The following is a 56,030-nucleotide window of genomic DNA, read 5'->3' as shown; positions in this document are numbered from 1 at the left end:
CGGAGGCGCGCAGCCGGCGGGCGGCGGTGAGGCCGTCCATGCGGGGCATCAGCACGTCGAGGACGATCAGTTCGGGGTCGTAGGCCGCCGTCTTCTCGACCGCGTCCAGGCCGTCGACGGCGAGCTCCGTGGCGTAGCCCTCGAAGGCGAGGCTGCGGCGGAGGGCCTCGCGGACGGCGGGTTCGTCGTCCACGACCAGGATGCGGGCGGGGTCGGCGGGGCTCATCGGCGTACCTCGTGTGCTGGTGCTCGGCGAACGGCTGCTGATCCCCAGCTTCGCATGCGGTCGGTCACGCGCTCAGTCGCCGCTGCCGCCCGCGCGCAGCGAGGCGAGGTCGGCCTTCACGTCGTTGACCGGGATGGCGAAGCCGAGGCCGACGCTGCCGGCGGTGTCGGAGGAGCCGCCGCCCGAACCCGGGGCGAACATGGCCGAGTTGATGCCGATGATCTCGCCGTTCATGTTGATGAGGGCGCCGCCGGAGTTGCCGGGGTTGAGGGAGGCGTCGGTCTGGATCGCCTTGTAGGTGGTGCGGGACGAGCCGGTGTCGCCGTTGTACTGGTTGCCGCCGAACTCGAACGGCCACTGGCGCTGCGGCTGCCGGCTGCCGCCGCCGGACTCCTTGGGGACGGTGACCTCGCGGTTGAGGGCGGAGACGATGCCGCTGGTGACGGTGCCGGTGAGGCCCTCGGGGGAGCCGATGGCCACGACCTGGTCGCCGACCTTCAGCTTGCCGGAGTCGCCCAGCTTGGCGGCCTTGAGGCCGGAGGCGCCCTGGATCTTTATCAGCGCGAGGTCCTTGCCGGGGTCGGTGCCGACGACCTTGGCCGTCTTCGTGCTGCCGTCGTTCAGGGTGACCTGGACGGTGTCGGCGCCCGCGACGACGTGGTTGTTGGTGACGACCTCGCCGTCCGCGCTGATGATCACGCCGGAGCCGGTGGAGCGGCCGCCGTCGGTGTTCGCCTTGATCTCCACGATGCTGGGGCTGACGGCCTGGGCGACGGCGCTGACCCCGCCGCTCTTGACGGAGGCGTTCTGCACCTGGGTGCTCTGCCCGCTGCCGCCGCCGTCCTTCCCGGTCAGCCCGCCCACCAGGGCCGCCGAGCCGCCGCCCACCAGGGCCGCGACGAGCGCGCAGGCGGCGACGAGGGCGCCGGCGCGGCGGGGCCTGCGGCGCTCCCCGGGGGCGGGGGCCGGGACGGGGGCCGCGGCGAAGCCGGCGTACGGGTAGGGGCCGTGGCCGCCGTCCCCGCCGTGGCCGCCGCCTCCCGGCCACACGGTGGCGCCCTCCGGGGTGCTCACCGGGGCCTGCGGCGGGTGCGGCGGGGGGCTCGGCCAGGCGTGGACGGGCTGGTCAGGGTGCTGGGGGCCGCCGTGGCGGGGGTTCTCCGTCGTCATGTCTACGACTGTCCTCCCGGTTCATGAGAACAGTCTGAGCGAGGGCTGAGAAGGGCGCCAGAAGCGCTGCGCCGCTCGAGCGCGCTGCGCGGGCGGCCCTGACGCGCGGCGGTTCAGCCGCAGCCGCAGGAGCGCCGCACCACCAGCGCCGAGGGGAACTGCTTCAGCCGCTCCCGCCGCGTTCCGGTGAACCGCAGCCCGTCGTCCAGGACGAGATCCACCGCCGAGCGGGCCATCGCCTGCCGGTCCGACGACACCGTCGTCAGCGGCGGATCCGTGAGGGCCGCCTCCTTGACGTCGTCGAAGCCGGCCACGGCCAGCTCGCCGGGGATGTCGATGCGCAGCTCCCGCGCGGCCCGCAGGACGCCGATGGCCTGGTCGTCGGTGGCGCAGACGATGGCCGGCGGCCGGTCGGGGCCGGCCAGCAGCTCCAGGGCGACCCGGTAGGCGTCGTACCGGTTGTAGGGGGCCTGGAAGAGGCGGCCCTCGGTGGGCCGGCCGGCCTCGCGCATGGCCCGGCGCCAGCCCTCGACGTGGTCGGTGACGGGGTCGCCGACGGCGGGGGTGTGCTCCAGGCCGCCGAGGCAGGCGACATAGGGGTGGCCGTGCTCCAGGAGGTGGCGGGTGGCGAGCTGGGCGCCGCCGACGTCGTCCGTCACCACCGCGACGTCGTCGATCGCGTCGGGGCGGCGGTGCATCAGCACGACGCGGGCGTCCCACGCGTCGATCTCCAGGGCGGCGTGCTCGCTGGGGCCCTGGCTGATGAGGATCAGCCCGGAGACCCGCATGCCCAGGAAGGCCCGCAGATAGTGGACTTCGCGCTCGTCGAGGTAGTCGGAGTTGCCGACGAGGACCATCTTGCCGCGCTCCGCCGCGGCCTGTTCGACCGCGTGCGCCATCTCCGCGAAGAACGGCTGCCGCGCGTCCGGGACGATCAGGCCTATGAGGTCCGTGCGGCGGGAGGCCATGGCCTGGGCGACCCGGTCCGGCCGGTAGCCCAGCTCCTTGATCGCGGCCAGCACCCGCTCCCGCGTCGCCGGTGCCACCGGGCGCGGTCCATTGTTGATGACGTAGCTGACCACCGCGGTGGATGTCCCCGCCAGCCTCGCCACATCGTCCCGCGTCACCTTGGCCACGGCGGGCAGTCTACGCGGGTCCACCTACCGTTTGGCCGGTCGAGCGCTCTTCGTCCGCGCGGGCTCGGGGGCGGCGACCGCGGCCGGGGCCGCGGGCGGGTCGGCCGGGTCCGGCTTCTCAGATTTCTCCGGCTTCTCCGGCTTTTCCGGGAGGACGAAGCGGTAGCCGACGTTCCGGACAGTGCCGATCAAGGACTCGTGCTCGGGCCCCAGCTTCGCCCGCAGCCGCCGCACGTGGACGTCCACGGTGCGGGTGCCGCCGAAGTAGTCGTAGCCCCAGACCTCCTGGAGCAGCTGGGCCCGGGTGAACACCCGCCCCGGGTGCTGCGCCAGGTACTTCAGCAGCTCGAACTCCTTGAAGGTGAGGTCCAGCACCCGGCCCTTGAGCTTGGCGCTGTACGTCGCCTCGTCCACGGAGAGGTCACCGGTGCGGATCTCCATCGGGCTGTCGTCCGCCGAGATCTGCTGCCGGCCCATCGCCAGCCGCAGCCGCGCCTCCACCTCGGCCGGGCCCGCGGTGTCGAGGAGGACGTCGTCCACGCCCCAGTCCGCGGTGACGGCCGCCAGCCCGCCCTCGGTGACCACCAGGATCAGCGGGCAGCCCGGGCCGGTCGAGCGCAGCAGCTGGCACAGGCTGCGGACGTGCGGGAGGCCCCGCCGGCCGTCGATCAGTATGACGTCGGCCCCCGGCACGTCCACCAGGGCCGGGCCCTCGGCCGGGGCCACGCGCACGCTGTGCAGCAGCAGTCCGAGCGCGGGCAGTACCTCGGCGGAGGGCTGGAGGGCGTTCGTCAGCAGCAGCAAGGAGCTCATCGGCGGTCACCGCCGTCCCGGTTCGTACCTTTCGCGTGCTCGCTTCGCTCGCCCATGACGTCGGTTCCTCCTCGGTCCCCGCCACGGATGCGGGGGAGAGTACGGGTGCCCGAATGCACAAAAGGACCCGGGGGCGGCTCTGCCCGGATCCTCTCTGCGCAGCAGAATAACCCACATGACTTCCCCGGGCCCCGGCGACTTTGCCCGACCTTGTGTTTCGTCGATCACTTCGGGTGGTCATCGCATCGTCCTCTTGACGGCGGACGGGGTGCGGCTCGAGGCGTCCTACCGGCCCGGCCCGGGGGACTCCGTCCTCGTGGTGGCCCACGGCTTCGGCGGCTCCCTCGACCGGCCCGCCCTGCGGCGCGCGGCCGCGGTCCTCGCCCGGCACGCGGCCGTCGTCACCTTCTCCTTCCGGGGCCACGGCCGCTCCGGCGGCCGCTCCACCGTCGGCGACCGCGAGGTCCTCGACCTGGCCGCGGCCGTACGGTGGGCCCGCTCGCTGGGGCACCGGCGGGTGGCCACCGTGGGGTTCTCCATGGGCGGATCGGTGGTGCTGCGGCACGGCGGCCTGTACGTACCCGGGCCCGTTCCGGAGCACGCGGGGCGCACGGGAGCACACGCGGACGCCGTCGTGTCCGTCAGCTCGCCCGCCCGCTGGTTCTACCGCGGAACCGCTCCCATGCGACGCCTCCACTGGGCCGTGACCCGCCCCTCCGGCCGCCTCGCCACCCGGCTCGGCCTCCGCACCCGCGTCCACGCCACCCCCTGGGACCCGGTCCCCCTCTCCCCCCGTGGCAGCAGCGGCACGCATCGCCCCCCGCCCACTGCTCATCGTCCACGGCGACCGGGACGCGTACTTCCCCCTCGACCACCCCCGATCCCTCGCCACGGCCGCCCCCACCGCAGAGCTGTGGATCGAACGGGGCTTCGGCCATGCGGAGGGAGCGGCGGAAGCCGCCCTGCTGGAACGGATCGCCCGATGGGCGGCGGGGTAGACCTGCCCCCCGGCCCCTCCCCCGAGGGGCCCCCTCACTCCGTTCCTGCCGCACTACCGCGCGGGGCAACGCGGCTGCGCCGCGCTCGTCCGCAGGCTCCCCGCGCGGAGCGCGGGGTTGCGGGGTCCGGGGCGGAGCCCCGGAGAGGAGACTGGGGGCGCGGCCCCCGGCGGGGGGGCAGGCGTGCAGCCCAGCCCGGGGATCACTGGGCGCAGCCCCACCCGAGGGCGCAGGGAGCGCAACTCCCGCCCCCCCCGAGCAGAGCACGGCGCGAGAGTGCCGGCCCCCGCCCCCCAGCAGGGCGCAGGCGCGCAGCCCCGCCCGGGGTGCAGGGGGCGGAGCCCCCGCTCACCGCGCGGAGCGCGGTCGGGGGTCGGGGCCTGCCCCGGAGGAACCCGGGGCTCGCCCCGGAAGAAACGGTGAAAGGGCGGTGCTGGGGCAAAACCCCCTCACCGGCACGGGCCCTACGCCCCTACGCCCCCTCCGCCACCACCGGCTGCGCGAACTGCGCCGCGTAGAGGCGCGCGTAGGCACCGCCGGAGGCGAGGAGCGATTCGTGATCGCCCTGCTCGACGATCCGGCCGGACTCCATCACGAGGATGACGTCCGCGTCGCGGATGGTGGACAGACGGTGCGCGATGACGAAACTCGTGCGGCCGGAGCGCAGTTGGGCCATCGCCTGCTGGATGAGGACCTCGGTCCGCGTGTCGACGGAGCTCGTCGCCTCGTCCAGGATCAGGATCTCGGGCTCCGTGAGGAACGCCCGGGCGATCGTGATCAGCTGCTTCTCACCGACGGAGACGTTGGACCCCTCGTCGTCGATGACGGTGTCGTACCCGTCGGGCAGGGTGCGGACGAAGCGGTCGACGTGCGTGGCCTTGGCCGCCGCGACGATCCGCTCCATCGAGGCGCCCTCCGCCCCGTACGCGATGTTCTCCGCGATCGTCCCGCCGAAGAGCCACGTGTCCTGGAGGACCATGCCCATGTGGGAACGGAGTTCCTCACGGGACAGGGACGCGATGTCGACCCCGTCCAGCGTGATGCGCCCGCCCCCGACCTCGTAGAAGCGCATGAGCAGATTGACCAGGGTGGTCTTGCCGGCCCCCGTCGGCCCGACGATGGCGACCGTCTGGCCGGGCCGGACGGTCAGCGTCAGGTCGTCGATCAGCGGCTTGTCGGCGTCGTAGCGGAAGGACACCTTCTCGAAGGAGACCTCGCCGCGCACCGGCCCGAGCGCCCGCGCGTCCGCCGGCTCCGCCGACTGCTCGTCCGCGTCGAGGAGTTCGAAGACGCGCTCGGCGGAGGCGACGCCGGACTGGACGAGGTTGGCCATGGAGGCCACCTGCGTCAGCGGCTGGCTGAACTGGCGCGAGTACTGGATGAACGCCTGGACGTCACCGATCGACAACGACCCGCTCGCGACGCGCAGTCCGCCGACGACGGCGACGAGCACGTAGTTGAGGTTGCCGATGAACATCATCGCGGGCTGGATGAGCCCGGATATGAACTGGGCCTTGAAACCGGCCCGGTAGAGCTCCTCGTTCTCCCGGCGGAAGATCTCGGCGGACTCCTGCTGCCGGCCGAAGACCTTGACCAGCGAGTGCCCGGTGTACATCTCCTCGATGTGCGCGTTGAGCTTGCCCGTCGAGGCCCACTGGGCGACGAACTGCGGCTGCGCGCGCTTGCCGACGGCGGTGGCGACCAACACCGAGACGGGCACGGTGACGAGCGCGACCAGGGCCAGCAGCCAGGAGATCCAGAACATCATGGCGAGCACGCCGACGATGGTCAGGACGGACGCCATGATCTGGCTGAGCGTCTGCTGGAGGGTCTGCGCGATGTTGTCGATGTCGTTGGTGGCCCGGGAGAGGACCTCGCCGCGCTGCTGCTTGTCGAAGTAGCTCAGCGGCAGCCGGCCGAGCTTCTCCTCGACGTCCTGCCGCAGCCGGAAGACGGTGCGCTGGATGGCCGTGGTGACGACCCGCCCCTGGAGGAAGCTGAAGAGGGAGGCGCCCACGTAGATCAGCAGCACCCACAGCAGCACGGTGCCGACCGCGTCGAAGTCGATGCCCTGGCCGGGGGTGAAGTCGACGCCGGACAGGACGTCGGCGACGTTGCCGTGACCGGAGTGCCGCAGCCCCTCCAGGGCCTGCTCGCGGGAGGTGCCGGCGGGCATCTGCGCGCCGATGACCCCGGAGAAGATCAGGTCCGTGGCGTGGCCGAGGACCTTGGGGCCGACGACGGTGAGCGCCACACTGGCCACGCCGAGCAGCAGCACGGTCGCGACTCTGGCCTTCTCCGGCCGCATCCGGGCGAACAGCCGGCGGCTGGAGCCCTTGAAGTCCATGGACTTCTCGGTGGGCTGGCCGCCCATGTGGCGCATGATGCCGGTGGCCGGGGCGGGACCGCGGCGGGACGCCGCCTTGGGTTTCTCGGCGGCACTCACGCGGCCTCCTCCTCCGTGAGCTGGGAGAGCACGATCTCCCGGTAGGTCTCGTTCGAGGCCATCAGCTCGGTGTGCGTTCCGGTGCCGACGACGTGCCCCTCGTCCAGGACCACGATCCGGTCGGCGTCGCGGATCGTGGCGACGCGCTGGGCGACGATGACGACGGTGGCGTCCCCGGTCTCCTCAGCGAGGGCCGCGCGCAGCCGGGCGTCGGTGGCGTAGTCGAGCGCCGAGAACGAGTCGTCGAACAGGTAGATCTCCGGCCGGCCGACCAGGGCGCGGGCGATGGCCAGGCGCTGGCGCTGGCCGCCGGAGACGTTGGAACCGCCCTGCGCGACCGGGGCGTCGAGCCCGCCCTCCATGGCCTCGACGAAGTCCCGCGCCTGCGCGGTCTCCAGGGCGCGCCACAGCTCCTCGTCGGTCGCGTCGGGGCGCCCGTAGCGGAGGTTGGAGGCGATGGTGCCGGAGAAGAGGTAGGGCTTCTGCGGGACGAGCCCGACGGCGCGGGAGACCGCGGCCGGGTCGAGCTCGCGGACGTCCACCCCGCCCACCAGGACCTCGCCCCCGGTGGCGTCGAAGAGCCGGGGGACGAGGCCCAGCAGCGTGGACTTGCCGCTGCCGGTGGAGCCGATGACGGCGGTGACCTCGCCGGGGCGGGCGGTGAGCGTGACGTCCTTGAGGACGGGCTCCTCGGCGCCCGGGTAGCGGAACTCGACGCCGCGCAGCTCCAGGTGGCCGCGCCGGCGCAGCCCGGTGACGGGCGCGGCGGGCGGGACGACGCTGGAGTCGGTGGTGAGGACCTCGTTGATGCGCTCGGCGCAGACCTCGGCCCGCGGCACCATCATGAACATGAAGGTCGCCATCATGATCGACATCAGGATCTGCATCAGATAGGCGAGGTAGGCGGTCAGCGCGCCGATCTCCATCCCGCCGCTGTCGATGCGGTGCCCGCCGAACCACAGGACCGCCACCGACGACACGTTCACCACGAGCATCACGGCGGGGAACATCACCGACATCAGCCGGCCGGCCCGCAGCGAGACGTCCATCAGCTCGGTGTTGGCGGTGCCGAACCGCTCGCGCTCATGGGTGTCGCGGACGAAGGCGCGGATCACGCGGATGCCGGTGATCTGCTCGCGCAGCACGCGGTTGACGGTGTCGATGCGCTTCTGGACGCCGCGGAAGACGGGCCGCATCCGCCGGACGATCAGCATCACGATCACGCCGAGCACCGGCACGATCGCCAGCAGCAGGGCGGACAGCGGCACGTCCTGGTTGAGGGCCATCACGATGCCGCCGACGCACATGATGGGCGCGGTGACCATCAGCGTGAACGACATCAGGGTCAGCATCTGGACCTGCTGGACGTCGTTGGTGGTCCGGGTGATCAGGGACGGCGCCCCGAACTGGCCCATCTCGCGCGAGGAGAAGGACTGCACGCGGTCGAAGATCTCGGCGCGCAGGTCGCGGCCGAGGGCCATGGCCGTGCGGGCGCCGAAGTAGACCGCGCCGACGGCGCAGACGATCTGGGCCAGGGTGACGGCGATCATCACGCCGCCGGTGGTCAGGATGTAGCCGGTGTCGCCCTTGACGACACCGCCGTCGATGATGTCGGCGTTGAGGGTGGGGAGATACAGCGTGGCCAGCGTCTGCACGAGCTGCAGAAGCACCACCAGCGCGATCGGCCGGGAGTAGGGCTTCAGACGAGCCCGGAGAAGACGTACCAACACACCAGCAGCCTAAGCGAACTCCATTCATGGGATCCCCTGGTTTTTCCCCGGTTCTCGCCGGGTTTCCCGGCGCTGCGCCGGGGCCGGTCCGCCACCCGTCATCATGGAGGCGCACGAGAGAGACCAATGAGAACCGATGAGAACGTGGAAGCGGGGTGGGCCGTGGTGACCGCAGACCCGGCGCGACCGGCGCCGACGGGCACGATCCGGTACTGGGCCGCGGCGAAGGCCGCCGCCGGCGCCGGCGAGGAGCCCTACGCGGCGGGCACGCTGGCCGAGGCGCTGGCGGCGGCCCGGGAGCGGCACGCGGGGCGCCCGGAGTTCGCGCGGGTGCTCGCGCGCTGCTCCTTCCTCGTGGACGGCGACCCGGTCGGCACCCGCGAGCACTCCACGGTCCGGCTGGCCGAGGGCGGCACGGTGGAAGTGCTCCCGCCCTTCGCAGGAGGGTGAGAAACCGGCACATGAGCGACCAGTACCCCGATCCGTACGATCCGTACGACCCCTACGGCCGGCAGCGGCAGCAGCCGCCGCAGGAGCCGTACTACGACTACGGCTACCCGCCCCAGCAGCAGCCCCGGCAACAACACCAGCCCCAGCACCAGCCGCAGTCCCAGCCCCACCAGCAGTGGCCCACCGCCGGCGGGCAGCAGGGCTACGCGCCGGCGGACGAGCCGACGCAGACGTGGGAGACGCAGAGCTGGGACGCGCGGGCGTGGCAGCAGCAGCTGCCCGTGACCGAGCCGTCCTACGGCGGCCCCGCGCAGCAGCAGCACCAGCAGCACCAGGCGGCCTGGCCGCAGCACCAGCCGCAGCACCAGCAGGCCGCCGCCCCGCCCGCGTACGAGCCGGAGCCCGCGCACGCGCACGCGCCCGTCCCCGCGCCGGCGGCAGCCGTCGCGACCGCGCCGGAGCCCGCGCCCGACGCCCCCGGGCGCCCCCTGACCGCCGCAGAGAAGGCCAAGGCCGAGGGCCGCCCGCAGATCCTCTCCCCCGGCTTCCGGCCCGCGCTGCTGACCGCCGTCCTCGCGGTCCTGGCCGCGGCCGCCGCGCAGGCGGGCCCGTACGCCCTGGCCGTCCCCGTGGTGCTGCTCCAGGCGGTGACGGCGGCGGGCTGGTTCCGGCTCAACGGCATGTGGCCGGCCCGGCAGGGCATCGCGCTGGCGTTCCTCGGCGGCCTGGCCGCCGACGCCGGCCTGCTCGCCACGGACGAGGCGCACGCGCCGACGGTGGTGATCGGCACGCTGGGGGTCTGGCTGCTGCTGGTCGTCGTCCTGCACCTGCGCAGCCGCGCCGGGGCGGACGAGCGGCTGTACGGCCTGACGACGGCCGCCGCCTCGTCGGCGCTGACCGTGCTGGCCGCCGGTCACCTGGCCGCGGACCGGGACGCGGTGCTCGTCGGCGCCCTCGCCGTCACCGCGACGGTGCTGGCCCGCGCCCTGCCGCTGCCCGCCCTGGCCGCGCCGGCCGTCGCGCTGGCCGCGGCCGCGGGCGCGGGCGTCCTGGGCGGGCAGCTCGCCCACACCGGCCCGTCCGCCGCCCTGCTGGGGCTGGCGGCCGGCGCCTGCGCCCTGGCCGGCCTGCGGGTGGCGAGCTACGACTACCCGTCGCGCTTCGTCCACATGACGGCGGGCGTGGCCCTGCCGCTGGCGCTGGCGTCGCCCGCGGTGTACGTCGTGGGCCGGCTGCTGTTCTGACGCCCCCGCGCCCGCTGTTCTGACGCCCCGCGCCCGCCGGGCGGTCCGGCGGGCGGGACGGCCCGCCCGGGGAACGCCCTCCCCGGGGCGGCCGCCGGGCACGCCGCTCCCGGCCGCCGCCCGGGAGCGGCGTGCCCGGCCCGGCCGGGTTTCCCCGGGCGCCCGGTTAGGCTCGCCGGAAGGCACTGGGCCGACCGAACCTGGGGGATCGCCATCCGATGCGCGCCATACGCACCCTGTTGATCGTCGCCGTGGTCCTGGCGGGCCTGTTCGCGGCCGCCGACCGCGCGGCGGTCTGGTACGCCGAGAAGAAGGTCGCGGAGAAGATACGCGACACGCAGAGCATGTCCGGCACACCGGACGTCTCCATCAAGGGATTCCCCTTCCTGACCCAGATCGCCGACTCGAAGCTCGACGAGGTCGAGGTCTCGCTGGACGGCGGCGTCACCGCCGGCACGGGCGACAGCACGGTCCAGGTCACCGACTTCGACACGACCCTGCACGGCGTGCGGATCGACTCGGGCTTCACCTCGGCCGTCGCCGACCGGGTCACGGGCACGGCCCACATCTCCTACGCGGACCTGAGCAAGCGCGCCGGACTGGGCATCACCACCGGCTACGGCGGGAAGGACGCCCGGGGCGCCGGCCTGGTCAAGGTCACCGGCAGCCTGCCGCTCCCGATGGGCCGGGTCGAGCGCAGCGTCCTGTCCGCCGTGAGCCTCGTGGACGGCACGACGGTGCGGGTGCGCGCCGAGAAGGTGCCGGACGACCTGCCGGGCCTGGAGCCCCTGATCCGCAAGAAGACCGACTTCGACCGGAAGATCACCGGGCTGCCGCGCGGTGTGCGGCTGACGAAGGTCACCCCGACGCCGAACGGCATCGACATCGAACTGGGTGGGACGGACGTCCGCCTGGCGGGCTGAGAGGCTCCGGGGGAGGTGCCAACTATCCCATATATCGGGACACTTCATCTCACGATCCGGCCGACCGGTGACACACCTCCCCCACCGTCCCTACGATCGGCACCATGAGGCGACAGGCGGATCTCACCAAGCGGCGGGCAGTCGACCTCGGCCGCATGGACGCCACGCTGTGTCGCCTTTCCTGACGCGGAGTTCACCACCCGCTTCCCCCGCTCCTCGCCCTTCCGGCCGCTCACGGCCCCTCCCCGCACCACCGCCGCGTTCCGCAACTGCCCCGGAGGAGAAACGACATGAGCCGCAGTGACGTCCTCGTGGACGCCGACTGGATCCAGGCCCGCATCGACGCGGGAGACCCGAAGACCGTCATCGTCGAGGTCGACGAGGACACCTCCGCCTACGACAAGAACCACATCAAGTCGGCGATCCGGATCGACTGGAAGACCGACCTCCAGGACCCGGTCCGCCGCGACTTTGTCGACCGGGCCGGCTTCGAGAAGCTGCTGTCCGAGAAGGGCATCGCCAACGACGACACCGTCGTCCTCTACGGCGGCAACAACAACTGGTTCGCCGCCTACGCCTACTGGTACTTCAAGCTCTACGGCCACGAGGACGTCCGCCTGCTGGACGGCGGCCGCAAGAAGTGGGAGCTCGACTCCCGCGACCTGGTCACCGAGGTGCCGCAGCGCCCGCGCACCCAGTACAGGGCCAAGCCGCAGGACACCTCGATCCGCGCCTTCCGCGACGACGTGCTCGCCGCCATCGGGCAGCTCAACCTGATCGACGTCCGCTCCCCCGACGAGTTCAGCGGCAAGCTGCTCGCCCCCGCGCACCTGCCGCAGGAGCAGTCGCAGCGCCCCGGCCACATCCCCACGGCCCGCAACGTCACCTGGTCGAGGACCGCCAACGACGACGGCTCGTTCAAGTCGGACGAGGAGCTGCGCGCCCTCTACGCCGACGCCGGGCTGGACTTCTCCAAGGACACCATCGCCTACTGCCGCATCGGCGAGCGCTCCGCGCACACCTGGTTCGTCCTGCACGAGCTGCTCGGCCAGTCCAACGTCCGCAACTACGACGGCTCGTGGACCGAGTACGGCTCCCTCGTCGGCGTGCCGATCGAGCTCGGCTCCAACTGACCGCGCGGCAGCGCACCGCGAACGACCACGACGTAAGGATCACCATGTGTGGAGCACAGGCCGGCGGACCCGACGCCTCGACCGCCCGGAGCGGTGAGACGACCATCCAGGGTTCCGTGACCCGCGACGGGGTGCCCGTCTCCGGCTACGTCCGCCTGCTGGACAGCACGGGCGAGTTCACCGCCGAGGTCCCCACCTCGGCGACCGGGCAGTTCCGCTTCTACGCGGCCGAGGGCACCTGGACCGTCCGCGCGCTCGTCCCGGGCGCGACGGCCGACCGCACGGTCGTGGCGCGGAAGGGCGGCCTGGCCGAGGTCGCGATCACGGTCTGAACCGCAAGAGGGCCGCGCTCGCCCCCTCCGGGGGGTGGCGCGGCCCTCGCAGCACCGCCCCCGTCGCCGTACCGTTGAAGCATGTACACACGGCGACGGCACGTGTACTTCGCCATGATGGGCACCTGCATCGGCCTGTTCGTCCTGGCCTGGGCCGTCGTACGGCTCTGGTCGGTCCCCGCGGCCATCGGGATGTGCCTGGTCGCCATGGTCATCCCGCCGGTGGCCGCCGTCGTGGCCAACCGCCGGGGCCCGGACGACCGCTGGTGGGACGAGACCGGGGACCCCGAGTCGGACCGCTGGTGGAACGAGCTGGACGACCGCGACCACCGGTAGGCCCGGCCGCGTCAGTACACCAGCGCCTGCACGTCGTCGGCCATGACCTCGCCGACGAACACCTGGGCGCCCGCGATGCGCGCGCCCTCGATCAGGTCCTTCTCCTCGATGCCCCGCCGGGCCGCGCACTGGGTGCAGACCGTGATCATGCCGCCGCCGGCCCGGATGCCGTCGATCAGCTCGGGCAGCGGGGCCGCGTGCGGCAGCTCGAACTCCTCCGCCCGCCCCGGCAGCGCGAACCAGGACGATTCCCCGGTCAGCCAGAGCGAGACCTCGACCCCGCTGGCCACGGCCACGGCCGCCACCGTGAACGCCTGCGAGCACCGCTCGGGCGCGTCCGCGCCCGCCGTCACCTTGATCACGAGCTTCTTCCGCATGGGGCCACTGTAGAGCGGGCGGGGACGGACCTCACAGAGCCGGGGGACAGCCCTCCGACTAGACTCGACCCGGTCCGTAACACCCTCACTCCGACCGAGGAGCGCGCTCGTGCTTGAGGCTTTCTTCACCACCCTGCTGGTTCTGGTCGCCGTCGGCGTTCTCGCGTTCGCCGGGCTGACCTGGAAGAAGCTGTACCAGGGCCAGCGCTGACCCTCCTTGTTCACCCCCCTACAGATCGTCTGAGCCCATGATCGAGATTCCGTCCGACCTGCACCGGGACCTGGTCCCCCTCGTCTTCCTCCTCGGCAAGTGGGAGGGTGCCGGCGTCGCCGACTTCCCCGGCTCCGAGAAGTGCAACTTCGGCCAGGAGGTCACCTTCACCCACGACGGCCGGGACTTCCTGGAGTACACGTCGCGCAGCTGGGTGCTGGACGCCGAGGGCAACAAGGTGCGGCCCCTGGAGACCGAGAGCGGCTACTGGCGCATCGACGCGGACCGCAAGGTCGAGGTCGTCATGATCCGCGACGCGGGCGTCGTCGAGGTCTGGTACGGCGAGCTGGCGGACAAGAAGCCGCAGATCGACATCGTGACGGACGCGGTCGCGCGGACCGCCGCGTCCGGCCCGTACTCCGGCGGCAAGCGCCTCTACGGCTACGTCAAGGGCGACCTGATGTGGGTCGGCGAGAAGGCCACCCCCGAGGTGCCGCTCCGCCCCTACATGTCGGCGCAGCTGAAGAAGACCGCCGACGTCGCGGCCCTGGAGGAGTGGGCCCGCAACCTGCCGGACGACCTGCCCGACGGCGTCTCCTTCTTCCGCCCGGACGGCACCCCGTACCACCCCGAGCAGCCGTAACCCGACGGCCGCCCGACCAGCGCCCCGCGGGGGAAGTCCGGTGAGAGTCCGGCGCTGACCCGCAACGGTAAGCGAAGCGTCCGCTTCGCGAGCCCGATCACCCGCGGCGGCGTCAGCTCCTGACAACTCGCCGTGGACTGCGAGGGGAGGCCCCCGCGGGCTCACGGCGCGGGGCGCTCCTCGGTACGTACGCCGTACCGCCCAGGCCCACGGCCCGAGGCGGAAGGCACCACCCCCGTGCAACCCACGACGGCCCCCTCCCGGCGGCTGCCGCTGCCACCCCTGGTGACCGGGCTGGGCCTCGCCCTGCTGGTCTCCCTGCTCTGCTGCGTGGCCCTCGGCTCCTCGGGCATCGGCTGGGGCGACGTCCTGCGCTATCTGCGCGCGGGGCTGACCGGCGGCGAGATATCCGCGGACGAGACCTCCGCCTACACCATCGTGTGGGAACTGCGCTTCCCGCGGGCCCTGCTGGCCGCCGTCGTCGGCGCGGGCCTGTCGGCCGTCGGCGTCGCGACCCAGGCGCTGGTGCGCAACGCGCTCGCCGACCCGTTCGTCCTCGGCATCTCCTCCGGCGCCGCCGTCGGCGCCAACGCGGTGCTCCTCTTCGGCGCGCTCGGCTCGCTCGGCGTCTGGGCGCTGTCCGGCGCCGCCTTCGCCTCGGCGCTCGCCGCGATGGTCCTCGTGTACGCGGCGGCCCGCACCCGGCACGGGCTGACGCCGCTGCGGCTGGTGCTCACCGGCACGGCCATGTACTACGGCTTCTCCGCGATCACCGCGCTGATGGTCTTCGGCGCCGACCGCGGCGAGGCCGCCCGCTCCGCGATGATGTGGCTGCTCGGCAGCCTCGGCGGGGCGAGCTGGCAGTCCGTGCCGCTGGCCGCCGCGGCCGTCGCGGCCGGCCTCGGCTACCTCTTCCGCTCCGCCCGCGGGCTGAACGTCCTGGCCATGGGCGACGAGACGTCCTCCGCGCTGGGCGTGGACCCCGAGCGGCGGCGCCGGGTGCTGTTCGTCGTCGTGGCGGCCGTCACCGGGGCCGTGGTGGCGGTCAGCGGCGCGATCGGGTTCGTCGGCCTGATGGTCCCGCACGCCGCCCGGATGCTGGTCGGCGCCGACCACCGCCGGGTGCTGGCCGTCGCGCCGCTGATGGGCGCGGTGCTGCTGGTGTGGGTGGACGTCATCTCCCGGCTGCTGCTGGCGCCCGTCGAACTGCCCGTCGGGGTGATCACGTCGGTGATCGGGGTGCCCTGCTTCGTGGTGCTGATGCGGCGCCGCGGCTACGTCTTCGGGGGTGCCTGATGCGCGTCGACGTCGAGGCCCTGTCCGTCGAGGTCGCCGGCGCCCGGCTCGTCCGCGACCTCGAACTGCGCGTGGGCGACGGGGAGTTCGCCGGGGTCGTCGGACCCAACGGCAGCGGCAAGTCCACCCTGCTGCGCTGCGTCTACCGCGCGCTGCGGCCCACACACGGGCGGGTGCTGCTGGACGGCGACGACCTGCACGCCCTCGACGCCCGCGAGGGGGCGCGCCGGCTGGCCGCCCTGCCGCAGGAGTCGGGGAGCGAATTCGACTTCACCGTCGCCGAGATCGTCGCCATGGGCCGGCTGCCGCACCAGCGGGCGGCCGCGCGGACGACCCGCGAGGACCGGGAGGTCTGCGCGTCCGCCCTCGAACGGGTCGGCGCCGCGCACCTCGCCGACCGCGGCTTCCTCACCCTCTCCGGCGGCGAGAAGCAGCGGGTGCTCATCGCCCGCGCCCTGGCCCAGCAGCCGCGGGTGCTGGTCCTGGACGAGCCGACCAACCACCTGGACATCGGCCAGCAGCTCGACGTCCTCGGGCTCGTGCGGGAGTCCGGGCTCACCGTGCTGGCCGCGCTGCACGACCTCAACCTGGCCGCCACCCACTGCGACGTCCTGCACGTCGTCGCCGGCGGCCGCCTCGTCGCGTCCGGCCCGCCCGGCGAGGTGCTCACCCCCGGGCTGCTGGCCGACGTCTTCGGCGTCCGCGCGCACCGCGTGCCCCACCCCGAAACCGGCACGCCCCAGCTGCTCTTCGACCGTCTCCCCCGATGAGGACCACCACGATGCGCACCGCCCGTACCGCCGTAGCACTGATCGTCGTCGCCGCCCTGGCCGGCTGCGGCGCCAAGGTCGGGGAGGCGAAGGACGAGTCCGAGGCGTCCGGCCACTACCCCGTCACCGTCTCCAACTGCGGGGTGAGGACGACGTACGACAAGGCCCCGCAGCGCGTGGTCACCAACGACGTCGGCATCGCCGAGATCATGTTCGCGCTGGGGCTGGAGAAGCACATGGCCGGCTACGTGGCGCCGGACTACCGGACGAGCCGCACGGCCGACGTCCCGTGGAAGGACGGCTACGACAAGGTCAAGTGGCTGTCCAAGAAGCAGATCAACAAGGAGCTGGTGCTCGACGCGAAGGCGGACCTCGTCTTCGCCGGCTGGAACTACGGCTTCGGCGAGGGCACCGACTTCACCCCCGCGTCGCTGAAGAAGCTGGGCATCGGCTCGTACGTCCTCACCGAGTCCTGCCGCAGCGGCGCCGGCAACGAGCGGGGCGTGATGCCGCCGCTGGAGGCGCTGTACACCGACCTCACCACGCTCGGGAAGATCTTCGACGTGGAGGACCGGGCGGCGGAGCTCGTCGCCGCTTTCAAGAAGAAGGTCGCGGACGCGCAGGCGGGCATCCCCCGGGACGGCAAGCGGCCGCGCGTCTTCCTCTACGACGACGGCCGCGACAAGCCCTTCACCTCCGGCGCCTTCGCCGGCCCGCACGACATCATCACCAAGGCCGGCGGCGACCACGTGATGGCCGACCTCAAGGACACCTGGACGACGGTCAGCTGGGAGACGGTCGTCGAGCGCCGCCCCGACGTCATCGTGATCAACAACTACGGGGACGTGAACGGCGAGCGGAAGAAGGACTTCCTGCTCTCCTACCCGCCGCTGAAGGACGTCCCCGCGATCAAGAACAAGCGGATCTTCGTGCTGGACTACGTCGACCTCGTCGAGAGCCCGCGCAACCCGGACGCCATCGCGGCCCTGGCGCGCTATCTGAAGGGAGTCCGCGCCTCCTGACCGGAGCCCGGAAGCCCCCGCCCCGCCTAGACTGGTCGTGTGGTGGACACCGACTGGCAGAGCGATCTCCGCAGGCGCGGCTACCGGCTGACCCCGCAGCGCCAGCTCGTGCTGGAGGCGGTGGACCGGCTGGAGCACGCGACGCCGGACGACATCCTCACCGAGGTCAGGAAGACCGCGGGCGGCGTCAACATCTCCACCGTCTACCGCACGCTGGAGCTGCTGGAGGAGCTGGGCCTGGTCAGCCACGCCCACCTCGGGCACGGCGCCCCCACCTACCACCTCGCCGACCGGCACGACCACATACACCTGGTCTGCCGGGACTGCACCGGGGTGATCGAGGCGGACCTGTCCGTGGCCGACGCCTTCACCGCGCGGCTGCGCGAGCAGTTCGGCTTCGACACGGACATGAAGCACTTCGCGATCTTCGGCCGGTGCTCCTCCTGCGCGCCGGGGGACGGTTCCGCCGGGTCGTAGGCTGGGCGCATGCTGCGTCAATCGAAGAGCCCTCTGTTGTCGCTGCCCGGCGCCGTCCCCGCCGAGGGCCCGGACGAAGGCGTCGCCGCGCACTACGGCGACCTGTTCCGCGAACAGCGCGCCCTCGCCGACGGTTCGGGCTTCGTCGACCTCTCCCACCGCGGGGTGGTCACCGTCTCCGGGCCCGAGCGGCTGAGCTGGCTCCACCTGCTGATCACCCAGCACGTCACGGAGCTGCCGCCCGGGCAGGCGACGGACGCGCTGATCCTCACCGGCAACGGCCACATCGAGCACGCGCTGTACCTCGTCGACGACGGGGAGACGATCTGGGCGCACGTCGAGCCGGGCACGCAGGAGGCGCTGACCGCCTATCTGGAGAGCATGAAGTTCTTCTACCGGGTGGAGGTGGCCGACCGGACGGACGAGTTCGCGGTCGTCCACCTGCCGGCCGGCTCCATCGCGCCCTCCCCCGAGGACGTCGTCGTCCGCGAGACCTCGTACGGGCGGGACCTCTTCCTGCCGCGCGAGCGGCTCGCGTCCTTCGCGGACGGGCACGGCCCCGCGATCGGTGTGCTCGCCCACGAGGCGCTGCGGGTCGAGGCGCGGCGGCCGCGGCTGGGGCTGGAGACCGACCACCGGACGATCCCCCACGAGGTGGGGCTGATCGGCACCGCGGTCCATCTGCACAAGGGCTGCTACCGGGGGCAGGAGACGGTCGCCCGCGTCCAGAACCTGGGCAAGCCGCCGCGGCGGCTGGTCTTCCTCCACCTCGACGGGAGCGAGGTGCGGCTGCCGGCGCACGGCACGCCGGTCCGTCTCGCCTCGGACGGGCCCGAGGGGCGGCAGATCGGCTTCCTGACGACGTCCGCGCGCCACCACGAGCTGGGTCCGATCGCGCTCGCGCTCGTCAAGCGCAACGTTCCCGTGGACGCGCCGCTCCTCGTGGGCGAGTCCACGGCGGCGTCGCAGGAGGTCGTGGTCGAGCCGTAGCCGCCGCGCTCCGCGCTGGGGTGTCCTCGGGCGCGGGACGGGCCGCACATCGGCCCGTCCGGCGCCCGATGCCCCCTCACACCTCCAGCAGCACCGTGAACGGGCCGTCGTTCGTCAGCGACACCTTCATGTCGGCGCCGAAGACCCCCGTCTCCACCCGCGCCCCCAGCGCCCGCAGCCCCGCCACGACCTCGTCGACGAGCGGCTCGGCGACAGGGCTGGGCGCCGCCGCGTTCCACGTGGGCCGCCGTCCCTTGCGCGCGTCACCGTAAAGCGTGAACTGGGAGATGACGAGGAGCGGAGCCCCCACGTCCGAACACGACTTCTCGTCGGCGAGGATCCGCAGGGACCAGAGCTTGCGGGCGAGCCGCGCCGCCTCCTCCGGGGTGTCGTCGTGCGTCACCCCGACCAGCACGCACAGCCCCTCCCCCACGATCTCGCCGACCGTCCGGCCGTCGACCACGACCGAAGCCCCGTTCACCCTCTGCACCACTGCACGCATGCGGTCCATCATGCCCGCCGTCCCTTCGGGGCCGTTCGGGTGGAGACGTCCTGCGGCCGGGCCGGGGGCAGTGGCACGATGCGTGCAAGCGACGCGACGTGCGGAGCGACGCGTTCGCACCCGGCGCGCGAGGGGACGGAGCCGCATGACCACACCGACCGAGGACCACCTCAAGACGCTCAGGGACGCCGTGGACAGTCTGAACGCGAGGCCGCCGAGCCAGCGCTCGGGCCGGCTCGCGGACGTACCCGTACGCAGCCTCGGCGAGCTCCGTCTCGCGGAGGTGCGGGCGGTGCGCCGGGAGGCCCGGCAGGAGGAGGCCGACCTCAGCTATGTGCGCCGGCTGCTCCAGGGCCGGATCGACATCCTCCGGGCCGAGCTGGCGCAGCGGGCCGGCACGGCCGCCGAAGGCGCGGAACAGCCGCTGGTGGACCGGCTGCCGGAGATCCTCGCCGACGGCCCGTCCGCGCACCGCTCCTCCGCCCGGCACGTGACGGTGGGCACGCCGCACGCGGAGGAGTACCGGCGGCTGGCCGAGGACATGCTCGCCGAGGTCGCCCTGTCCGACCTGGCCGCCCGCACGGACTCCGAACTGCGCGCCGCCCGGCGCCGCCTGGCCGCCTACGAGCGGCACGTCTCCGCCCGCCGCCGGCAGCTCCAGCGCACCGCGGACGACTGCGGGGCCGAGATCGCCCGCCGCTACCGGGAGGGCGAGGCCCAGGTCGACGACCTGCTCTCCTGACGGCGGCGGCGAAAAGCAGGTGCGCCCGGCTCGTCCCCTCTCCTAGCGTGCGCCCATGGGCACCGTCACAAGGACCGTCGACGAGACCGAGCTCGCGGAGTGGATGCGCGGCATGCTGACCGGCTTCCTCCTCTCCGCCACGGCCTCCAAGGAGGACGTCGAGCTCCGCCGCGGCGGCATCGACTTCTCCCGGACACAGGGCGCCTTCGACGACGGCCGCTGCGTGGGCACCTTCCGCAGCTTCGCGCAGCGGATCACGCTGCCCGGCGGCGCGGCGGCCCCGGTGAGCGCGGTCACCAACGTGACGGTGTCGGCGACGCACCGCCGCCGCGGCCTGCTCAGCGGGATGATGGCGCGCGAGCTGCGCGCGGCCAGGGAGCGCGGGGACGCCGCCGCGACGCTGACCTCGGCCGAGTACCCGATCTACGGCCGGTTCGGCTTCGGCCCGGCCGTCTCGGCGGCCTCCTGGGAGGTGGACACCGCGCGCACCGGCCTCGACCGCCGGTACGGCGCGCCCCCGTGCGGCGGCCGGGTCGACTTCGCGGACGGTGCGACGGTGCGCGAGCTGGCCCCCGCCCTGCACGAGCGGGTGCGCACCGCGCGGCACGGCGTGGTCGACCGCGACGAGCGGTGGTGGCGCCTGGCCACCGGCGACCTGCGCCGCTCCGACTGGACGGAGCCGTTCCACGTCCTGTACCGCTCGGCGGACGGCCGCGTCGACGGGCTCCTCACCTACACCGCCGACGACGTGTGGACCGCGAAGCGCCCGCAGAACACGGCGCGCGTGCGCGACCTCGTCGCGGCCACGCCCCAGGCCGAACGGGCCCTGTGGCACTTCCTGTTGACGGCCGACTGGGTCATGACCGCCGACACGGGGCTGCGCGCCCCGGACGACGTCCTGCCGCTGCTGCTGCCCGATCCGCGGGCGGCGCGCATCACCGTCCAGGCCGACTTCGTGTGGCTGCGCCCGCTGGACGTCCCGGCGCTGCTGGAGGCGCGGACGTACGCGGTCCCCGGCTCGCTCGTCGTCGAGGTCGCCGACCCGGACGGGTACGCGGCCGGCCGCTGGCTCCTGGACGCCGGGGAGGGCGGCGCGAGCTGCACGCCGACCACCCGTACCGCCGATCTCGCGCTCGGTGCGGGCGAGTTGGGGCGCCTCCTGCTCGGCGACGAGTCCGCCGTCCGCCTCGCCGCGCTCGGGCTCGTCACCGAGGAACGCCCCGGGGCGGCGGCCCGGGCGGACGCGCTGCTGCGGACGTCGCGCCGGCCGTGGTGCCCGGACACGTTCTGACCGTACCGTCCGCCCGGGGCGGGGGCAGCCGCGCCGTGAAGAACGACCGCACCCAGTGCCGCAGCAGCGGCACCGACTCCTCCGGGCCGACGGCCCCCACGAGGGCCCTCCTGGCCTCCGGGGCCATCAGTCCGGCGCGCTCCAACTGCGGGGCGAGCGACGCGTAGTCGCTGAACACCCAGTGCGTGGCGCGCGTCATCCGCCGCCGGGTCACGAGCCACGGCCGCGAGCGGGCCGTGACCGCGCCCCACGACCGTTCGAAGCGCGCGTCGTCGAAGCCGTCCGTTCCCGCGAGCAGCAGCGGGCGGTCGGCGCCCTCCCGCGCCACCGGGAACAACTCCCCGTCGGGGTCGTCCAGATACCCCTCCAGGTTCACGACGGCCCGCACCCGGTGGTCGCCGCGCAGCGCCTCCGTGACGGCCGTTCCGCCGGCGGAATGCCCGTACAGGCCGACGCGGTACGGGTCGAGGGCCCTGGCGAGGCCGTCGGGCAGGGGACGGCCGGCCGCGTCGGCCGTGCGCCGCCCGGTGGCGAAGGCCGCCAACTCGTCGAGGACGAAGCGGAGATCGGCGACACGGGCCGCGATCATGGTGTGGAAGGTGGCCGTACCGACGCCCGGGGTGAGCCGGGTCGGCCGGACCATGTCACGGCCCTCCCGGGCCACCGGGAAGGCGACCTCGCTGGCGTCGCCCGGATGGTCGAGGGCCACCACGACGTACCCCCAGGACGCCAGTTCGGCGGCGAGCGAGGTGCCCATGGCGCGCGGTTCGGCGCCGCCGGGGCTGAACAGCAGGACGGGACGCCGCCGTCCGCCCGCCGCGGGCGCCCCGGGGTGCGCGGGGGACGCGGTCGCCGCCCAGTCGACGCCGGCCGCCGGCAGCCGGTGCAGCGGCACGTCGATCCGCCCGAACAGCTCCACCGCGGCCCGCTCCATCTGCCGCCCGGCCGGGAACCCCCGGACCGTCCGCGCCGGGTAGAACGCCGTCGCCATCACCTCGCGCACGGCGATCCCCGCCTCCCACGGGTCGTGCCGCGCCCGGTCGACCAGGTACAGCGGGACGGACCCGACCGGGTGCGGCCCGGCCGGCTCCGGCAGCCGCGGTACGAACCGGCTCCCGCCCCGCGGGAGCAGCAGCCCCGCCCCCGCGGCGACGACCACCGCCCGTCTGCTCACCCCGTACGCCATCGCGAACTCCCTTCGTCCGCTCGCATGCTTGCGCGGACGGGCCCTCACGGGCGAAGGTTCAGGCCCCGCCCGAAAGGATGGCGACGTGATCCGTATCCACTTCACGGCCGCCGACTTCGCCCGGGTCCGCTTCGCGCCCCGGCCGGCGCCGCTCCAGGAGCTCCACGCCACGCTGTCGACGCTGCTCGCCCGCCACGACGGCCTCCTCCTCGACCGCTGGCGCCGCCGCCTCCTGCGCTCCCTCCCCGCCGCGGCCGCACCCCTCGCGGACCTCGTCCCCGCCGGGGCGGCGCCGCGCTTCCTCGACGTATACGAGGACGGGCTCGGGGAGGCGCTGGACGCCGTCCGTGCCGCGCCCCGGCGGCTCGTCGGCGCGGAGCTGGAACGGGTCTACGCGGCGTCCCCGGGAGCGCCTCCGCCGTGGGTGCGGGGGCTGCGCCGGGGCGACGCCGAGGCGTGGGACGTCCTCGGGCGGGCGCAACGGGCCGCGTTCGAGACGGTGCTGGGGCCGGTGTGGGACGTGGTGCGGGACCTGCACGCGGCGGAGTTCGCGCGGTACGCGGTGGCAGTGGCGGAGGGGGGCGTGGCCCCGGCCCTGACGTCGCTGCTCCCGGCCGCGCGCCTCACGGCCTCCACGCTGGAGCTGCCGGGCCCCGCCCCGGACGAGGAGGTCTCCCTGGACGGCAGGGGCCTGATCCTCCTGCCCACCTTCCACTGGACGGGCCGTCCGCTGCTCTGCCGCCCGCCGGACGGGGCGCCGCCCGCCCTGACCTATCCGGCGGGGCCGGGCCTGCCGCCGAGCCCGTCCGGGACGCCGGACGGGCTCGCGGCGCTCCTCGGCCGGACGCGCCTCGACGCGCTGCTCCTCCTGTCCGACGAGCACTCCACGAGCGGGCTCGCCCGGCGGCTCGGCGTCAGCAACGCGACGGCCTCCGCCCACGCGGCCGCCCTCCGCGCAGCGGGCCTGATCACCACGGCCCGCACCGGCCGCTCCGTCACCCACCACCGCACCCCCCTGGGCACCCTCCTCGTGTCCCACCGCACCTGACCCCTCCCGGGCTCGCCCCGGGGGACAGAGCCCCCCCCGGGGGGCGAGCCCGGGCGGGGTCAGCGCCGGCGCCCCCGCGCGGAGTCGGCTCAGCCCAGCCGCGCCTCGGCATACACCGCCATCGCCGCGCACTGATACTCGGCGAGCCCTTCCGCGATCCGGTCGTAGTTGGCCCGGAACTCGGGGTCGTCGACGTAGTGCCGGCCGAGCCCCTTGTACGCGGCCGCGTCCGGCGTCCAGAAGCGGCACACGCCCCGATAGTGCGCGTCCACTTCCTCCTGCACCACCGGATCGTCCGCCGGCCGCCCCTCCACCATGAACTCCGCGAAGCGGACCATCTGCGCGGTCACCTCCCGCTGCCACCGCTCCGTGTCCTCGGCCGTCATCGACTCGACGGCCCGCCGCGACTGCTCCCAGTGCTCCGGCCACCGCTCCCGGACCTCGTCCGAGCGGTCCGACCACTCGAAGCCCTCGAAGAGGTTCTCGGGGTTGTTGATCTTCATCATGTCCCGGTCGTCCCTGCCTTCCTCCAGTTCGGCGATGGTGCGCCCGACCGTGCGGGCCAGCGTTTCGAGCCGGTCCCGCTCCGCCAGCAGCCGCCGGTGGTGCTCGCGGAGCACGGCCACCCGGTCGGCCCCGCTGTCCAGGACCGCCCGGATCTCGCGCAGACCCACGCCCAGCTCCCGCATCAGCAGAATCTGCTGCAGGCGCAGCAGGTCGGCCTGCTCGTAGTGGCGGTGCCCGTTGCTCCCGGTCCACGCCGGGGGCAGCAGGCCGATCTCGTCGTAGTGCCGCAGCGTCCGGGACGTCACCCCGGACATCCGGGCCACGTCCGCGATCGACCAGGCCATAGCCGGACAGCCTCTCTCTTCCGTCGCCGGGCCGGTCGTTCCGGCCCGCTCACGACCGTAGGAGTTGACGTTGCGGAAACCGCAAGCGATAAACCCCGGATAAACCACAGCAAGCGGTCGCTTGCAAAAGTTAGCAAGGTGCGGCAGCATCGGCGGCATGGGATCGCTCAACGTCGGCAACCTCGGCGAGTACCTGCGCGAGCAGCGCCGCAACGCGCAGCTGACGCTGCGTCAACTCGCCGACGCGGCAGGCGTGTCCAACCCGTACCTCAGCCAGATCGAGCGCGGCCTGCGCAAGCCGAGCGCCGAGATCCTCCAGCAGCTCGCCAAGGCGCTGCGGATCTCCGCGGAGACGCTGTACGTGCAGGCCGGGATCCTCGACGAGCGGAGCCGGGAGGAGGCGGAGGTCCGCAGCGCGATCCTCTCCGACCCCTCGATCACCGAGCGGCAGAAGCAGATCCTGCTGGAGATCTACGACTCGTTCCGCAGGGAGAACGGGTCGTCGAGGACCAGCGGCACCAAGGACGACAACAACGGCAGCAAGCCCTCCGGCTGACCCGCGGGACAGCCGGTCCGCGAGACGGGAGACCCATCGCATGGCCATCACCCAGGACATCCGCAAGGCGGCCACCGACACCGCCTACGCGGCGGCCGGGGCCGCCGACCTCGCCGCCGAGAAGCTCGGACAGGTCGTCGCCGAGGCCCCCGCGCGGTTCGAGCAGCTGCGCCGCACGGACCCGAAGGCCCTGGGCGACCGGGTGAGCAGGAGCGCCAAGGAGGCCCAGGAGCGGGTCACCGCCAAGGTCGGCGAGCTCGCCCAGACCCTGGACGGGGACCTCAAGAAGATCGGCCAGACCGTGCAGGACCTGGCCCTGCAGGGCGTCGGCCAGGCCGTCGGCCTCGCCGCGAAGGGCGGCGAGACCTTCGAGAAGCTGGCCGAGCGCGGCCGCGAGGCCGTGAAGACCTGGAACGGCGAGCAGCCGGCGAAGGAGACCGCGGAGATCCCCGTGGCCACCGAGCCCAAGGAGCAGGCGGCCGCGGAGGACGCCAAGGACGCCAAGGACGCCGAGGACGCCGAGCACACGAAGAACGGCGAGGCCGAGAAGCCCGCGGCCAGGAAGACCGCCCCGCGCCGCACCACGGCCCGCAAGGGCGAGACCGCGAAGGCGGACGACGCCTCGTAGTCCGGACACCGAGGTGACAACGATCCGGGCACCTCACCGGTGCCCGGATCGTTCCCCGGGTACGGTGGGCGGCAAGGGCAGACGACAAGAGGTGGCGGGCCATGCTGGTACAGGGCTTCAACGTGATCTGGGGCTGGATCTCCCTCGGCCTCCTCGTCTTCGCGCTGGCCGCCTTCGTCAACGCGGCCGTCCACCGGGACGAGGCCTACCGCGCCGCCGACAAGCAGAACAAGGGCTTCTGGCTGATCATCCTCGGCATCACGGTCGCCGTGGACCTCTTCCTCGGCGTCTGGGGCTTCCTGCCGATCCTCGGCCTGGTCGCCACGATCGTCTACTTCGTGGACGTGCGCCCGGCGCTCAAGCACGTCTCCGGCCGCGGCCCCCGCCGCCGCGGCTCCAGCTCGGACGGCCCGTACGGCCCGTACAACGGCGGCCGTTGAGGCGGTCGTTGACGGCCGCCTTTGGCGACGGCCGCCGCGGCGCCCTCAGCGATCGAGGAGCAGGACGGCCAGGTCGTCCGTCAACTCCTCGCCGTTCAGGGCCCGTACCTCCGCGACGGCGGCGTCGAGGAGCTCCTCCCCGCCCAGCCCCTCCTTCATCCGACGGGTGATCATCTCGACCATCCCCTCCTGGCCCAGCCGCCGCGCGCCCGCGCCCACCCGGCCCTCGATCAGGCCGTCGGTGTACATCAACAGGCTCCAGGAGTCGCCCAGTTCGACCTCCTGGCGCGGCCAGCGCGCCCCGGCGAGCAGGCCGAGGGCCGGCCCGCCGCCGTCCTGCGGCAGCAGACAGGGCGGCTCGCCGCCGCGGGCCAGCAGCGGGGCCGGATGCCCGGCCAGGTGGAGCCCGGCGGAGCGGCCGTCCGGCGCGATCTCCAGCACGCACAGCGTCGCGAAGGTCTCGTGGTCGGCGCGCTCGTGCTCCAGCACCTCCTGGAGCGTGCCGAGCAGCGCCTCACCGCCCATCCCGGCGAACGTCAACGCCCGCCAGGCTATGCGCAGTTCGACACCGAGCGCCGCCTCGTCGGGGCCGTGGCCGCAGACGTCGCCGATCATCACGCGGACGGTGCCGTCGGCGGTGCGCACCGTGTCGTAGAAGTCGCCGCCGAGCAGCGCGCGGCTGCGGCCCGGCCGGTAGCGGGCGGCGAAGCGCAGCTCGGAGCCGTCCAGCAGGGGGTTGGGCAGCAGCCCGCGCTCCAGCCGCGCGTTCTCCTGGGCGCGCAGCCGGCTCTCGGTGAGCTGCCGCTGGGCGAGGTCGGCGCGCTTGCGCTCGACGGCGTAGCGGACGGCGCGGGCGAGGACGGGTCCGTCGAGTTCGTCGCGGTGGAGGTAGTCCTGGGCGCCGACGCGTACCGCCTCGGCGGCGCGCTCGGCGTCGTCCTCGCCGGTCAGCGCGAGCACGGCACGGCTCGGGGCCAGGCGCAGCACATGGTGCAGGACCTCCAGCCCGCCGTCGGGCGCGCCGTCGGCGGCCGGCAGGTCGAGGTCGAGCAGGACGCAGTGGACGTCGTCGGTGAGCAGCCGCTCGGCCTCGGTGAGGTTGCGCGCGGTGCGGATGCGCAGCGGCCTGCCGGCCACCACGGTCGTCTCTGCGAGTTCGGGCACGGAGAGCGACCCCGCCGGGTCGTCCTCGATGACCAGCAGGGTCAGCCCGCCGTCGGGCGGTCCGGCGGAGGTCTCCGCGGGGCCGGGTGCGGTTACGGGCGTCACGTCGGTTTCCTTCCTCCCCCGGCGGCTGCCGGGGGGTGCCCCCCGGGGTGGCTCCCGGGGGAGCGGTACCCGACGTGACAGTAGCGGGAGGGCGCGGGCGAACGGAATGGTACGGAGCCACCCGCCTCTGTCATATGCCGTTGCCAAGGGGGCTTTTGGGGCCCGTAGGGCGGAAGGCGTCATGAGATACGTCACGCCGCGGGTGGGTGTGCGACGCGTGATCGGGAGTGGGAGTGACGGGGGTTACGTGACGCGCACCTCAACTCCCGTACCGGAGCCCGCCCGTGCGGGAGCCCGGGCGTGACGCGCGTCTCAGCCCGGCCGGACCACCCCGAGGATCGGCATCGAACCGGCCCCGGCGAGCGTCACCTGCCGCCCGGGGCGGGGCGCGTGCACCATCGTCCCGTCGCCGATGTACATCGCCACGTGGCTGGCGTCGGAGAAGTAGATGATCAGGTCCCCGGGCCGCATGTCCTTGACCTCGACCTTGGGGAGCTGCCGCCACTGCTCCTGCGAGGTGCGCGGTATCGGGTGGCCGGCCGTGGCCCAGGCCCGGGAGGTCAGGCCGGAGCAGTCGTAGGTGTCGGGGCCGACCGCGCCCCACACGTAGTCCTTGCCTATCTGGGCGGTCGCGAACTCTACGGCGCGCCGGCCCGCCTCGGTGACCGAGCCGGCGGAGTCCTTGAGCGGGAGGCCCTTGACCGCGTCGGAGGCGAGCCACTGGCGCTGCGCCCGGCGGGCCTGCTCCTCCTCCAGCTTCCGCAGCCGCGCGCGCTCCTCGTCCGCCAGCCGGGACTCGAGCCTCCTCGCGGCGTCCAGCCGGGTCTCGATCTCCTTCTTGGCGTCCTCCTTCTTCTTCCGCTCCGCCTTGAGCTGCTTCCAGCGCTCGTCGGCCGCCTTCGCGTAGCGGTCGAGCTCCGCCTTGACCGTCTCCGTCTCGGTGAGCAGGCGGCGGGTGGCGTCCTGGCCGCGGCGGGTCAGGTCGAGGGAGGCGAGGAAGTCGTCGGGCGAGGGGGCGAGGAGGAGCCGGGCGGACGGCGCGAGGCCGCCGGTGCGGTACTGGGAGCGGGCGAGCTCGCCGATGCGGTCGGTCAGCTCCTGCCGGCGCTTCTCGGCGGCGGCCACCCGCTCGGTGAGGTCGGAGACGTTCTTCTGCTGGAGCTTGGCCTGTTCGTCGGCGGCGTTGTACGCGTCGGTGGCCGCCTCGGCCTTGCGGTAGAGGGACTCCACCTCCCGGTGGACGTCCTCCAGGCTCCGCCGCGTCGGCTGCGGGTCGGCCCAGGCGGCCGGGGGGACGGCGGCCACGGCGGCGCAGACGAGAGCGGTGGCGACGAGCACGCGCCGGGCGTGCGGTGTTCTCCGTACGCCCTCGTGACCGTTCTTCACGCCCCTGTCGTGCATGGCCCCGCCGTTCCGTCCCACGGTCACCTCCGCGACTCGACCCCCCGCGGCCCCACCTGCCGCGACGCGCGGAAGGGATCGTGTCACGAGCGTCACAAAACCAACAGAGAGCTGCGTCACACTTGGCCGGAAACCCGTTCTGGCGGGATCCGTTCGGTGAAGCCGCCCCGACGGCCGAGGTTCACCGTGCGTTCACCCCACCCCTTCGACGGCTTCACCTGATCTGCTTAATTTCAGCCGTGGAACAGGGCCGCACGGTCATGAACGACCCGGCACCGCGCCCGACCTCGCACGCCGCCCCGCGGCGGCCATCGGAAGGAAACACCCGACAGTGAAGCTTCAGCGCAAGAACCGGCTCCGGGCCGTCGCCTTCGGCGCCATCGCCGTCTCCGGCGCCCTGGTCCTCACGGCGTGCGGCTCCGACGACAACAGCGGCGGCTCCGGCGGCTCCGGCTCCTCGAAGGCCGCCTCCGACGTCAAGTGCGACGGCAAGGGCCAGCTGCTGGCCTCCGGTTCGTCGGCGCAGAAGAACGCCATGGACCTGTGGGTCAAGAACTACATGGCGGCCTGCAAGGACGTCCAGATCAACTACAAGGCCACCGGCTCCGGCGCCGGCATCCAGGAGTTCCTCCAGGGCAAGACCGCCTTCGCCGGCTCCGACTCGCCGCTGAAGCCGGAGGAGGTCGCCAAGTCCAAGGACGTCGTCAAGGGCGGCCAGGGCATCAACCTCCCCATGGTCGGCGGCCCCATCGCCATCGGCTACAACGTCCCGGGCGTGGACAGCCTGGTGCTGGACGCGGAGACCCTCGCCAAGATCTTCGACGGCAAGATCGAGAAGTGGAACGACGAGGCGATCGCCAAGCTCAACAAGGACGCCAAGCTCCCGGACCTGAAGATCCAGGCGTTCCACCGCTCCGACGAGTCCGGCACCACGGACAACTTCACCAAGTACCTCAAGGCCGCCGCGGGCAGCTCCTGGCCCTACGCCCCCGCCAAGGCCTGGGCCCCCAAGGGCGGCCAGGCGGCGGACGGTTCGGCCGGCGTCTCCTCCCAGGTCAAGCAGGTCCAGGGCGCCATCTCCTACTTCGAGCTGTCCTACGCCACCGCGAGCGGCATCAAGACGGTCAAGCTCGCCACCGGCGCCTCCGCCCCGGTCGAGGCCAGCTCCGACAACGCCTCCCGGGCCATCGCCGAGGCGAAGATCACCGGCACCGGCAAGGACCTCTCCCTCAAGCTCAACTACACCACCAAGGCCGAGGGCGCCTACCCGCTGACCCTCGTCACCTACGAGGTCGTCGGCGACAAGGGCAACAAGGCCGAGACCCTGCCGGCCACCAAGTCCTTCCTCACCTACATCGCGAGCGAGGAGGGCCAGTCCGTCCTCAAGGGCCTCGGCTACGCCCCGCTGCCCGCCGAGATCGCCAAGAAGGTCCGCGAGAACGTCGCGAGCCTCTCCTGACCCGTACGGCCGGCCCCGCCCCGGAGCTCCCCCTCCGGGGCCCGGCCGGCCGTACCGTCCGGCGCACCGCCGCACACCGGAGACTCCCGTGGACGAGATGGACATACCGACTTCAGCAGCATCCCCCGGCGGACCCCGGGCCAAGGCCGCGGCCCGCCCCGGCGACCGGATCTTCCTCGGGCTCTCCCGGGGCTCCGGCATCCTCCTCCTGGTGATCATGGCCGCCATCGCGGTCTTCCTCACGGTCCGCGCGGCCCACGCCCTCGCGCAGGACCACGGCAACTTCCTCACGACGTTCGAGTGGAACGCCAACACCGACCCGCCGGTGTTCGGCATCGCCGTCCTCGCCTTCGGCACCGTCGTCAGCTCGCTCCTCGCGATGCTGCTCGCCGTGCCGGTCGCCCTCGGCATCGCGCTCTTCATCTCGCACTACGCGCCGCGGAAGCTGGCCGCGCCGCTGTCGTACGTCATCGACCTGCTGGCCGCCGTGCCCTCGATCGTCTACGGCCTGTGGGGCGCCCTCTTCCTCGTCCCGCACCTGGGCGGGCTCTACGCCTGGCTGGACGAGTACCTCGGCTGGACCGGGATCCTGGCCTACCACAACGGCGCCCCGCGCTCGCTGTTCACCATCGGCATCCTGCTGGCGATCATGATCCTGCCGATCGTCACCAGCGTCAGCCGCGAGGTCTTCCGGCAGGTCCCGAAGATGCACGAGGAGGCCGCGCTCGCCCTCGGCGCGACCCGCTGGGAGGTCGTCCGCATGGCGGTGCTGCCCTTCGGCCGCTCCGGCGTCATCAGCGCCTCGATGCTGGGCCTCGGCCGCGCGCTCGGCGAGACGATGGCCGTCGCCACGGTCCTCTCCCCCAGCTTCCTGATCTCCACGAGCCTGCTCGACCCGGGCGGCGGCACCTTCGCCCAGAACATCGCGAGCAGCTTCAAGGAGTCCGGCGACACCGGCAAGGACGCGCTCATCGCCTCCGGCCTCGTCCTGTTCGTCCTGACCCTGCTGGTCAACGGCGCGGCCCGGATGATCATCGCGCGCCGCAAGGAGTACACGGCATGAGCGACCTGACCCTGGGCCGGCGCGCGCCGGCCGGCGCGGTCCCCCCGTCCACGACCCTGCGCCGCCCGCGGCTGCCCCGCTGGGCGCCCGCCGCCCTCGCCGGCCTCTCCGCCGCCGTCGCCTGCGGCATCGGCCTCGGGGCCGGGCTGAGCAGCCGCTTCCAGTGGGGCCTGATCGCCGCCGCCCTCTTCGTCGCCCTCACCTACGGGCTGACCGCCCGCGTCGAGGGCCTGCGGCAGGCCAAGGACCGCCTCGCCACCAGCCTCGTCTGGACCTGCTTCCTCGTCGCGGTCGTCCCGCTCGTCTCGCTGGTCCAGGAGACGATCGCGCGCGGCGTGAAGGTCCTCGACGGGGGCTTCCTCAGCCACTCCATGGCCGGCGTGCTGACGATCCAGCCGGGCGGCGGCGTCTACCACGCGATCATCGGCACCCTGGAGCAGGTCGGCCTGGCCACCGCCATCGCCGCGCCGGTGGGCCTGCTCACCGCCGTCTACCTGGTGGAGTACGGGCGCGGCCGGCTCGCCAAGGCCGTGACCTTCTTCGTGGACGTCATGACCGGCGTCCCCTCGATCGTCGCCGGCCTCTTCGTCCTCAGCTTCTGGATCATCATGCTGGACTTCGGCTACTCCGGCTTCGCCGGTGCGATGGCCCTGGCGATCCTGATGATGCCGGTCGTGGTCCGCTCCACCGAGGAGATGCTCAAGCTCGTCCCCAACGAGCTGCGCGAGGCGTCCCTCGCGCTGGGCGTGCCCAAGTGGCGGACGATCCTCAAGGTCGTCCTGCCCACCGCCATCGGCGGCATCGCCACCGGCGTCATGCTCGCCGTCGCCCGCGTCGCCGGCGAGACCGCGCCGATCGTCCTGCTGGTCTTCGGCTCCCAGGTGATCAACAACAACCCCTTCGACGGCGCCCAGTCCTCCCTCCCCTACTACATCTACGAGCAGTGGGCGGCCGGCAACGACGCCAGCTACGACCGGGCCTGGGCGGCCGCCCTCGTCCTGATCGCCTTCGTCATGATCCTCAACCTGGTGGCCCGCGGCATCGCCCGCTGGAAGGCCCCCAAGGGAGGACGAGGGTGAGCGGCGGCGAAACGAAGTCCGACCATTCAGTGCGGTCCAGCCGCTGAACGCCGAAAGTGAAGTGACCCCATGGCCAAGCGAATCGACGTCGGCGGCCTCTCCGCGTACTACGGCGCCCACAAGGCCATCGACGACATCTCCATGACCGTCGAGCCGCGCTCGGTGACCGCCTTCATCGGACCGTCCGGCTGCGGCAAGTCCACCTTCCTGCGCACGCTGAACCGGATGCACGAGGTCACTCCCGGCGGGCGCGTCGAGGGCAAGGTCCTCCTCGACGACGAGAACCTCTACGGGCCCGGCGTGGACCCCGTCTCCGTCCGCCGGACCGTCGGCATGGTCTTCCAGCGGCCGAACCCCTTCCCGACGATGTCGATCTACGAGAACGTCGTGGCGGGGGTCCGGCTGAACGGCGGCCGGCTGCGCAAGTCCGACCTCGACGCGACCGTCGAGCGGTCCCTGCAGGGCGCCAACCTCTGGAAGGAGGTCAAGGACCGCCTCCACAAGCCGGGCGCCGGGCTCTCCGGCGGGCAGCAGCAGCGCCTGTGCATAGCCCGCGCCATCGCCGTCGAACCGCAGGTTCTCCTGATGGACGAGCCCTGCTCCGCCCTCGACCCGATCTCGACCCTCGCCATCGAGGACCTGATCGGCGAGCTCAAGGAGCGCTTCACGATCGTCATCGTCACGCACAACATGCAGCAGGCGGCCCGCGTCTCCGACCGCACCGCCTTCTTCAACCTGGCCGGCGTCGGCCAGCCCGGCAAGCTCGTCGAAATCGACGACACCGAGCGGATCTTCTCCAACCCCTCCGTCCAGGCCACGGAGGACTACATCTCGGGCCGCTTCGGCTGACCCCGCCCCGGCCGCTCCCTCCACGCGGTACGCGCCCGCCCACTCGCCTCGTCCCAACACCCCGCCCTTTCACCGTTTCCCCCGGGGCTCCCCCCATCCCCCCGGAGGGGGAGGGGAGGCGGCGCGGCCGCGGCGCCAACCCGGCACGGGGGCGGGGGCTGCGCCGCATCGATCGCAGAAGCGCCGGACGGGCTGAATGGCCCGTCCGGCGCTTGAGGACTTCGCCCGGAGGGCGAATCGGGGGTCCGGGGGACTCCCCGGGAAACGGTGAAAGGTCGGGGAGGGGCACCCAGCCCGTCCGGCGCTTGAGGACAACCGCGCGCAGCGCGGTTGCGGGGAGCGCGAGGCGCGCCGGCCCCGCCCCCCGCGGGGTGGCACAGGGGCGGAGCTCCCTGTGGAGACGGGTCAGGGCGGGGCGGGGGAACACCCCCCTCAGCCAACCGCCAGCTTGCCCGCCCAATAAGCCAACGCCGCGACCCCCGCCGCCGCCGGCATCGTGATGAACCACCCCAGGATGATGTTCTTCGCAACACCCCAGCGCACCGCACTGACCCGCTTCGTCGCCCCCACCCCCATGATCGCCGACGTGATGACATGCGTCGTCGAGATCGGCGCGTGGAACATGAACGACGCCGTGTACATCACGGAGGCAGCCGTCGTCTCGGCGGCGAACCCCTGCGGCGGGTCGAGCTCGATGATCCGCCGCCCCAGCGTCCGCATGATCCGCCAGCCACCCGCGTACGTACCGAGCGAGAGCATCAGCGCACAGGCGATCTTGACCCAGACCGGGATCGGGTCCCCGGCGTCCTCGACGCCGCCGATGACGAGGGCCATCACCACGATGCCCATCGTCTTCTGCGCGTCCTGGAGGCCATGGCCCAGGGCCATACCCGCCGCGGACACCGTCTGCGCGATCCGGAACCCGCGCTTCGCCTTGTGCGGATTGGCCTTCCGGAAGATCCAGAGCAGGATCACCATGACGAAGTAGCCCAGCACCAGGCCCACCACGGGCGACAGGAACATGGGCAGGACGATCTTCTCCCAGACCCCGGACCAGTAGACGGTCGAGGATCCGGCGAGCGCCGCGCCCACCATGCCGCCGAACAGCGCGTGGCTGGACGAGGACGGCAGCCCGAAGTACCAGGTGACCAGGTTCCAGACGACGGCACCGACCAGGGCGGAGAAGAGGATGAGCATCCCCTGGTTGCCCGTGGGGGTGTCGATCAGGCCCTCACTGACGGTCTTGGCGACCCCGCTGCCGAGGAAGGCACCGGCGAGGTTCATCACCGCCGCCATCGCCAGGGCCGCGCGCGGGGTCAGCGCCCGCGTGGAGACCGAGGTGGCGATGGCGTTCGCGGAGTCGTGAAAGCCGTTGGTATACGTGAATCCGAGCGCGACACCGATGGTGACGACGAGAGCGAACGTGTCCACCGGGGGTCAGGACTCCTTGACCGCGATGGTCTCGACCGTGTTCGCCACGTGCTCGAACGCGTCCGCCGCCTCTTCCAGCACGTCCACGATCTGCTTGAGCTTGAGCACCTCGATGGCGTCGTACTTGCCGTTGAAGAGGTGGGCGAGCAGCTTGCGGTGGATCTGGTCCGCCTGGTTCTCCAGGCGGTTCACCTCGATCCAGTACTCGGTGAGGTTGGTCATCGTCCGCAGGTTCGGCATGGCCTCGGCCGTGAGCTCGGCCGCCCGCGCCAGGACCTCGATCTGCTGCTCGACGCCCTTGGGCAGGTCCTCGATCTGGTAGAGGACGACCAGGTCGACGGCCTCCTCCATGAAGTCCATGATGTCGTCGAGCGAGGACGCGAGGGCGTAGATGTCCTCGCGGTCGAACGGCGTGATGAACGACGAGTTCAGCTGGTGGAAGATCGCGTGGGTCGCGTCGTCCCCGGCGTGCTCCGCTGCCCGCATCCGCTCGGCGATCTCGGCTCGGGCGGACGGCTCCGCGCCGAGCAGTTCCATCAGGAGCTTGGAGCCCGTGACGATGTTGTCCGCGGACGCGGCGAACATGTCGTAGAAGCTCGTCTCCCTGGGGGTCAGACGAAAGCGCACGTGGGATCCTCGGGGTGCAGCGGATTCAGCGGATTCGGTCTCGATGATGCTAGGCGCATCATCGGGCCGCGGCTAACTGGCATTCCCTCAGTGTCGCCCATCGGGCAGAGTGCTCACCAAGCCGGTACGGCCCCACGGCCGGCCCGTCGCCGAAATTTCGGTACGATATACCCGGTGGGGGTATGCCGACGAGGCACTATCCCAGGGGCACATGCCGGAGCCATCGCCACGGAGGACGCCATGACGACCACGGACACCACAGCGGCCGGCGCCGGCGAGCCCACCGCGGCCCCCTGCCACGGCGAGCCCGGGAGCGACAAGGGTCACAACCGCGGCCCCCACGGCTACAGCAAGCAGAAGGACCAGCACCTCAAGCGCCTCCGCCGGATCGAGGGCCAGATCCGCGGCCTCCAGCGCATGGTCGAGGAGGACGTCTACTGCATCGACATACTCACCCAGGTCTCGGCGGGCACCAAGGCCCTCCAGTCCTTCGCCCTCCAGCTCCTCCAGGAGCACCTGCGGCACTGCGTCGCCGACGCCGCGGTCAAGGGCGGGGACGAGATCGACACCAAGGTCGCCGAGGCCACCGCGGCCATCGCCCGCCTGCTGCGCTCCTGACGGGCCCCGCCCGGCGGCACCACCCCGGGAGAGCCCCGGGGCGGGCCTCAGACGTCGCCGTCCCCGGACGCCCCGGGCCGCCGGGAGCGCACGACCCGGAGCACCTCGTCGATGCGGTCCGGGCTCAGCCGCTCCTCCGCCGCGCCCGTCGCGGCGATCATCAACTCACCGTAGAGATCGATCTCGATGAGGGCCACGGGATCCGGACCGGCCGACGAACCGCGCCGCGAAACCACGTGATTCACCTCCTCGGGTCTTGCGTCGTGGCGGTCCCCCTCCAGGAGGGCCCGGTCCCAGGTTAGGGACCGGCACAGACCGCGGGCATGACACAGAAGGACCATTTCCATGGCCAACCACTCCTGGCCGCGTTATTTCCGCGGTGAACGAACCCTCCCCGCATAGATATCTCCGGATTCCGGCAGCCTGATGTCGGGCGCGAATCCGAAGGAGGACAGTTCGACGGTCGAGACCACGGTCGTGCGTTTCCCCGCCCCGGACCCGTCCGCGGCCTCCTCCCGTTCGTCGACCCCGAAGCGGTAGCGCAGCAGCCGCGGCAGCCCCTCCTCGTCGAGGAAGGCGTCGAAGGCGACCGTCCCGGCCGAGAAGCCCCGCGCCGCCGCCGTCAGCACCGCCCGGTCCCGCGCGGGCGCCCGCCGCGCCGCCTCGGCCAGGTCGATCGTCCCCCAGAAGTGCCGCACCGGCATCCCGTCCAGCCCCTCGTCCCGCATCGAGGTCACCTCCCGCGCCCCGCCGAGCAGTTCGGCCGCCGCCAGCGGATCCGTGGCGCCGCTGGTGAGCAGGTCGCCGTCGGGCAGCGCGGCCGTGTCGAGGCGCACCCACTTCTCCGGCGGGACGCCCGCGCCGCGGTTCTTCATGTAGAGCGCGCCCGGGGTGAACACCTCGGTGATCGGCCGGTGTTCGGCCGTCCCCCGCGCGTCCTGCGGCACCCGCACCGTCAACCGGCCGACGGGCCGCGCGAAGTCGTACACCCCCCGGCCCAGGATCGTCAGCCGGGTGCCGCCGCTCTCCGTCTCCATGGACGTACGCACCCGCGCGCCGCCCGTCCGCGCGAGCGCCCCCGCCACGCGCCGCATCGCCTCGACCGCCCGGCCCGGGTGCACCGCGTCGGCGGTCCGCACCGCCCAGCGGGCCTCCGCGCCGCCGCCGGCCGTCCCGTCCTGCCCGTCCCCGTCCGGCTCCTGCTCGGCGCAGCCGGTCACCAGCAGCCCGAGGGCGAGCCCGCCCGCCATCGCCGTGGCCATGGCGGCCCTGCGTCTGTGCCCCTGCGCCGCCATGCCCGTCAGCCCCCTTCGGGTGGAACCTGTTCCTTCCAACGACCGCGTCCGGGCCGCCGTCACGGCCGGTAGCGTGGTGGCGTGTCCGATACGCACCCCGTGCCCCCCGACGGCGAGCACCGCACCACCACCGGCGAACGCGGCGCGTTCTGCGCCGCCCGCTGCACCTGCGGCTGGCTCGGCCCCGCCCGCCGCGCCCGCTCCCAGGCCCGCAGCGACGCGGAGGCCCACCGGGCGCAGGCCGCCGCGCGCTGAACTCCCCGCACTCCCCGCACTCTCCGCCGCACCCCGGATCCCCCGCCGTGCGCGCCCGCCGGTCACCGGCGGAACCATCCGCCCCCTCCCGGACATCTGTCCCATCAGTCAGATGGGCAACACGGGTAACAACGGGGGCGACATGGCCTTGACCAGGCGCACGCTGCTGACGGCAGCGGCGGCGACGGGAATCACGACGGCGGCGTGGCCGTCCACCGCGGTGGCGCGCCCCTCCGCCAAGGTCCGCGCCGCGGACTGGACCGCCCTCGGCAAGGGCCTCAAGGGCGGCCTCGTCCGCCCCGGCGACGCCGATTACGCCACCGCGCGCCAGCTCTACAACACCCGCTTCGACGGCCAGCGGCCCGCCGGCGTCGCCTACGTCGCCGGCACCGCCGACATAGCCTCCTGCCTCTCCTTCGCCCGCCGCTTCTCCATACCCGTCGCCATCCGCAACGGCGGCCACAGCTACGCCGGTTGGTCCGGCGGCGACGGCCGGCTCGTCATCGACGTCTCACGGCTGCGCACCGTCCGCACCACCGGCTCCTCGTCCGCCGTCGTCGGCGCCGGCGCCAAGCTCATGGAGGTCTACACCGGCCTCGCCGCGCACGGCGTCACCGTCCCCGCCGGCTCCTGCCCCACCGTCGGCATCTCCGGCGTCACCCTCGGCGGCGGCCACGGCGTCCTCTCCCGCGCCTACGGCATGACCTGCGACAGCCTCACCGGCGCCACGCTCGTCACCGCCGACGGCAAGGTCCTCGACTGCGACGCCAAGCGCAACCCCGATCTCTTCTGGGCCCTGCGCGGCGCGGGCAACGGCAACTTCGGCGTCGTCACCGAACTCCGCTTCCGCACCCGGCGGGTGGGCAACGGGGTGTCCGGCTACGTCTCCTGGCCCTGGGCCAAGGCCGCCGACGTCCTCCGCGCCTGGCAGGAGTGGGGGCCGGGCCAGCCGGACGAGATCTGGTCCGCGTGCGACCTGTCCGTCGCGTACCACGGCACCCCGCGCATCGCCGTCGCCGCCTTCTCCCTCGGCACCAAGGGCGACCTCGCCAACGCCCTCGACAGACTCGCCGCCAAGGTGGGCGGCGGCAAGGCGAGAATCTCCGTCTCCAGCCGCTCGTACCTCGACGCCATGCGCCGCTACGCGGGCTGCGGCGACCTCACCCTCGCCCAGTCCCACCTCCCCGGCCGCACCCCCGGCCGCGACCGGGCCGGCAAGCTCGGCCGCGAAACGTACGCGGCGCGCTCGGACTTCTACGACCGTTCCCTGAACGCCGCCGGCATCCGTACGCTCCTCGACCAGACCGAACGCTTCGCCCGGCGCGGGGGCCCGGGCGGCGGCTCCATCCAGCTCACCGCCCTGGGCGGCGCCGTGAACCGCGTCAAGCCGCTGGACACCGCGTTCGTTCACCGGCGCTCGCGCTTCCTGGCGCAGTACCTGACGTCGTGGCGCGCCGGCGCTTCCGGCGCCGGCCAGGTGGCGTGGCTGGACGGCATCCACACCGCGATGCGCCGCTACGCCTCGGGGGCGGCGTACCAGAACTACGCGGACGCGGGCCTCAAGGACTGGCGCCGCGCCTACTACGGGGACGCGGCGCCGCGCCTCGCGAAGCTGAAGCGTCAGTACGACCCCGGTCGTTTGTTCACGTTTCCGCAGGCGCTGTAGGGGTGGGCGGGGCTGGGGCAAACCCCCCTACGCGGCAAGCCCCTTGTCGCGATGCGCCCCCGGCCGCCCGGCCGGCAGCGCCTCCGGCCCCGCCACAGCCAACGACACCGTCGTTCGACGCGACCGGACAAGCCACCCCACCCGCGACGACCCAACCCGCGCCGCCACCGGTGTAAGCCCCATCATCGCCAACGGCGCCAGCAGCAACACCACAGCCGTGCCCAGCGCCAGCCCCCCGACGACGTCCGTCGGGTAGTGCACGCCCATGAACACCCGGCAGAAGCCCTCCGCGAAGGCCAGCCCGATGCCCATCAGCCCATACCTGCGATGGGCGACGAAGAGACCGACCCCCAGCGCCATCGTCAGCGTCGCGTGATCGCTCACGAAGGAGAAGTCCGTCTTCCCCCGCACCAGCACGTCCAGCCCCTGGTGTTCCAGGAACGGCCGAGGGCGCCGCACGAACCCCCGGATCGGGACGTTCACCAACAGCGCGAGCCCGGCCGCCAGCGGGGCCCACAGCAGCGCCGCGACCCCCTGCGCCGCGTCCGGCCCGCGCCGCACGCTCCACCAGGCGCAGACCATCAGCACACCGAGGCCGAAGACGATCCCGTACTCGCCCACGAACGACACGGCGTGGTCGAACCACCCGGGCGCGTCCTTGGCCAGTCCGTTGATGTCGTAGAGCAGGTCGACGTCGGGGCCCGACGAGCCTCCGTCGGCGCTCGCCAGGGGATGGACCGCCGCAAGTCCTGGTCCGAATCCGGATGCGGGCATCGGGTTGCCCCCTTATCTGTCGCCTTTAGCACGGTGCAGCTGCCAAACCCCCGTGGTCCGTGCGCCCCTGACGGGGGCGCGGCTTTCCCACCCCCAAGGGAACGCGCCGCTCCGACCCGGCGTTCCGCTCTCCACTCAATGATCACCAGGACGTTATCCAAGGGTGACCGGGGGCGGTGCAGGAGGCCCGGGGTTCACACGCCGTTCGGCCTGGGCAACGCTTTCGCACCCGCATCCGTCACGCGGGTCGCGCCGATGTAGTCCGGTGTGTCGATTTTGTCGAACCGGTTCACGGCGCCGGTGTGGGGCGCGTTGATCATGTATCCGCCCCCCACGTACAGGCCCACGTGGTGGATCGTGCGCGGGTCCTGGAGGTTGTGCGCGAAGAAGACGAGGTCGCCGGGCATCAGCTCGTCCCGCTTCGGGTGCGGGCCGGCGTTCCACTGGTCGTTCGCGACGCGCGGCAGCTCGATCCCCACGCTCGCGTACGCCGCCTTCGTCAGCCCCGAACAGTCGAACCGCCCGCCGTCCTCCTTCGTCCCGTCCCCGCCCCACAGGTACGGCTTGCCGAGCTGCTCCTGCGCGAAGTAGATGGCCCCGGCGGCCTGCTGGGAGGGGGCGACGTGACCGACGGGGCGGGCGAAGCTGCGCTCCAGGTCGCGGATGGATCGTACATAGCCCTGCGTCTCGGAGATCCGCGGGACGCCGGCGGCCTGGATGACGCTGTACGGGCCCGCGTTGTAGGCCGCGAGCATGTTGTTGGTGGCATCGCCCGGGACGCTCTTGACGTCCTTCGCCAGTGCGCAGTCGTACGTCGCCGCGGACGCGATGGCGTCATCGGGGTTCCAAATGTCCGGTTTGCCATCCCCGTTGGCGTCCACCCCGTACCGGGCCCAGGTCTCCGGGATGAACTGGGCGAGCCCCAGCGCGCCGGCGGGGCTCTTCGCCTTGGGGTCCCAGTTGCTCTCGGTGTAGAGCTGGGCGGCCAGCAGCGCGGGGGTTATGGCCTCGCAGAGGTTGCCCCATTTCTCCAACTGCGGCTGGTAGGCCGCCGGAACGGCCCCTTTGGCCAGTCCGACGGCACCCCGTACACCGCCCGCGATGTTCAGGGAGGCGGTGTAGACGGCGAAGAAGAGCAGCCCGAGCAGAGCCAGGCACATGCCGATGCCCGCTCCGGCGCCCAACCACCACTTCCGCACCCCGCGATTCTCCCCCATCGGGGCGTCATGTACCCGTCGTTCTCCCCGGTTCGACGGAAGGCGCGGGGGAGCAAGGGGAGCACTCGCGGTGCACGAGGGCGCACGTCCGACGCCGTATCAGCGGATCAACGGGCGACGAATCCCCGGCAGTCGAAGATGCCGTACTCCTTCGGGCCCTTGACATGCAGGAAGAGGAGGGTCCAGTTCCCGGGGTCGTTGCCCACCGGGATGGCGCGGCCGGCCGGCTTGCCCCCGACGACGTCCCGGAAGTCGTCGGGATAGGTCAGCTCCTTGAACTCGGAGCCCCAACCGGTCGCATCCTTCGGTGCGATGTCGACCGGCTTGCTCGTGTAGCCGAGCCCACGGTTCTCCGTACGAGGCCTTTCCACCGGTTTACCCGTGTCCGGATCGATGTCATGCGGAGGCTTCACCGCCACGGACACGTAGTACGGCTTGGGCAGCTCCGGTCCGGCGTACTTGAAGCGGAAGGAGATCTTCACCTTGCCGTTCATGACACCGGGCTTCTCGGTCACGGCATCCACGGCCCCGGCCTGGAACTGCCCTCCCGCCCGCTCCTGCGGCGGCGCGGCACACCTGCCGAGGCCGTACGGATCGCCCTCGTCGGGCGTCCACTGATCCCGGTTCAGGTCGGTGGCCTCGACGAACCCCGGTACCTTGGCCGGCCCTTGCGACGCGGCGACCGACGGTCCCGACGTGACCGAAGGGGCGGCCGGGGCCTGGGCGGCCCGATCACCGTCGCCACCCCCGTCCGGCCACGCGAACACCACCCCGATCGCCACCCCGAGGGCCACCGCCCCCGCCCCCACCGACAGGTACACCCCCTTGCGCCGCTTCGGCGCCATCCCCGGCACATACGTCGGTGTGTACGTCGGCGTATGTGCCGGAGGCACCGGCGGCGGGGGCACGAACCCCGCCGCCACCGCCGCCGGCAGATCCCCCGGCGCCTTCTCCCCCAGCGCCGTCAACGGCCCGTACACCGGATCGTCGACCAACGACGACGTCACCCCGCACCGCGCGACGATCTCCCCCGGCCCCGGCCGCGCCGCCGGATCCGCCGCCACGCACGCGCGGATCAGCCCCGCCAGCGCCGGCTCGACCCCGTCCACGTCGATCTCGCCGTGCACGACCCGGTACGTCACCGACTCCATCGAGCCCGGCCCGTACGGCGGCCGCCCCGTGGCGACGGCGGCCATGGTCGCGCCCAACGCGAACACGTCGGCGGCGGACGACACCTCGTTCCGCGTGATGACCTCCGGCGCCGTGTACCCCGGCGTCCCCGGCGCCGAACCCACCTGCGTCAGGACCGTCTGCTCGGCCCCCCGCGCGATGCCGAAGTCGATCAGCTTCGGCCCCACCGGCGACAGGATGATGTTGTGCGGCTTGAGATCGCGGTGCGTCACCCCGTGCGCGTGCACCTGCGCCAGCGCCTCCGCCAGCGCCGCGAAGAGGCGGAAGCAGGTGTCCGCCGGGAGCGCCCCGCGCCCGCTCATCGCCTGGGTGAGCGTGGGCCCCGGCACGTACTCCGTCGCCAGCCAGTAGGGCGCCGCCTCCAACGACGCGTCGACCAGGTTCGCGGTGTACGCGCTGCGCACCGCCCGGACCGTCTCGACCTCGCGCCGGAAACGCGCCAACGCCTCCGCGTTCTGGGCGAAATCATCCCGAATGACCTTGATCGCCAACTGCCGCCCACCCGGGGAACGCCCCAGGTACACCTGCCCCATGCCCCCGCTCCCCAGCCGGGCGAGGAGTATGTGCGGGCCGATACGGGCGGGATCCTGAGGACGTAGCGCTTCCACGCGTCGGAACTCTAGCGCCCTGCGTACTCCCGGGTAGCGGACGATTCGGGTGCTGCCACGGCGGCCGGCCACGCCCGAGCGCCCGCCGACGCCCGACCCGGCTCAGACGCCGTCCGCGAGCGTGAACCACACCGTCTTCCCGGTGCCCGGGCCGTGGCGGCAGATGCCCCAGTCGGTGGCGAAGGCGCTGACGAGCAGCATGCCGTTGCCGTTCTCGGGCTGCTCGTCGGGGGCCCGGCGGCGGGGCGGGTCCAGCCGGGGCGCTCCGGGCGCGTGGTCGTGCACGTGCACGCGGACGCCGCCGGTGGCCCACTCGGCGTGGAGGGCGATGGGCGAGGAACAGCCGGTGTGCCGACAGGCGTTGACGGCGTTGGTCACCACCTCGGAGGTGAGGAGGACGGCGGTGTCGGCGAGTTCGGGCTTGCAGTCGGCGTGGGCGGGCGCGAGTGCCGTTCGCACCGCGTCCCGCGCCGCGCGGACCCAGCCGGGTTCGGGCGGGAAGAGGAGGGAGAAGCCGGCGTGGGGGCGTGGGCGGGATTCGGGGGCGAGGGCTGTGCTGCCGCTGGGGCACATGGGGGTTCCTCGGTTCGCAGGGGACCGTGCGCGGGCGTGGGCGAGCGCACGCCGGTGCGCTTCGGGTGTGTGGCGACGGTGGGTTGGGCCGTCGCCCATCGACGGTAGGGACGGCAGTTGCCGATCTGCAACCTCACTGCGGGGATTGCCACCAACGAGTGGATCGCCTCCCGGCGGAGCAGGCAGACTGCTGCCGATCAACCGGAGGGACGCATGGGACTGCGCAGCAATCCAACGCAGCGACAACGCCGTTTGGGGGCCGAACTCCGCAGGCTGCGTCTCGCGGCCGGACTGTCCGTCGCGGAGGCCGCGGCGGCCGCCGGGCTCGGGCCGCCCCACCTGGGGCACATCGAGGCGGCCCGAACAGCCATTCCAGAGGTGAAGTTGCGGGCACTCATGGCCGCATACGGTTGCCGATCGGAATCCCTCGTGAACGCCCTGGTGGCCATGAGCGTCAGCAGCGGCCGCGGGTGGTGGTCGGATTACAAGCGCCATGTGGGCGGTCGGGGCACGGACTTGGCCGAGCTGGAGGCGTCGGCCACGTCGAGCCGTTCGTTCCAGTGGCTGTACATTCCCGGGCTGTTGCAGACGCCCGATTACATCCGGACGCTCCTGGCGGCGGGTGAGCGGGACGCCGACGAGGAACTGCTCGACACGTACGTCGAGTTCCGCCTCGGCCGGCAACGGGTGCTCACCGAGGGCTCACTGCACCTGCACGCCGTCATCCATGAAACGGCGCTGCGGATGCGCTTCGTCCCGGGCGACATCATGCGCGCCCAGCTCGAACACCTGCTTCGTATGGCCCTGTTGCCGCAGGTGCGGATCCAGATCCTGCCGCTCAGCGCGACCTTTCACCCGCCCGCCTTCTCGTCACCGTTCGTCCTGTACGAAGCCGGCGTGCCGGAACTCGGCACGGTCTACGTCGAGCAGCCGGTCGCGTCCCCCTTCCTCAGCGAGCAACAGCACCTCGCGGCCTTCACCACTTCCTTCCAGGAGCTGGCATCCGCCGCATTGGACCCGATTGACCCGCAGTCCCTCGGCGAGTTCCATGCAAGGAGGGACTCCCTCGGGCTCATCCAGCACGTGCTGTACACCTTGTGCGAGGCGACCGGTGCCTGAACGCCAGTGGCAGAAGTCAAGTTTCAGCAACCCCGTCGGAGACGGTGACTGCATAGAGGTGTCGGTCTCCCGGCGAAGCCTCTCACTCCGCGAAAGCGGCCACCCTCAAACGGTCCTCACCCTCACCCCCTCCACCCTCAGATCCCTCCTCGACTTCGCCAGACGCAGCCCCCGCCCCCCTCAACTCCACAGCGGGAACGACTCCTGCCGAGGCGCATGAGGCGGCCGGGACGCCGGATATGTGACGGTCAGCCGCGTGTAGTGCCGGAGGCCGGCGTGGCCAGGCCACGGACGGGCCCGGTCGAGCCGGACGGAGACCGGGTACGAGTGGAAGTGACCCTCGGCGCAGTCGGGGACGCAGTCGTTGACCAGATCCCGACCGGTGCCCACCGCGGCGGCCCCGCTCCACTGGGCCCAGCGCAGGGAAGCCAACGCGTTGTTGCCGTCACCGCAGGCGATGACGAACGAACCGGGCCGCACCTGCGCCTTCTTGGCGCAGTCGACGACGACCGCCGTGGGCGCCGCCGCCGCGGGGGCGGCGGCCGTGGCGGTCAGGGCCACCCCGGCGCCGATCAGAACCGCCGCCGCCTTCGCTGTCGGACCTCGCATGGGCTGCTCCATGGTTGACCTGGGTGTGCGGTTGAGTTGACCTGGGTGTGCGGTTGACATGGGTGTGCTCCGCTCTCGCCACGCTACGGCCGTCCGCCCGGCCGGACCACCGCACCGGTGCCGAAGTGGCCATACGGCAGCCACGGGGAGGGCGTGACCGGATCGTTCCGCCCCGGGGCATGATCGAGCCTTATCCGGCGCCCCGGCCGCCCCGCAGGATGGGCCCATGAGCAACGACAAGAACACCGGCAACAGCGTCCTCCTCGTCATCGACGTCCAGGAGTCCTTCCGGCAGCGGGCCAACTGGGCGGCGACGTCCAACCCGGACGTCGTGCGGAACGTCGGCCGGCTGGTCGACGCCCAGCGGGCGAAGGGCGAGCCGGTCGTGTGGATCCTGCACTCGGAGCCGGGGAGCGGCACCGTCTTCGACCCGGAGCGGGGGTTCAACCGGCCGATCGAGGGGCTGGAGCCGGCCGCCGGGGAGCCGGTGCTGACGAAGACGTCGCACAACGCCTTCACCACCACCAACCTCCAGCAGCTGCTGACGCAGCAAGGCGTCCACGAGGTCGTGATCAGCGGAATCCGCACCGAGCAGTGCTGCGAGACGACGGCCCGCGTCGCGTCGGACCTCGGGTACGACGTGACGTTCGTGACGGACGCGACCGCCACGCACCCCATCGAGCACCGGGACGCCCCGGCGGGCCGGAGCCTGGACGAGGTCCTCGCGGACCCGCGTACGCTGACCACCGACGCGATCGTGGCCCGTACCGAATACGCCCTGGCGGGCCGCTTCGCACGGATCGCCACCACGGACGACCTGACGGCCACGGACTGACCGTGACGAGCCGACTGTGACAAGTTGACCGCGACCGAACCGACCGAGGGCGCAGCCGAAGGGAACTGACCGGATCGTGACCCGGGTCGTCTTCCTCCTCGTACCGCAGCTGCACCTGCTGGACCTCGCGGGCCCGGCCCAGGTGTTCTCGTCCGCGGACACCTTCGGCCTGGGCTACGAGGCCGTGTACGTGGCCGAACACGAAGAGGTGCCCACGGCCCAGGGCGTGGCCCTCCGGGCCGGGACGCAGTGGCCCGCCCTGACCCCGGACGACCTGATCGTCGTTCCGGGCTGGCGCGCCCCCGCCCTGCGCGGCACCGGCGTGCTCACCCGGGCCACCCTGGACCGGCTCGTGGCGCACCACGCGGCCGGCGGCACGGTGGCCAGCGTGTGCGCCGGGGCGGACGCGCTGGGCCGGGCGGGGCTGCTGGACGGCCGCCGCTGCACGACGCACCACGACGTGCAGGACGAGCTGGCGCGCCGCTACCCCAGGGCACACGTGGTGCGCGACGTGCTGTTCGTGACGGACGGCCGCGTGATCACCTCGGCCGGCATCGCGAGCGGGATCGACCTGGCCCTGCATCTCGTCGCCGTACGGCACGGGGCGGCCGCCGCGGCGCGGGTGGCGCGGGAGATGGTCGTCTACGCGCGCCGCAACGGCGACGACCGGCAGCACAGCGCGATGCTGAGGCACCGCGCGCACCTCAGCGACGCGGTGCACCAGGCCCAGGACCTGATCGACGCGCGCTACACCTCCACCGTGCGCCTCGCCGACCTCGCCGCGGCCGTCGGGCTCGGCGAGCGCACGCTGACCCGCCGGTTCACCGCGGCGACGGGCCTGACGCCGCTGCGCTACCAGCAGGTGCTGCGCGTCGAGCACGCGGAACACCTCATCGGGCAGGGCGCGACGGTGGAGGCGGCGGCGCGGTCGGCCGGCTTCCAGGACGCCCGGATGCTGAGGAGGCTCAGGGGCCGGGCGGAGGCACGACAGGGCTGAACCGCCGCCGCGCGCCGGGACGTTCAGCGCCCCGTTGCGCAGCCGCGCCGCTCGCCTATCGTGGGTGCGGCACCGTGCCGGTGCGTACGACACCCCATGAGGCGAGGGAGACGGCTGTGGCACCGCGCGTACCGGAGGGAATGACCTGGATCCCGGCCACGGACGATCCGACGCTCCCGGAGTACCTGGAGATCGCCTTCGACGGGAACGGCAACGTCTACCTCCGGGAGAACCTCCACCCGGAGAAGGTCGTCGTCACCACCGAGCGCAAATGGGAGGCGTTCGTACTCGGCGTGAAGGCGGGCGAGTTCGACCACTTCGTGGAGGAACCGGCGCAGGGGGCGGAGGGCTAGGCGTCACCCCTTCCCCACGCCGTGCCCGCCCTTCCCGTTCCCGTGTCCGTGGTGCGGTGTGGCCGTCGGCGTGACGTGGCCCGCGCTGCCGGCGCCCCCGCCCTCCTGGGAGACCGTCTCGTTCATCTCCTCCGACCGCCGCTCCTCCTGGCGGCCCCCTTCGTCGTCCCCGTCCGAAGTGAACACCGACGCGCCGATGACCGCCGCCACGGCGAAGGCCACCGCTCCGGCGACCGCCCCGGCCAGGGCCTTGGGCGTATGCCGCTGCCGCCCGCGCCCGGCCGGCGCCTTGCCCCGGCGGCGCCCGGGCAGCGCGGCGGGCGCCCGTGTGGCGCGCGTGGCGGACGAGCCGGGGAGCGCGTACGTCGTGACGCTCTCCTGATGGAGCAGGGCCTCCGGGCCGACGGCCGGCGCCTGCGGAGGCGCGGCGGGCGGCACGGGCGGGACCGACGGGGAAGCAGGGATGGACGGGACGGGCGGTGGTGCCGCGCCCGGGGCGACCGGGACGCCCGGGGCGACCGGAACACCCAAGGCAACGGGCGGGACCGGCGGCATGGGAGGCGGCGGCGTGGCCCCAACAGGCGCACCCGCCACAGGAGTCACCGCCCCGGGAGCGTCCTCGCGCCACGCCGGACTCGCGAACCAGTCCGCCACCTCCTGCGCCGTCGGCCGGGCCTCCGGCTCCTTGGCGAGCATCCGCAGCAGGTAGGCGTCGAGGGCGTAGGGCACGTCGCCCCGGTGCTGTCGCGGCGGCACCGGCGGCGAGTCGACATGGAGGTAGAGGAGCGAAGTGGGGCTCTCGGCCCAGAACGGCGGCTGCCCGACCAACAAGTGGTAGAGCACGCACCCCAGCGCGTAGACGTCCGACGCCGGGCCCGCCACGCGCCCCAGCGCACGCTCGGGCGCGAGGTAGGTGCTCGTGCCGACGATCTGGCCGGCGCGGGTGAGCTGGGCGGAGGTCTCGTCGACGAAGCGGGCGATGCCGAAGTCGCCGATCTTCACCGTGCCGCTGCGGTCCAGCATGAGGTTGCCCGGCTTGATGTCGCGGTGGACGACTCCCTGCCGGTGGGCCGCCGCCAGGCCCGCCGCGGACTGGGCGGCGATGTCGGCGACTCCGGCCGGGGAGAGCGGGCCGCGGGCGGCCAGCTGCTGGGCCAGGCTCGGCCCGTCCACCAGCTCCATGACCAGGTAGAAGCGGCCCTCCCAGGAGCCGAAGTCGTAGACGGCGACCACTTGAGGGTGATTCAGGCGGGCGGCGGTCTGCGCCTCCAGGCGGAAGCGCTGGGCCGCGGAGTCCTCCCCGTCGTCGCCGAGGAGCAGCTTCACCGCGACCTGACGGCCGAGCACTTCGTCCTGGCCGCGCCAGACTTCGCCCATTCCGCCGCGGCCGAGCAGCTCCCCCAACCGGTAGCGTTCGGCAACCAGCACCCCTACCACCCCTGAACTCGACGCACCCGACGACCCAGGCGATGAGTGCGATGAACGCGATGAACCAACCCGGCGGCCGTGGTCCGCGGCGCGTGCGGAGACGGCCCCCACAGCCTACCGACCGAACGCGCGATTCCTTGAACACCTGTGCTCCCCCCGGTCATCACGCCCATTGCCCACCGTGGGCGTGCGTGATACACAGAGTCACCATAGGACCACCCACTGACATCGGTCCGTGCCGCCGTGCGGGGCGGCCGCGGTGGGGGTGCCCGGGGCACATGCGGGTCCCGTCAAAAAATGCCGCCAAGTCGACATACAAGGGCGGCCGCGTCAGCGAAGATAGGTACCGACCTTTGCCGTGCGGCAGGGGTGCTGCAACTACCCACAAGGGGCGGTGAGTTACGTATGTTCTTGGCAGCCGGAAAAGGCGACATCAACACCATTATCGGTGGAATCGCCCCGAACTGGGGGCCGTTCGGCAGTCTGGGCCGGGAGGCCCGCGTGATGATCGAGGTCATCATGGCCGTATCGATCCTGCTCTGCCTGGCCATCGCGATCTGGGGCGCGGCGAAGCAGCGGATCGGCGCGACGGCGCTGCGGGACACGTTCAGCGCCGAGCAGGGCAAGGGGCTCATCGTCGCCGGACTGACCGGGGTGTTCATCATCGGTTCGCTGGGGACACTCTTCACCATCGTCTACGGCATGGCGGTCTGAGCGGGTGCCGCCGGGCCCACCGCCCCGGCCCGGCGGCACCCGTCGCCCCCTGCCCGCCGCGTCCCTCCCTTCCGTGCCGGCTCGCGGCGCAACGGCCCGCCCGAGCCCCCCACCCGAGGCTGCCACCTGATGCCCTCTCACTCCCTCACGCACTCCCCCGGGAAACCGCCCGCACCGCTACCGTCGTCTCATGGCGGCAGGCCCGCGACGACGCACGAGGGAGCTGGCACGCGATGAGTCCCGGTGACGACGGCTACAGCGGTCACGGCTCCGGCGGTTACGAGGCCGACGACCGCCACATGACGCGGACGCGCCTGCCGGAGGGGGAGGTCGATCCGTACGCGCCCCCGCGCCGCGGCGGCGTGCGCCCCAGCCGCAACCTCATCACCGTCGTGGCGGTGGTCGTCCTGCTCATCGCGGCGATCGCCTTCGCCAACCGGGGCGGGGGCGGGGGTTCGTCGGGCGACGGCGCCGAGGAGACGGCCCAGGGGGCCGGGGGCGCGACGGCGCCGTCCGGCGTGAAGCCGGTGGAGGGGAAGGCCGGGGGAATTCCGGGGGGGTTCGCCCGGACGGAGCAGGGGGCGCAGTCTGCGGCTGCGAACTTCGCGACGATCCTGGTCTCTTCGGACATCCTCAAGCCGAACCGGCGGCACGAGATCGTGCCCCGGGTCTTCACGGCCGAGAAGGCGCCCGAGTTCCAGTCGCAACTGGACGCCGCCTACTCGAAGGACTTCCTGTCCAAGCTGGGCCTGAACGAGAACGGCGAAGCCGCCAAGGGCAAGACCTATGTGTCGCGCACCGTGCCGGTAGGCACCAAGACCACCGAGTACAGCGACTCCTCCGCCTCGGTGGACGTCTGGTGCACGGGCGTCTTCGGGACGGCCGGCGTCGGTTCGACCTCCCCTGTCGCCAACGACTGGTTCACGATGACGATCAAGCTGCGCTGGACCGGCGGCGACTGGAAGGTGGAGGGCTTCTCCCAGAAGAACGGCCCGGCCCCGGTCAACAGCGACCGGGCCGCGTCCTCGGCCGACGACATCTCGAAGGCTGTCGAGCAGTACGGAGGGTTCACTTATGCCCGGTAGGCCCCGCCGTGGCGTCACGCTCGCCGCCGTGCTGACCGGCATCCAGACGAGCGCCGTTCTCCTCAGCGCCCGCGCCTTCGCGGCCCCCACACCCACGCCGTCCTCCGGCGGGAGCGCGACTCCGTCCCCGGGGACCACACCATCGCCCGGAGCCACGCCGTCCACCGGGGCCACCGGTGTGCCCAGCCCGGGGTCGCTCCCCACCAAGGACAAGTGCGACCTGATCGTCGGCCCGGCCCGCGACTACTGCCAGTCGGGCCAATCCACCTCCAAAACCCCACCCGACCCCACCGCCGCCCTGGACCCCGCCGCCGCGCTCGCCAAGGGCTGCGCCGAGGCGGCGACCTGGATCATCCAGAAGCTGTCGGACGCCGTCCGGAACACCAGCAACGTCGACTTCACGAACGGCACGTTCCTGCGCCAGTACGCCGTCGTCTTCGCCGCGTCGACGATCCTGACGCTCGTGCTGTGGCTGCTGGCGGTCGCCAAGCGGGCGGTGCGCGGCGTGCCGTTCACGGAGGCGATCACGGAAGCCGTCGGCTTCCTCTGGCTGACGGTGCTGGCGTCCGCGTTCACGCCGCTGATCCTGTACACCGTCGTGCAGGCCACGGACGCCGTGACGGAAGTGATCGCCAGCGGCACGGGTGATCACAACGACACGTTCTTCGGGGGGTTCGCCGAGGCCCTGAAGAAGGGCGACGGCATCGGCGGCGGACCGATCATGCTGATCGTGATCTCGCTGGTGTCCGTCCTCGCCGCCGGCGTCCTGTGGCTGGAGCTGGTGATCCGGGCGGCCCTCCTCTACGTGGGGGCCCTGCTCGGGACGGCGGTCTACTCGGGGCTCGTCGACAAGAACATGTGGGGCCACGTCCGCCGCTGGGCGGGCATCATGATCGCGGTGATCCTGGTCAAACCGATCATCGTGATCGTGCTGTCGCTCGCCGGGGCGCTCTCCTCCGGGCAGGGCCCGAACGCCCTGTCCGCCGTCGTCTCGGGCCTCGCGATCATCATCCTCGCCATCTTCGCGAGCGCGATGATCTACCGCTTCGTACCCGGCTTCGGCGACGAGATCATCAGCAGTCGCAACGCCAGCAAGGACGCCGCGTCGCGCCAGGCCGCCGCCGTGATCTCCTCGCCCGCCACGCTGGTCAAGCAGGGCATCACCACGCACAGTTCCCGCGGCGGCGGGGCCCCGGCGCCGCAGCAGGGCGCGGCCCGTCCCGCCAACCCGCTCTCCGGCGGCGTCGCCGCCCACAGCGCCCGGCGTCCCCCCGCGGGCGCCCCCGGCCCCACCGGGACCGGAAGCGCACCTTCCGGATCCCCCGCGCCCCGCGCGCAGAACAACGGCAACACCACGGGAGGTGAGCGGAGTTGACGATCGAGGCGCAGTCCCAGCCGGTCGCGGCCCGCCGTACGTATCTGATCGGCCGCGCCCGCCCCAACGCGGTCATCGGCAAGAACCGCGAGACCGGCGAGATCGGCCTGATCATCGCCGGGGCGTTCCTCGGCATGATGTGCGGGCTGCTGGTCCCGGTGCTCCCGCTGCGGATCGTCACCCTCACCGGCTTCCCCGCCCTCGCCCTCGCCGCCGTGTACGTGCCGTACAAACAGCGCACGTTCTACAAGTGGTTCGAGATCAACCGCACGTACAAGCGCACCGTCCGCCGCACCCCCGCCTACCGCTCCGGCGCGGTCGAGGCCGGCACCCGCCTCGACGGCCGCGAGATCGAGATCGGCCCCCCGCCCGGCATCGGCCGGATCAACTGGCTGTCGGCGCCCTTCGGTCCGGACGAGATCGCCGTCCTGCTGCACGCCGACCGCCGCACCGTGACCGCCGCCATCGAGATCGAGGGCCCCGGCGTCGGACTGCGCGACTCCGAGGACCAGGAGGCCCTCGTCGAGCGCTTCGGCACCCTGCTCAAGCACGTGGCCAACGGCGACGGCTACGTCACCCGCCTGCAGATGCTGGCCCGTACGCTGCCCGCCGACCCCGACGCGCACGCCAAGGACGTCGAGCGGCGCGGCGACGACAGCTCGCCGCAGTGGCTCAAGGACTCCTACGACCAGCTCCAGTCGATGGTCTCCACCTCCTCCGAGCAGCACCGCGCCTACCTCGTCGCCTGCATGCACTACACCCGCGACCTGGCCGCCGAGGCCCAGGCCATCGCCCGCGCCTCCCGGCACGGCGGCGGCCGCCGCCGGCTGGACCGCGACGGCGGACTCGCCGTGGTGATGGCCCGCGAGCTCACCGACATCTGCGCCCGCCTCGCCGAGGCCGACATCCGGGTCCGCCAGCCGCTCGGCCAGAGCCGCCTGTCCTCCCTGGTGCACTCGATGTACGACCCCGACCACCCCATCGACCACATCCAGGCCATGACCGAACGCAACGCCTGGCCCGCCGAACTGGACGCCGTCCAGCCCACCTACCTCCAGGCCAAGACCCGCGAGTCGGCCACCCGCGAGCCCTGGTGCCACGCCACCGCGTGGATCAAGGAGTGGCCGATGACCCCGGTCGGCGTCAACTTCCTCGCCCCGCTGCTCGTCCACACCCCCGACGTCATCCGCACCGTCGCCGTCTGCATGGACCTCGAACCCACCGACGTCGCCATCGAGCGGATGCTCACCGAGAAGACCAACGACGACGCCGACGCCTCCCGCGCCGCCAAGATGAACCGCGTCGTCGACCCGCGCGACGTCGCCCACCACTCCCGCGTCGACCAGCGAGGCGAGGACCTGGCCAGCGGCGCGGCCGGCGTCAACCTCGTCGGCTACATCACCGTCTCCTCGCGCTCCCCCGAGGAACTGGCCCGCGACAAGCGGACCATAAGAGCGTCCGCCGGCAAGAGCTACCTCAAGCTGGAGTGGTGCGACCGCGAGCACCACCGGGCCTTCGTCAACACGCTGCCGTTCGCGACCGGCATCCGACGCTAGACGACGCCACACCTAGGGCCTGTTAGGGGCAACCGCCGTGCTCGATCCACTCGCCTCCCTCACCAACGCCTTCACCAGCTTCCTCTTCGGGAAGGTGGAGACGACACGGCTGCCCGTGCGCACGTCCACCGGGCAGGCACAGGCCGTCTACCTCCCCACGGCCGCACCCGGCCTCGGGGACTCCGGCGTGATCATCGGGCGGGAGGTGTACTCGGGCAAGGGCTACATCTACGACCCCTTCCAGCTCTACGGACAGCAACTCCCCGCCCCGCACTGGCTGGTGCTCGGCGAGTCCGGCAACGGCAAGTCCGCGCTGGAGAAGACGTACGTCCTGCGCCAGCTCCGCTTCCGCGACCGGCAGGTGGTCGTCCTCGACGCCCAGGGCGAGGACGGCGTCGGCGAGTGGAACCTCATCGCCCAGCAACTGGGCATAACCCCCATCCGGCTCGACCCCATGGCCGCCCTCGACGGCGGCATCCGCCTCAACCCCCTCGACCCGTCGATCACCACCACCGGCCAGCTCGCCCTGCTGCGCACGATCATCGAGGTGGCCATGGGACGGGGGCTGGACGAACGGTCCGGCTTCGCCCTCAAGGTCGCGCACGCGGCCGTGACCAACGGCGCCACCCCCGGCCGGCAGCCCATCCTCTCCGACATCGTGGAGCAACTCCGCCACCCCGAGGCCGAGTCGGCGGAGTCCATGAACGTCGACATAGACGACGTACGGGCCTGGGGCCTGGACGTGGCCCTCGTCCTCGACCGTCTGGTCGACGGCGACCTGCGCGGCATGTTCGACGGCCCGACCACGGCCGGCATCGACCTCGACGCCCCGCTGATCGTCTTCGACCTCTCGCACATCGACCGCAACTCGATCGCCATGCCCATCCTCATGGCCATCGTCGGCGTCTGGCTGGAGCACACCTGGATCCGGCCCGACCGCAAGAAGCGGATCTTCCTCGTCGAGGAGGCCTGGCACATCATCAACTCCCCCTTCGTGGCCCAGCTGTTCCAGCGGCTCCTCAAGTTCGGCCGGCGGCTGGGCCTTTCGTTCGTCGCCGTGGTGCACCACCTCTCCGACGTCGTGGACGGCGCGGCCGCCAAGGAGGCGGCCGCCATCCTCAAGATGGCCTCCACACGCACCATTTACGCCCAGAAGGCGGACGAGGCACGGGCCACCGGCCGGGTGCTCGGCCTGCCCCGCTGGGCCGTCGAGATCATCCCCACGCTCACACCCGGCATCGCCGTCTGGGACGTCAACGGCAACGTCCAGGTCGTCAAACACCTGATCACGGACGCCGAACGGCCACTGGTCTACACCGACCGCGCCATGACCGAGGAGGGCGCCTCCGACCGCGAACGGGCCGCCGAGGCCGAGGTCGCCGAACGGGCGGCCGCCGCGAGGGAACGCCATCCGGACGCGGCGTACGGACCGCCCTCCCGCTCGACGGTGGCCTGACCGTGGAACAGGGACGGCGCGCCCAGGGCGGGGGCGTTCCCGACGGGCTGCTGATCAGCGCCATCGCGCTCCTCCTGGGGGTCACCCTGGTGGCCTGGACGGCCACCGGCCTCTCGGGCCTCCTCGCCGCCGGTGCCTGGCCCGACGGCGTGAGCCTCACGCACACCCCGCAGGCCATGCGCCACCTGATGTCCGCTCCGCGCGACCTCGCGGCCGCCTGGCCGGAAACCCCACCGGAACAGCTCTCCGGGTACGGCCTGTTCTGGGGCGTGGCGATCAGCGAGGCCCTGGTGGCGACAGTGCTCGCCGTCTTCCTGATCGGGACGGTGGCGAGATGGCGACGGGGGCGGGGGCGGATGGCGATGGCGTCCACAGCGGCGGGCGGTGCGACGGCGGCCGGCGGGGCGGCGGACGGTGGGACGGCGGCCGGTGCGGCGGTCGGGAGCGCGCCGCCGGTGTCGGTGCCGGCGCCGGTGGCCGCCCCTGCGTCCGCACCCGCGCCTGTCCCGGCCCCCGCCCCCGAGCCGGCGCCTCCGGCGCATCCCGGCAGTGAGCGCGTCGTCTACGCCACCGACCGCCGGGCCCTCGCCGCCCGGGCCGTGCTCGACGCGGCCGGGCCCGTCCTGGTCGTCACCAGCGACCCCGGTCTGTGGACCGAGACCAAGGACGCGCGGGCCAAACTCGGCCCGGTCCGCGTCTTCGACCCGGGCCACCTCCTCGACACCCCGGACCGCCTCCGCTGGAACCCGGCCGCCGGCTGCGAGTCCCGGGAGACCGCCGCCGCCCGGGCCGCCGCGCTCCTCGCCCCCGTCCGCCCGCCCAGCGTCCTCGACTCGCTCACGGCCGAGACCGCCGAAACACTGCTGCGCTGCTGGCTCCACGCGGCGGCGGTGGACGGCCGTCCCTTCCGCCAGGTGCACCGCTGGACCCAGGGCGGCGCCGCCCACGAGGCCGTACGGATCCTGCGGACGAACCCCAAGGCCACCGGCGGGGCGGCGGGCGAACTCGAATCGGCCCTCACCGCCCACCCGGAACGCCGCGAGATGGCACAGGAGTTGACACAACGCGCCCTCAACGCCCTCTCGTCCGTGCACATGCGCGACGCGTGCAGCCCCAACCGGGCCGACGCCCTCGCGTTGGAATCATTCGTGGCCGAGGGGG

58 protein-coding genes, 1 pseudogene and 1 riboswitch (1 of these 60 running past the window's edge) are annotated in these 56,030 nt (G+C 72.7%); of the genes and pseudogenes, 37 read left to right on the top strand and 22 right to left on the bottom strand.

The features are described from left to right. The 4 genes from AC230_RS13540 to AC230_RS13525 form a co-directional block, all read right to left on the bottom strand. Positions 1-226: the start of a response regulator transcription factor gene (locus AC230_RS13540; RefSeq protein WP_049716434.1), read on the bottom strand. Its footprint begins 491 nt before the window's first position; the window shows 226 of its 717 coding nt (coding positions 1-226); its start codon is at positions 224-226; its stop codon lies off the left edge, out of view. A 72-nt stretch (positions 227-298) separates the two neighbouring features. Beyond that, entirely contained in the window at positions 299-1,396 is a 1,098-nt protein-coding gene (locus AC230_RS13535) for a S1C family serine protease (protein WP_049716433.1), read from the bottom strand. A 113-nt stretch (positions 1,397-1,509) separates the two neighbouring features. Then, entirely contained in the window at positions 1,510-2,532 is a 1,023-nt protein-coding gene (locus AC230_RS13530; RefSeq protein WP_049716432.1) for a LacI family DNA-binding transcriptional regulator, read from the bottom strand. Between the two features lie 24 nt (positions 2,533-2,556). Next, positions 2,557-3,345: a response regulator transcription factor gene (locus AC230_RS13525; RefSeq protein ID WP_049716431.1), complete on the bottom strand. Its 789-nt coding sequence runs from the start codon at positions 3,343-3,345 to the stop codon at positions 2,557-2,559. A gap of 175 nt (positions 3,346-3,520) precedes the next feature. On the opposite strand from AC230_RS13525, the pseudogene AC230_RS13520 reads away from it, so the two are divergent. After that, a pseudogene (locus AC230_RS13520) lies at positions 3,521-4,343 on the top strand (alpha/beta fold hydrolase). 472 nt (positions 4,344-4,815) lie between these two features. On the opposite strand, the gene AC230_RS13515 reads toward AC230_RS13520, so the two are convergent. Next, the gene (locus AC230_RS13515) at positions 4,816-6,717 is read right to left on the bottom strand and encodes an ABC transporter ATP-binding protein (protein ID WP_049716974.1); all 1,902 of its coding nucleotides are present in this window, start codon (positions 6,715-6,717) and stop codon (positions 4,816-4,818) included. A 68-nt stretch (positions 6,718-6,785) separates the two neighbouring features. Further along, positions 6,786-8,519: an ABC transporter ATP-binding protein gene (locus tag AC230_RS13510; protein WP_157868570.1), complete on the bottom strand. Its 1,734-nt coding sequence runs from the start codon at positions 8,517-8,519 to the stop codon at positions 6,786-6,788. Between the two features lie 162 nt (positions 8,520-8,681). Here AC230_RS13510 and AC230_RS13505 point away from each other — a divergent pair, with 162 nt between their 5' ends. The 6 genes from AC230_RS13505 to AC230_RS13480 all read left to right on the top strand — a co-directional run bounded on the left by AC230_RS13505 (position 8,682) and on the right by AC230_RS13480 (position 12,937). Further along, positions 8,682-8,969 carry a MoaD/ThiS family protein gene (locus tag AC230_RS13505; RefSeq protein ID WP_049716430.1) on the top strand — a complete coding sequence of 96 codons (288 nt, stop codon included), beginning with the start codon at positions 8,682-8,684 and terminating at the stop codon, positions 8,967-8,969. A gap of 11 nt (positions 8,970-8,980) precedes the next feature. After that, entirely contained in the window at positions 8,981-10,213 is a 1,233-nt protein-coding gene (locus AC230_RS13500; RefSeq protein WP_049716429.1) for a hypothetical protein, read from the top strand. Positions 10,214-10,431: 218 nt separating this feature from the next. After that, the gene (locus AC230_RS13495; RefSeq protein WP_049716428.1) at positions 10,432-11,136 is read left to right on the top strand and encodes an LmeA family phospholipid-binding protein; all 705 of its coding nucleotides are present in this window, start codon (positions 10,432-10,434) and stop codon (positions 11,134-11,136) included. A 290-nt stretch (positions 11,137-11,426) separates the two neighbouring features. Beyond that, positions 11,427-12,269 carry a sulfurtransferase gene (locus AC230_RS13490; protein ID WP_049716427.1) on the top strand — a complete coding sequence of 281 codons (843 nt, stop codon included), beginning with the start codon at positions 11,427-11,429 and terminating at the stop codon, positions 12,267-12,269. Between the two features lie 44 nt (positions 12,270-12,313). Next, positions 12,314-12,601 (top strand): DUF1416 domain-containing protein, encoded by a 288-nt coding sequence (locus tag AC230_RS13485; protein WP_049716426.1) that lies wholly within the window; start codon positions 12,314-12,316, stop codon positions 12,599-12,601. Positions 12,602-12,682: 81 nt separating this feature from the next. Then, positions 12,683-12,937, top strand: a complete 255-nt coding sequence (locus AC230_RS13480; protein WP_049716425.1) for a DUF3099 domain-containing protein — start codon at positions 12,683-12,685, stop codon at positions 12,935-12,937. An 11-nt stretch (positions 12,938-12,948) separates the two neighbouring features. Here the strand turns inward: AC230_RS13480 and AC230_RS13475 are convergent, their stop codons facing one another. Continuing rightward, positions 12,949-13,314, bottom strand: coding sequence for a DsrE family protein (locus AC230_RS13475; RefSeq protein WP_049716424.1), 366 nt, complete (start codon positions 13,312-13,314; stop codon positions 12,949-12,951). A gap of 248 nt (positions 13,315-13,562) precedes the next feature. On the opposite strand from AC230_RS13475, the gene AC230_RS13465 reads away from it, so the two are divergent. From AC230_RS13465 to ygfZ, 6 genes are all read left to right on the top strand, one after another. Beyond that, on the top strand, positions 13,563-14,168 hold the full coding sequence (locus tag AC230_RS13465) for a heme-binding beta-barrel domain-containing protein (RefSeq protein ID WP_049716423.1): 606 nt from the start codon (positions 13,563-13,565) through the stop codon (positions 14,166-14,168). A 29-nt stretch (positions 14,169-14,197) separates the two neighbouring features. After that, a riboswitch (cobalamin riboswitch) is annotated at positions 14,198-14,271 on the top strand. A 134-nt stretch (positions 14,272-14,405) separates the two neighbouring features. Beyond that, on the top strand, positions 14,406-15,464 hold the full coding sequence (locus AC230_RS13460) for a FecCD family ABC transporter permease (protein WP_049716422.1): 1,059 nt from the start codon (positions 14,406-14,408) through the stop codon (positions 15,462-15,464). Further along, positions 15,464-16,234 (top strand): ABC transporter ATP-binding protein, encoded by a 771-nt coding sequence (locus AC230_RS13455; protein WP_049716421.1) that lies wholly within the window; start codon positions 15,464-15,466, stop codon positions 16,232-16,234. Before AC230_RS13460 ends, AC230_RS13455 begins: the two co-directional genes overlap by 1 nt. Next, complete coding sequence (locus AC230_RS13450) at positions 16,231-17,256, top strand: ABC transporter substrate-binding protein (RefSeq protein ID WP_241833217.1); 1,026 nt, start codon at positions 16,231-16,233, stop codon at positions 17,254-17,256. The genes AC230_RS13455 and AC230_RS13450 overlap by 4 nt, the downstream gene beginning before the upstream one ends. Before the next feature lie 39 nt (positions 17,257-17,295). Next, entirely contained in the window at positions 17,296-17,733 is a 438-nt protein-coding gene (locus tag AC230_RS13445; protein ID WP_049716419.1) for a Fur family transcriptional regulator, read from the top strand. A 9-nt stretch (positions 17,734-17,742) separates the two neighbouring features. After that, positions 17,743-18,723 (top strand): CAF17-like 4Fe-4S cluster assembly/insertion protein YgfZ, encoded by a 981-nt coding sequence (gene ygfZ / locus AC230_RS13440; protein WP_049716418.1) that lies wholly within the window; start codon positions 17,743-17,745, stop codon positions 18,721-18,723. 76 nt (positions 18,724-18,799) lie between these two features. Here ygfZ and dtd read toward each other — a convergent pair whose 3' ends face one another. Further along, positions 18,800-19,225, bottom strand: coding sequence for a D-aminoacyl-tRNA deacylase (dtd, locus tag AC230_RS13435; RefSeq protein ID WP_049716972.1), 426 nt, complete (start codon positions 19,223-19,225; stop codon positions 18,800-18,802). A gap of 145 nt (positions 19,226-19,370) precedes the next feature. On the opposite strand from dtd, the gene AC230_RS13430 reads away from it, so the two are divergent. Both AC230_RS13430 and AC230_RS13425 read left to right on the top strand, forming a co-directional pair. Continuing rightward, complete coding sequence (locus AC230_RS13430) at positions 19,371-19,967, top strand: RsiG family protein (protein WP_078871220.1); 597 nt, start codon at positions 19,371-19,373, stop codon at positions 19,965-19,967. Between the two features lie 55 nt (positions 19,968-20,022). Next, positions 20,023-21,258, top strand: coding sequence for a GNAT family N-acetyltransferase (locus AC230_RS13425; RefSeq protein WP_049716417.1), 1,236 nt, complete (start codon positions 20,023-20,025; stop codon positions 21,256-21,258). Here AC230_RS13425 and AC230_RS13420 read toward each other — a convergent pair. Beyond that, the gene (locus AC230_RS13420; RefSeq protein WP_107082132.1) at positions 21,173-22,444 is read right to left on the bottom strand and encodes an alpha/beta hydrolase; all 1,272 of its coding nucleotides are present in this window, start codon (positions 22,442-22,444) and stop codon (positions 21,173-21,175) included. The two genes, AC230_RS13425 and AC230_RS13420, sit on opposite strands and share 86 nt — an antisense overlap. A gap of 85 nt (positions 22,445-22,529) precedes the next feature. On the opposite strand from AC230_RS13420, the gene AC230_RS13415 reads away from it, so the two are divergent. Next, positions 22,530-23,492, top strand: coding sequence for an ArsR family transcriptional regulator (locus tag AC230_RS13415; RefSeq protein WP_049716416.1), 963 nt, complete (start codon positions 22,530-22,532; stop codon positions 23,490-23,492). An 89-nt stretch (positions 23,493-23,581) separates the two neighbouring features. On the opposite strand, the gene AC230_RS13410 is transcribed toward AC230_RS13415, so the two are convergent. Further along, entirely contained in the window at positions 23,582-24,343 is a 762-nt protein-coding gene (locus tag AC230_RS13410) for a MerR family transcriptional regulator (protein WP_049716415.1), read from the bottom strand. Positions 24,344-24,500: 157 nt separating this feature from the next. Between AC230_RS13410 and AC230_RS13405 the strand changes: the two genes are divergently transcribed. The 3 genes from AC230_RS13405 to AC230_RS13395 all read left to right on the top strand — a co-directional run bounded on the left by AC230_RS13405 (position 24,501) and on the right by AC230_RS13395 (position 25,967). Next, complete coding sequence (locus AC230_RS13405; protein WP_049716414.1) at positions 24,501-24,899, top strand: helix-turn-helix domain-containing protein; 399 nt, start codon at positions 24,501-24,503, stop codon at positions 24,897-24,899. Between the two features lie 40 nt (positions 24,900-24,939). After that, complete coding sequence (locus AC230_RS13400) at positions 24,940-25,527, top strand: hypothetical protein (protein ID WP_053161158.1); 588 nt, start codon at positions 24,940-24,942, stop codon at positions 25,525-25,527. A gap of 101 nt (positions 25,528-25,628) precedes the next feature. Next, positions 25,629-25,967 (top strand): DUF2516 family protein, encoded by a 339-nt coding sequence (locus tag AC230_RS13395; protein ID WP_049716413.1) that lies wholly within the window; start codon positions 25,629-25,631, stop codon positions 25,965-25,967. 45 nt (positions 25,968-26,012) lie between these two features. On the opposite strand, the gene AC230_RS13390 is transcribed toward AC230_RS13395, so the two are convergent. Both AC230_RS13390 and AC230_RS13385 read right to left on the bottom strand, forming a co-directional pair. Next, on the bottom strand, positions 26,013-27,236 hold the full coding sequence (locus AC230_RS13390; RefSeq protein ID WP_049716412.1) for a PP2C family protein-serine/threonine phosphatase: 1,224 nt from the start codon (positions 27,234-27,236) through the stop codon (positions 26,013-26,015). A gap of 312 nt (positions 27,237-27,548) precedes the next feature. Beyond that, a complete protein-coding gene (locus AC230_RS13385) occupies positions 27,549-28,637 on the bottom strand; it encodes a C40 family peptidase (protein WP_078871219.1) in 1,089 nt (362 codons plus the stop codon). A 331-nt stretch (positions 28,638-28,968) separates the two neighbouring features. Between AC230_RS13385 and pstS the strand changes: the two genes are divergently transcribed. From pstS to pstB, 4 genes are all read left to right on the top strand, one after another. Then, a complete protein-coding gene (pstS, locus tag AC230_RS13380) occupies positions 28,969-30,096 on the top strand; it encodes a phosphate ABC transporter substrate-binding protein PstS (protein ID WP_049716411.1) in 1,128 nt (375 codons plus the stop codon). 97 nt (positions 30,097-30,193) lie between these two features. Continuing rightward, positions 30,194-31,159 (top strand): phosphate ABC transporter permease subunit PstC, encoded by a 966-nt coding sequence (gene pstC, locus AC230_RS13375; RefSeq protein ID WP_049716967.1) that lies wholly within the window; start codon positions 30,194-30,196, stop codon positions 31,157-31,159. Continuing rightward, on the top strand, positions 31,156-32,238 hold the full coding sequence (pstA, locus tag AC230_RS13370) for a phosphate ABC transporter permease PstA (RefSeq protein WP_049716410.1): 1,083 nt from the start codon (positions 31,156-31,158) through the stop codon (positions 32,236-32,238). The genes pstC and pstA overlap by 4 nt, the downstream gene beginning before the upstream one ends. A gap of 69 nt (positions 32,239-32,307) precedes the next feature. Further along, entirely contained in the window at positions 32,308-33,087 is a 780-nt protein-coding gene (gene pstB, locus AC230_RS13365; RefSeq protein ID WP_049716409.1) for a phosphate ABC transporter ATP-binding protein PstB, read from the top strand. Between the two features lie 432 nt (positions 33,088-33,519). On the opposite strand, the gene AC230_RS13360 is transcribed toward pstB, so the two are convergent. Then, a complete protein-coding gene (locus AC230_RS13360) occupies positions 33,520-34,518 on the bottom strand; it encodes an inorganic phosphate transporter (RefSeq protein ID WP_049716408.1) in 999 nt (332 codons plus the stop codon). Between the two features lie 6 nt (positions 34,519-34,524). Beyond that, positions 34,525-35,145 (bottom strand): DUF47 domain-containing protein, encoded by a 621-nt coding sequence (locus AC230_RS13355; RefSeq protein ID WP_049716407.1) that lies wholly within the window; start codon positions 35,143-35,145, stop codon positions 34,525-34,527. A 240-nt stretch (positions 35,146-35,385) separates the two neighbouring features. Between AC230_RS13355 and AC230_RS13350 the strand changes: the two genes are divergently transcribed. Then, entirely contained in the window at positions 35,386-35,763 is a 378-nt protein-coding gene (locus AC230_RS13350; RefSeq protein WP_049716406.1) for a metal-sensitive transcriptional regulator, read from the top strand. A gap of 47 nt (positions 35,764-35,810) precedes the next feature. On the opposite strand, the gene AC230_RS13345 is transcribed toward AC230_RS13350, so the two are convergent. Both AC230_RS13345 and AC230_RS13340 read right to left on the bottom strand, forming a co-directional pair. Next, the gene (locus AC230_RS13345; RefSeq protein ID WP_049716966.1) at positions 35,811-35,999 is read right to left on the bottom strand and encodes a hypothetical protein; all 189 of its coding nucleotides are present in this window, start codon (positions 35,997-35,999) and stop codon (positions 35,811-35,813) included. Between the two features lie 132 nt (positions 36,000-36,131). Continuing rightward, positions 36,132-37,058, bottom strand: coding sequence for an SCO4651 family lipoprotein (locus tag AC230_RS13340; protein ID WP_049716405.1), 927 nt, complete (start codon positions 37,056-37,058; stop codon positions 36,132-36,134). 81 nt (positions 37,059-37,139) lie between these two features. Between AC230_RS13340 and AC230_RS32565 the strand changes: the two genes are divergently transcribed. Together AC230_RS32565 and AC230_RS13335 are read left to right on the top strand one after the other, a co-directional pair. After that, positions 37,140-37,313, top strand: coding sequence for a hypothetical protein (locus tag AC230_RS32565; RefSeq protein ID WP_157868569.1), 174 nt, complete (start codon positions 37,140-37,142; stop codon positions 37,311-37,313). 142 nt (positions 37,314-37,455) lie between these two features. Further along, positions 37,456-38,979, top strand: a complete 1,524-nt coding sequence (locus AC230_RS13335; RefSeq protein WP_422125582.1) for an FAD-binding oxidoreductase — start codon at positions 37,456-37,458, stop codon at positions 38,977-38,979. Between the two features lie 27 nt (positions 38,980-39,006). On the opposite strand, the gene AC230_RS13330 is transcribed toward AC230_RS13335, so the two are convergent. The 4 genes from AC230_RS13330 to AC230_RS13315 form a co-directional block, all read right to left on the bottom strand. Further along, positions 39,007-39,708 (bottom strand): phosphatase PAP2 family protein, encoded by a 702-nt coding sequence (locus AC230_RS13330; RefSeq protein WP_049716965.1) that lies wholly within the window; start codon positions 39,706-39,708, stop codon positions 39,007-39,009. 239 nt (positions 39,709-39,947) lie between these two features. Beyond that, positions 39,948-40,952, bottom strand: coding sequence for a C40 family peptidase (locus tag AC230_RS13325; protein ID WP_049716403.1), 1,005 nt, complete (start codon positions 40,950-40,952; stop codon positions 39,948-39,950). A gap of 125 nt (positions 40,953-41,077) precedes the next feature. Then, positions 41,078-42,769: a protein kinase domain-containing protein gene (locus AC230_RS13320; protein ID WP_049716402.1), complete on the bottom strand. Its 1,692-nt coding sequence runs from the start codon at positions 42,767-42,769 to the stop codon at positions 41,078-41,080. A 102-nt stretch (positions 42,770-42,871) separates the two neighbouring features. Continuing rightward, entirely contained in the window at positions 42,872-43,342 is a 471-nt protein-coding gene (locus tag AC230_RS13315; protein ID WP_049716401.1) for an ATP-binding protein, read from the bottom strand. A 213-nt stretch (positions 43,343-43,555) separates the two neighbouring features. On the opposite strand from AC230_RS13315, the gene AC230_RS13310 reads away from it, so the two are divergent. Next, positions 43,556-44,461, top strand: a complete 906-nt coding sequence (locus tag AC230_RS13310; protein ID WP_049716400.1) for a helix-turn-helix domain-containing protein — start codon at positions 43,556-43,558, stop codon at positions 44,459-44,461. Further along, positions 44,391-44,681 carry a DUF397 domain-containing protein gene (locus AC230_RS31070; protein WP_078871217.1) on the top strand — a complete coding sequence of 97 codons (291 nt, stop codon included), beginning with the start codon at positions 44,391-44,393 and terminating at the stop codon, positions 44,679-44,681. Before AC230_RS13310 ends, AC230_RS31070 begins: the two co-directional genes overlap by 71 nt. Here AC230_RS31070 and AC230_RS13305 read toward each other — a convergent pair. Further along, a complete protein-coding gene (locus AC230_RS13305; RefSeq protein ID WP_049716399.1) occupies positions 44,642-45,070 on the bottom strand; it encodes a hypothetical protein in 429 nt (142 codons plus the stop codon). The genes AC230_RS31070 and AC230_RS13305 overlap by 40 nt on opposite strands. 226 nt (positions 45,071-45,296) lie before the next feature. Between AC230_RS13305 and AC230_RS13300 the strand changes: the two genes are divergently transcribed. The 3 genes from AC230_RS13300 to AC230_RS13290 all read left to right on the top strand — a co-directional run bounded on the left by AC230_RS13300 (position 45,297) and on the right by AC230_RS13290 (position 47,255). Beyond that, complete coding sequence (locus AC230_RS13300; RefSeq protein WP_049716398.1) at positions 45,297-45,905, top strand: cysteine hydrolase family protein; 609 nt, start codon at positions 45,297-45,299, stop codon at positions 45,903-45,905. 76 nt (positions 45,906-45,981) lie between these two features. Then, on the top strand, positions 45,982-46,902 hold the full coding sequence (locus AC230_RS13295) for a GlxA family transcriptional regulator (RefSeq protein WP_049716397.1): 921 nt from the start codon (positions 45,982-45,984) through the stop codon (positions 46,900-46,902). A 116-nt stretch (positions 46,903-47,018) separates the two neighbouring features. Further along, on the top strand, positions 47,019-47,255 hold the full coding sequence (locus AC230_RS13290; RefSeq protein ID WP_241833214.1) for a DUF397 domain-containing protein: 237 nt from the start codon (positions 47,019-47,021) through the stop codon (positions 47,253-47,255). Positions 47,256-47,258: 3 nt separating this feature from the next. On the opposite strand, the gene AC230_RS13285 is transcribed toward AC230_RS13290, so the two are convergent. Further along, a complete protein-coding gene (locus AC230_RS13285) occupies positions 47,259-48,683 on the bottom strand; it encodes a serine/threonine-protein kinase (protein ID WP_078871216.1) in 1,425 nt (474 codons plus the stop codon). A 405-nt stretch (positions 48,684-49,088) separates the two neighbouring features. Between AC230_RS13285 and AC230_RS13280 the strand changes: the two genes are divergently transcribed. The 6 genes from AC230_RS13280 to AC230_RS13255 form a co-directional block, all read left to right on the top strand. Next, positions 49,089-49,397, top strand: a complete 309-nt coding sequence (locus AC230_RS13280; RefSeq protein WP_004955155.1) for a hypothetical protein — start codon at positions 49,089-49,091, stop codon at positions 49,395-49,397. A 233-nt stretch (positions 49,398-49,630) separates the two neighbouring features. After that, entirely contained in the window at positions 49,631-50,482 is an 852-nt protein-coding gene (locus AC230_RS13275; protein WP_049716395.1) for a DUF8175 domain-containg protein, read from the top strand. After that, complete coding sequence (locus tag AC230_RS13270; RefSeq protein WP_053161155.1) at positions 50,472-51,857, top strand: hypothetical protein; 1,386 nt, start codon at positions 50,472-50,474, stop codon at positions 51,855-51,857. Before AC230_RS13275 ends, AC230_RS13270 begins: the two co-directional genes overlap by 11 nt. 2 nt (positions 51,858-51,859) lie before the next feature. Next, positions 51,860-53,413, top strand: a complete 1,554-nt coding sequence (locus tag AC230_RS13265; RefSeq protein WP_049716962.1) for an SCO6880 family protein — start codon at positions 51,860-51,862, stop codon at positions 53,411-53,413. 37 nt (positions 53,414-53,450) lie between these two features. Beyond that, on the top strand, positions 53,451-54,869 hold the full coding sequence (locus AC230_RS13260) for an ATP-binding protein (RefSeq protein WP_049716394.1): 1,419 nt from the start codon (positions 53,451-53,453) through the stop codon (positions 54,867-54,869). Positions 54,870-54,871: 2 nt separating this feature from the next. Next, the coding region (locus AC230_RS13255; protein WP_049716393.1) for a hypothetical protein at positions 54,872-56,030 on the top strand (1,159 nt) is incomplete at its 3' end.

Origin of the sequence: Streptomyces caatingaensis, from assembly GCF_001187435.1 — a bacterium.
Lineage (GTDB): Bacteria > Actinomycetota > Actinomycetes > Streptomycetales > Streptomycetaceae > Streptomyces > Streptomyces caatingaensis.
This window is presented reverse-complemented; position numbering and strand designations above follow the sequence as displayed.

Bases quoted from the DNA above. Each gene is read 5' to 3' on its own strand.
- pstC (WP_049716967.1), top strand. From the start codon at position 30,194: ATGGACATACCGACTTCAGCAGCATCCCCCGGCGGACCCCGGGCCAAG.
- AC230_RS13500 (WP_049716429.1), top strand. From the start codon at position 8,981: ATGAGCGACCAGTACCCCGATCCGTACGATCCGTACGACCCCTACGGC.
- AC230_RS13385 (WP_078871219.1), bottom strand. From the start codon at position 28,637: ATGCACGACAGGGGCGTGAAGAACGGTCACGAGGGCGTACGGAGAACA.
- AC230_RS13465 (WP_049716423.1), top strand. From the start codon at position 13,563: ATGATCGAGATTCCGTCCGACCTGCACCGGGACCTGGTCCCCCTCGTC.
- AC230_RS13480 (WP_049716425.1), top strand. From the start codon at position 12,683: ATGTACACACGGCGACGGCACGTGTACTTCGCCATGATGGGCACCTGC.
- AC230_RS31070 (WP_078871217.1), top strand. From the start codon at position 44,391: ATGCAAGGAGGGACTCCCTCGGGCTCATCCAGCACGTGCTGTACACCT.
- AC230_RS13455 (WP_049716421.1), top strand. From the start codon at position 15,464: ATGCGCGTCGACGTCGAGGCCCTGTCCGTCGAGGTCGCCGGCGCCCGG.
- AC230_RS13300 (WP_049716398.1), top strand. From the start codon at position 45,297: ATGAGCAACGACAAGAACACCGGCAACAGCGTCCTCCTCGTCATCGAC.
- AC230_RS13340 (WP_049716405.1), bottom strand. From the start codon at position 37,058: ATGGCGGCGCAGGGGCACAGACGCAGGGCCGCCATGGCCACGGCGATG.
- AC230_RS13275 (WP_049716395.1), top strand. From the start codon at position 49,631: ATGAGTCCCGGTGACGACGGCTACAGCGGTCACGGCTCCGGCGGTTAC.
- AC230_RS13270 (WP_053161155.1), top strand. From the start codon at position 50,472: ATGCCCGGTAGGCCCCGCCGTGGCGTCACGCTCGCCGCCGTGCTGACC.
- AC230_RS13395 (WP_049716413.1), top strand. From the start codon at position 25,629: ATGCTGGTACAGGGCTTCAACGTGATCTGGGGCTGGATCTCCCTCGGC.
- AC230_RS13350 (WP_049716406.1), top strand. From the start codon at position 35,386: ATGACGACCACGGACACCACAGCGGCCGGCGCCGGCGAGCCCACCGCG.
- AC230_RS13430 (WP_078871220.1), top strand. From the start codon at position 19,371: ATGACCACACCGACCGAGGACCACCTCAAGACGCTCAGGGACGCCGTG.
- AC230_RS13335 (WP_422125582.1), top strand. From the start codon at position 37,456: ATGGCCTTGACCAGGCGCACGCTGCTGACGGCAGCGGCGGCGACGGGA.
- AC230_RS13425 (WP_049716417.1), top strand. From the start codon at position 20,023: ATGGGCACCGTCACAAGGACCGTCGACGAGACCGAGCTCGCGGAGTGG.
- AC230_RS13280 (WP_004955155.1), top strand. From the start codon at position 49,089: ATGTTCTTGGCAGCCGGAAAAGGCGACATCAACACCATTATCGGTGGA.
- AC230_RS13490 (WP_049716427.1), top strand. From the start codon at position 11,427: ATGAGCCGCAGTGACGTCCTCGTGGACGCCGACTGGATCCAGGCCCGC.
- AC230_RS13400 (WP_053161158.1), top strand. From the start codon at position 24,940: ATGGCCATCACCCAGGACATCCGCAAGGCGGCCACCGACACCGCCTAC.
- dtd (WP_049716972.1), bottom strand. From the start codon at position 19,225: ATGCGTGCAGTGGTGCAGAGGGTGAACGGGGCTTCGGTCGTGGTCGAC.
- AC230_RS13450 (WP_241833217.1), top strand. From the start codon at position 16,231: ATGAGGACCACCACGATGCGCACCGCCCGTACCGCCGTAGCACTGATC.
- ygfZ (WP_049716418.1), top strand. From the start codon at position 17,743: ATGCTGCGTCAATCGAAGAGCCCTCTGTTGTCGCTGCCCGGCGCCGTC.
- AC230_RS13420 (WP_107082132.1), bottom strand. From the start codon at position 22,444: ATGGCGTACGGGGTGAGCAGACGGGCGGTGGTCGTCGCCGCGGGGGCG.
- pstB (WP_049716409.1), top strand. From the start codon at position 32,308: ATGGCCAAGCGAATCGACGTCGGCGGCCTCTCCGCGTACTACGGCGCC.
- AC230_RS13515 (WP_049716974.1), bottom strand. From the start codon at position 6,717: ATGGGCGGCCAGCCCACCGAGAAGTCCATGGACTTCAAGGGCTCCAGC.
- AC230_RS13535 (WP_049716433.1), bottom strand. From the start codon at position 1,396: ATGACGACGGAGAACCCCCGCCACGGCGGCCCCCAGCACCCTGACCAG.
- AC230_RS13305 (WP_049716399.1), bottom strand. From the start codon at position 45,070: ATGCGAGGTCCGACAGCGAAGGCGGCGGCGGTTCTGATCGGCGCCGGG.
- AC230_RS13495 (WP_049716428.1), top strand. From the start codon at position 10,432: ATGCGCGCCATACGCACCCTGTTGATCGTCGCCGTGGTCCTGGCGGGC.
- AC230_RS13410 (WP_049716415.1), bottom strand. From the start codon at position 24,343: ATGGCCTGGTCGATCGCGGACGTGGCCCGGATGTCCGGGGTGACGTCC.
- AC230_RS13485 (WP_049716426.1), top strand. From the start codon at position 12,314: ATGTGTGGAGCACAGGCCGGCGGACCCGACGCCTCGACCGCCCGGAGC.
- AC230_RS13475 (WP_049716424.1), bottom strand. From the start codon at position 13,314: ATGCGGAAGAAGCTCGTGATCAAGGTGACGGCGGGCGCGGACGCGCCC.
- AC230_RS13310 (WP_049716400.1), top strand. From the start codon at position 43,556: ATGGGACTGCGCAGCAATCCAACGCAGCGACAACGCCGTTTGGGGGCC.
- AC230_RS13525 (WP_049716431.1), bottom strand. From the start codon at position 3,345: ATGAGCTCCTTGCTGCTGCTGACGAACGCCCTCCAGCCCTCCGCCGAG.
- AC230_RS13405 (WP_049716414.1), top strand. From the start codon at position 24,501: ATGGGATCGCTCAACGTCGGCAACCTCGGCGAGTACCTGCGCGAGCAG.
- AC230_RS13315 (WP_049716401.1), bottom strand. From the start codon at position 43,342: ATGTGCCCCAGCGGCAGCACAGCCCTCGCCCCCGAATCCCGCCCACGC.
- pstA (WP_049716410.1), top strand. From the start codon at position 31,156: ATGAGCGACCTGACCCTGGGCCGGCGCGCGCCGGCCGGCGCGGTCCCC.